Source organism: Burkholderia sp. Bp9090 (assembly GCF_003857985.1).
In the GTDB taxonomy this organism is placed as follows: Bacteria; Pseudomonadota; Gammaproteobacteria; order Burkholderiales; family Burkholderiaceae; genus Burkholderia.
In genome coordinates this window covers 1-57,464 of sequence record NZ_QTPV01000037.1, presented here as the reverse complement: position 1 = coordinate 57,464, position 57,464 = coordinate 1, and the positions used below count along the sequence as shown (strand labels likewise).

The 57,464-nt window shown below is 68.4% G+C and carries 49 protein-coding genes (1 of these 49 running past the window's edge); 29 read left to right on the top strand and 20 right to left on the bottom strand.

What is annotated here, in order from left to right; genetic code table 11:
- Both DIE16_RS27100 and DIE16_RS27095 read left to right on the top strand, forming a co-directional pair.
- Positions 1-587, top strand: partial view of an ABC transporter ATP-binding protein gene (locus tag DIE16_RS27100; protein ID WP_124571874.1) — the 3' portion only. It extends 118 nt beyond the left edge of the window; the window shows 587 of its 705 coding nt (coding positions 119-705); its start codon lies off the left edge, out of view; it ends in the stop codon at positions 585-587.
- A 161-nt stretch (positions 588-748) separates the two neighbouring features.
- Entirely contained in the window at positions 749-1,495 is a 747-nt protein-coding gene (locus DIE16_RS27095; RefSeq protein ID WP_124488947.1) for a glucose 1-dehydrogenase, read from the top strand.
- 22 nt (positions 1,496-1,517) lie between these two features.
- Here DIE16_RS27095 and DIE16_RS27090 read toward each other — a convergent pair whose 3' ends face one another.
- From DIE16_RS27090 to iolC, 5 genes are all read right to left on the bottom strand, one after another.
- Positions 1,518-2,012, bottom strand: a complete 495-nt coding sequence (locus DIE16_RS27090) for a heme-degrading domain-containing protein (protein ID WP_124488948.1) — start codon at positions 2,010-2,012, stop codon at positions 1,518-1,520.
- A gap of 84 nt (positions 2,013-2,096) precedes the next feature.
- Entirely contained in the window at positions 2,097-2,915 is an 819-nt protein-coding gene (iolB, locus tag DIE16_RS27085) for a 5-deoxy-glucuronate isomerase (protein WP_124893748.1), read from the bottom strand.
- A gap of 31 nt (positions 2,916-2,946) precedes the next feature.
- Positions 2,947-3,876, bottom strand: coding sequence for a myo-inosose-2 dehydratase (gene iolE, locus DIE16_RS27080; protein ID WP_124523020.1), 930 nt, complete (start codon positions 3,874-3,876; stop codon positions 2,947-2,949).
- 61 nt (positions 3,877-3,937) lie between these two features.
- Complete coding sequence (iolD, locus tag DIE16_RS27075) at positions 3,938-5,821, bottom strand: 3D-(3,5/4)-trihydroxycyclohexane-1,2-dione acylhydrolase (decyclizing) (protein WP_124893747.1); 1,884 nt, start codon at positions 5,819-5,821, stop codon at positions 3,938-3,940.
- Positions 5,822-5,867: 46 nt separating this feature from the next.
- Positions 5,868-7,826 (bottom strand): bifunctional 5-dehydro-2-deoxygluconokinase/5-dehydro-2-deoxyphosphogluconate aldolase, encoded by a 1,959-nt coding sequence (gene iolC / locus DIE16_RS27070; RefSeq protein ID WP_124893746.1) that lies wholly within the window; start codon positions 7,824-7,826, stop codon positions 5,868-5,870.
- A gap of 317 nt (positions 7,827-8,143) precedes the next feature.
- On the opposite strand from iolC, the gene DIE16_RS27065 reads away from it, so the two are divergent.
- From DIE16_RS27065 to DIE16_RS27030, 8 genes are all read left to right on the top strand, one after another.
- Entirely contained in the window at positions 8,144-9,070 is a 927-nt protein-coding gene (locus DIE16_RS27065) for a sugar ABC transporter substrate-binding protein (RefSeq protein WP_044846095.1), read from the top strand.
- A gap of 68 nt (positions 9,071-9,138) precedes the next feature.
- Positions 9,139-10,713: a sugar ABC transporter ATP-binding protein gene (locus DIE16_RS27060; RefSeq protein WP_124893745.1), complete on the top strand. Its 1,575-nt coding sequence runs from the start codon at positions 9,139-9,141 to the stop codon at positions 10,711-10,713.
- A 27-nt stretch (positions 10,714-10,740) separates the two neighbouring features.
- Complete coding sequence (locus DIE16_RS27055; RefSeq protein WP_124523941.1) at positions 10,741-11,766, top strand: ABC transporter permease; 1,026 nt, start codon at positions 10,741-10,743, stop codon at positions 11,764-11,766.
- Positions 11,767-11,803: 37 nt separating this feature from the next.
- The gene (locus tag DIE16_RS27050) at positions 11,804-12,718 is read left to right on the top strand and encodes a sugar phosphate isomerase/epimerase family protein (protein ID WP_124893744.1); all 915 of its coding nucleotides are present in this window, start codon (positions 11,804-11,806) and stop codon (positions 12,716-12,718) included.
- Positions 12,719-12,792: 74 nt separating this feature from the next.
- Positions 12,793-13,806: a Gfo/Idh/MocA family protein gene (locus tag DIE16_RS27045; RefSeq protein ID WP_044846092.1), complete on the top strand. Its 1,014-nt coding sequence runs from the start codon at positions 12,793-12,795 to the stop codon at positions 13,804-13,806.
- Between the two features lie 85 nt (positions 13,807-13,891).
- A complete protein-coding gene (locus DIE16_RS27040; protein ID WP_124488954.1) occupies positions 13,892-14,818 on the top strand; it encodes a TIM barrel protein in 927 nt (308 codons plus the stop codon).
- Between the two features lie 66 nt (positions 14,819-14,884).
- Positions 14,885-16,057 (top strand): Gfo/Idh/MocA family protein, encoded by a 1,173-nt coding sequence (locus DIE16_RS27035; protein WP_044846091.1) that lies wholly within the window; start codon positions 14,885-14,887, stop codon positions 16,055-16,057.
- A gap of 318 nt (positions 16,058-16,375) precedes the next feature.
- A complete protein-coding gene (locus DIE16_RS27030) occupies positions 16,376-17,260 on the top strand; it encodes a MurR/RpiR family transcriptional regulator (RefSeq protein ID WP_124488956.1) in 885 nt (294 codons plus the stop codon).
- A gap of 62 nt (positions 17,261-17,322) precedes the next feature.
- Here the strand turns inward: DIE16_RS27030 and DIE16_RS27025 are convergent, their stop codons facing one another.
- On the bottom strand, positions 17,323-18,843 hold the full coding sequence (locus DIE16_RS27025; protein ID WP_124893743.1) for a CoA-acylating methylmalonate-semialdehyde dehydrogenase: 1,521 nt from the start codon (positions 18,841-18,843) through the stop codon (positions 17,323-17,325).
- Positions 18,844-18,959: 116 nt separating this feature from the next.
- Between DIE16_RS27025 and DIE16_RS27020 the strand changes: the two genes are divergently transcribed.
- The 7 genes from DIE16_RS27020 (at position 18,960) to DIE16_RS26990 (ending at position 26,339) form a co-directional block, all read left to right on the top strand.
- Positions 18,960-19,895, top strand: a complete 936-nt coding sequence (locus tag DIE16_RS27020; RefSeq protein ID WP_124893742.1) for a LysR family transcriptional regulator — start codon at positions 18,960-18,962, stop codon at positions 19,893-19,895.
- A gap of 173 nt (positions 19,896-20,068) precedes the next feature.
- Positions 20,069-20,296 (top strand): sulfurtransferase TusA family protein, encoded by a 228-nt coding sequence (locus DIE16_RS27015; protein WP_006753156.1) that lies wholly within the window; start codon positions 20,069-20,071, stop codon positions 20,294-20,296.
- Positions 20,297-20,586: 290 nt separating this feature from the next.
- Entirely contained in the window at positions 20,587-20,997 is a 411-nt protein-coding gene (locus DIE16_RS27010; RefSeq protein WP_124893741.1) for a peptidase, read from the top strand.
- 229 nt (positions 20,998-21,226) lie between these two features.
- Entirely contained in the window at positions 21,227-21,931 is a 705-nt protein-coding gene (locus DIE16_RS27005; RefSeq protein WP_006402120.1) for a response regulator transcription factor, read from the top strand.
- Positions 21,928-23,289 (top strand): FecR domain-containing protein, encoded by a 1,362-nt coding sequence (locus DIE16_RS27000; RefSeq protein ID WP_124893740.1) that lies wholly within the window; start codon positions 21,928-21,930, stop codon positions 23,287-23,289. Before DIE16_RS27005 ends, DIE16_RS27000 begins: the two co-directional genes overlap by 4 nt.
- A gap of 10 nt (positions 23,290-23,299) precedes the next feature.
- Complete coding sequence (locus DIE16_RS26995) at positions 23,300-25,687, top strand: CHASE2 domain-containing protein (protein ID WP_124893739.1); 2,388 nt, start codon at positions 23,300-23,302, stop codon at positions 25,685-25,687.
- A gap of 37 nt (positions 25,688-25,724) precedes the next feature.
- The gene (locus DIE16_RS26990) at positions 25,725-26,339 is read left to right on the top strand and encodes a DUF4136 domain-containing protein (RefSeq protein ID WP_044846084.1); all 615 of its coding nucleotides are present in this window, start codon (positions 25,725-25,727) and stop codon (positions 26,337-26,339) included.
- A 59-nt stretch (positions 26,340-26,398) separates the two neighbouring features.
- Here DIE16_RS26990 and galU read toward each other — a convergent pair whose 3' ends face one another.
- The gene (gene galU / locus DIE16_RS26985) at positions 26,399-27,283 is read right to left on the bottom strand and encodes a UTP--glucose-1-phosphate uridylyltransferase GalU (RefSeq protein WP_044846083.1); all 885 of its coding nucleotides are present in this window, start codon (positions 27,281-27,283) and stop codon (positions 26,399-26,401) included.
- A gap of 87 nt (positions 27,284-27,370) precedes the next feature.
- Positions 27,371-30,238 (bottom strand): valine--tRNA ligase, encoded by a 2,868-nt coding sequence (locus DIE16_RS26980; RefSeq protein WP_124893761.1) that lies wholly within the window; start codon positions 30,236-30,238, stop codon positions 27,371-27,373.
- Positions 30,239-30,452: 214 nt separating this feature from the next.
- Here DIE16_RS26980 and DIE16_RS26970 point away from each other — a divergent pair, with 214 nt between their 5' ends.
- Both DIE16_RS26970 and DIE16_RS26965 read left to right on the top strand, forming a co-directional pair.
- Positions 30,453-32,816, top strand: a complete 2,364-nt coding sequence (locus DIE16_RS26970) for a UvrD-helicase domain-containing protein (protein WP_124523046.1) — start codon at positions 30,453-30,455, stop codon at positions 32,814-32,816.
- On the top strand, positions 32,813-33,610 hold the full coding sequence (locus DIE16_RS26965; RefSeq protein WP_124893738.1) for a 5'-methylthioadenosine/adenosylhomocysteine nucleosidase: 798 nt from the start codon (positions 32,813-32,815) through the stop codon (positions 33,608-33,610). Before DIE16_RS26970 ends, DIE16_RS26965 begins: the two co-directional genes overlap by 4 nt.
- A gap of 65 nt (positions 33,611-33,675) precedes the next feature.
- On the opposite strand, the gene DIE16_RS26960 is transcribed toward DIE16_RS26965, so the two are convergent.
- A complete protein-coding gene (locus DIE16_RS26960; protein ID WP_044846078.1) occupies positions 33,676-34,914 on the bottom strand; it encodes an MFS transporter in 1,239 nt (412 codons plus the stop codon).
- 409 nt (positions 34,915-35,323) lie between these two features.
- Between DIE16_RS26960 and DIE16_RS26955 the strand changes: the two genes are divergently transcribed.
- Positions 35,324-36,997, top strand: a complete 1,674-nt coding sequence (locus tag DIE16_RS26955; RefSeq protein ID WP_124893737.1) for a methyl-accepting chemotaxis protein — start codon at positions 35,324-35,326, stop codon at positions 36,995-36,997.
- A gap of 18 nt (positions 36,998-37,015) precedes the next feature.
- On the opposite strand, the gene DIE16_RS26950 is transcribed toward DIE16_RS26955, so the two are convergent.
- From DIE16_RS26950 to DIE16_RS26935, 4 genes are read right to left on the bottom strand one after another with little or no spacing between them, the layout of a single operon-like run.
- Positions 37,016-37,891 carry an HlyD family secretion protein gene (locus tag DIE16_RS26950; protein WP_044846076.1) on the bottom strand — a complete coding sequence of 292 codons (876 nt, stop codon included), beginning with the start codon at positions 37,889-37,891 and terminating at the stop codon, positions 37,016-37,018.
- A 12-nt stretch (positions 37,892-37,903) separates the two neighbouring features.
- Positions 37,904-38,107, bottom strand: coding sequence for a DUF1656 domain-containing protein (locus DIE16_RS26945; RefSeq protein WP_011351756.1), 204 nt, complete (start codon positions 38,105-38,107; stop codon positions 37,904-37,906).
- Positions 38,104-40,305: an FUSC family protein gene (locus DIE16_RS26940; protein ID WP_124893736.1), complete on the bottom strand. Its 2,202-nt coding sequence runs from the start codon at positions 40,303-40,305 to the stop codon at positions 38,104-38,106. The genes DIE16_RS26945 and DIE16_RS26940 overlap by 4 nt, the downstream gene beginning before the upstream one ends.
- 15 nt (positions 40,306-40,320) lie before the next feature.
- Complete coding sequence (locus DIE16_RS26935; RefSeq protein ID WP_124488968.1) at positions 40,321-41,934, bottom strand: efflux transporter outer membrane subunit; 1,614 nt, start codon at positions 41,932-41,934, stop codon at positions 40,321-40,323.
- 157 nt (positions 41,935-42,091) lie between these two features.
- Here DIE16_RS26935 and DIE16_RS26925 point away from each other — a divergent pair, with 157 nt between their 5' ends.
- Positions 42,092-43,033, top strand: coding sequence for a LysR family transcriptional regulator (locus DIE16_RS26925; protein WP_044846073.1), 942 nt, complete (start codon positions 42,092-42,094; stop codon positions 43,031-43,033).
- A 125-nt stretch (positions 43,034-43,158) separates the two neighbouring features.
- Positions 43,159-43,317: a hypothetical protein gene (locus DIE16_RS36750; protein WP_170296438.1), complete on the top strand. Its 159-nt coding sequence runs from the start codon at positions 43,159-43,161 to the stop codon at positions 43,315-43,317.
- A 56-nt stretch (positions 43,318-43,373) separates the two neighbouring features.
- Here DIE16_RS36750 and DIE16_RS26920 read toward each other — a convergent pair whose 3' ends face one another.
- Genes DIE16_RS26920 through wrbA form a run of 4 tightly spaced genes read right to left on the bottom strand, consistent with a single transcriptional unit; the run spans position 43,374 to position 46,685 of the window.
- A complete protein-coding gene (locus DIE16_RS26920; protein ID WP_124488969.1) occupies positions 43,374-44,201 on the bottom strand; it encodes a metallophosphoesterase in 828 nt (275 codons plus the stop codon).
- 24 nt (positions 44,202-44,225) lie between these two features.
- Positions 44,226-45,647: an FAD-binding oxidoreductase gene (locus DIE16_RS26915; protein ID WP_124893735.1), complete on the bottom strand. Its 1,422-nt coding sequence runs from the start codon at positions 45,645-45,647 to the stop codon at positions 44,226-44,228.
- Between the two features lie 19 nt (positions 45,648-45,666).
- A complete protein-coding gene (locus DIE16_RS26910; protein ID WP_044846070.1) occupies positions 45,667-46,068 on the bottom strand; it encodes a DUF2069 domain-containing protein in 402 nt (133 codons plus the stop codon).
- Positions 46,065-46,685: an NAD(P)H:quinone oxidoreductase gene (wrbA, locus tag DIE16_RS26905; RefSeq protein WP_044846069.1), complete on the bottom strand. Its 621-nt coding sequence runs from the start codon at positions 46,683-46,685 to the stop codon at positions 46,065-46,067. Before wrbA ends, DIE16_RS26910 begins: the two co-directional genes overlap by 4 nt.
- Before the next feature lie 148 nt (positions 46,686-46,833).
- Here wrbA and DIE16_RS26900 point away from each other — a divergent pair, with 148 nt between their 5' ends.
- Positions 46,834-48,162, top strand: coding sequence for a YihY family inner membrane protein (locus tag DIE16_RS26900; protein ID WP_124893734.1), 1,329 nt, complete (start codon positions 46,834-46,836; stop codon positions 48,160-48,162).
- An 18-nt stretch (positions 48,163-48,180) separates the two neighbouring features.
- Here the strand turns inward: DIE16_RS26900 and DIE16_RS26895 are convergent, their stop codons facing one another.
- Positions 48,181-48,498 carry an Mpo1-like protein gene (locus DIE16_RS26895; RefSeq protein WP_044846067.1) on the bottom strand — a complete coding sequence of 106 codons (318 nt, stop codon included), beginning with the start codon at positions 48,496-48,498 and terminating at the stop codon, positions 48,181-48,183.
- 158 nt (positions 48,499-48,656) lie between these two features.
- On the opposite strand from DIE16_RS26895, the gene DIE16_RS26890 reads away from it, so the two are divergent.
- The 3 genes from DIE16_RS26890 (at position 48,657) to aroC (ending at position 52,549) form a co-directional block, all read left to right on the top strand.
- Positions 48,657-49,112, top strand: coding sequence for a CBS domain-containing protein (locus DIE16_RS26890; protein WP_044846066.1), 456 nt, complete (start codon positions 48,657-48,659; stop codon positions 49,110-49,112).
- Between the two features lie 139 nt (positions 49,113-49,251).
- A complete protein-coding gene (locus DIE16_RS26885) occupies positions 49,252-51,186 on the top strand; it encodes an MFS transporter (RefSeq protein ID WP_124893733.1) in 1,935 nt (644 codons plus the stop codon).
- Between the two features lie 262 nt (positions 51,187-51,448).
- On the top strand, positions 51,449-52,549 hold the full coding sequence (gene aroC, locus DIE16_RS26880; RefSeq protein WP_124523060.1) for a chorismate synthase: 1,101 nt from the start codon (positions 51,449-51,451) through the stop codon (positions 52,547-52,549).
- A 78-nt stretch (positions 52,550-52,627) separates the two neighbouring features.
- On the opposite strand, the gene DIE16_RS26875 is transcribed toward aroC, so the two are convergent.
- On the bottom strand, positions 52,628-53,698 hold the full coding sequence (locus DIE16_RS26875; protein WP_124571856.1) for a LacI family DNA-binding transcriptional regulator: 1,071 nt from the start codon (positions 53,696-53,698) through the stop codon (positions 52,628-52,630).
- Between the two features lie 238 nt (positions 53,699-53,936).
- On the opposite strand from DIE16_RS26875, the gene rbsK reads away from it, so the two are divergent.
- The 3 genes from rbsK to DIE16_RS26860 all read left to right on the top strand — a co-directional run bounded on the left by rbsK (position 53,937) and on the right by DIE16_RS26860 (position 57,240).
- The gene (gene rbsK, locus DIE16_RS26870; RefSeq protein WP_044846062.1) at positions 53,937-54,866 is read left to right on the top strand and encodes a ribokinase; all 930 of its coding nucleotides are present in this window, start codon (positions 53,937-53,939) and stop codon (positions 54,864-54,866) included.
- A gap of 61 nt (positions 54,867-54,927) precedes the next feature.
- The gene (locus tag DIE16_RS26865; RefSeq protein WP_124893732.1) at positions 54,928-56,247 is read left to right on the top strand and encodes an MFS transporter; all 1,320 of its coding nucleotides are present in this window, start codon (positions 54,928-54,930) and stop codon (positions 56,245-56,247) included.
- Between the two features lie 45 nt (positions 56,248-56,292).
- Complete coding sequence (locus DIE16_RS26860) at positions 56,293-57,240, top strand: dihydrodipicolinate synthase family protein (RefSeq protein WP_124571853.1); 948 nt, start codon at positions 56,293-56,295, stop codon at positions 57,238-57,240.
- 117 nt (positions 57,241-57,357) lie between these two features.
- Here DIE16_RS26860 and DIE16_RS26855 read toward each other — a convergent pair.
- Positions 57,358-57,464 (bottom strand): 4Fe-4S dicluster domain-containing protein (locus DIE16_RS26855; protein ID WP_141667388.1); only part of this gene is annotated, 107 nt, incomplete at its 5' end.

The following is a 57,464-nucleotide window of genomic DNA, read 5'->3' as shown; positions in this document are numbered from 1 at the left end:
GCGCGGGCCGCTCGACGCTCGCGAAGGCCGTGATGGGGCTCGTGCGCACCGCGGGCTCGGTGCGCATCGCCGGCGCCGAATGCGCGGGCGCACGCACGTTCGAGATCGCGCGGCGCGGCGTCGCTTACGTCGCCGAAAGCCGCGACGTGTTTCCGCTGCTGAGCGTGCGCGACAACTTGCGGCTCGGGCTGCGCGGCCTGAGCGGCGCGGCCGAACGTGCCGCGCTCGACCGGCTGCTCGCGCGCTTTGCGCTGCTGGCCGCGCGGGCCGACGTGAAGGCCGGGCGGCTCTCGGGCGGCGAGCAGCAGGTGCTCGCGCTGGTGCGCGCGCTCGCCGGCCGCCCGCGCGTGCTGATCGTCGACGAACCGGCCGAAGGGCTCGCGCCGCTCGCGGTCGACGCAGTCGGCGCCTGCCTTGCCGCGCTGCAGGACGACGGCGTCGCGATCCTGCTGATCGAGCAGCGGCTGCAGCTCGCGCCGCGGCTCGCGCAGCGCGTCGCGGTAATGGGGCGCGGGCGGATCGTCTACGACGGCGCGCTCGACGGGCTCGGCGGCGACGTCGTCAGCGCGTGGCTGAGCGCCGGCTGACCGTCCGTCCGCCGATTGTTCGGCAAACCCCGCCAGTCAATTCGTGTCGAGCCGCTTTATCGCGGCCGCCGGAACCGCGAAGATTGCCAGCAAGGCCGGTGCGCCGCGACAGGCGCGACCGGTACCCATCCATCGAAGTCTTCCGACTGAGGAATGAAATCATGAGCAAGCTGGCAGGCAAGGTCGCGATCGTCACGGGCGCTTCCAAGGGGATCGGCGCCGCAATCGCGAAGGCGCTGGGCGCCGAAGGCGCGTCGGTCGTCGTCAACTACGCGAGCAGCAAGGCCGGCGCCGACGCGGTCGTGAGCGCGATCGTCGAAGCGGGCGGCCGCGCGGTCGCGGTCGGCGGCGACGTGTCGAAGGCAGCGGACGCGCAGCGCATCGTCGATACGGCGATCGAGACGTACGGCCGTCTCGACGTGCTGGTCAACAATTCCGGCGTGTACGAATTCGCGCCGATCGAGGCGATCACCGAAGAGCACTACCGCCGGCAGTTCGACACGAACGTGTTCGGCGTGCTGCTGACGACGCAGGCCGCCGTCAAGCATCTGGGCGAAGGCGCGAGCATCATCAACATCAGTTCCGTGGTGACGAGCATCACGCCGCCCGCGAGCGCCGTGTACAGCGGCACCAAGGGCGCCGTCGACGCGATCACCGGCGTGCTCGCGCTCGAACTCGGCCCGCGCAAGATTCGCGTGAACGCGATCAACCCGGGCATGATCGTGACCGAAGGCACGCACAGCGCGGGCATCATCGGTTCGGACCTCGACCGGCAGGTGCAAAGCCAGACGCCGCTCGGCCGCCTCGGCGAGCCGGACGACATCGCGTCGGTCGCGGTGTTCCTCGCATCGGACGATGCGCGCTGGCTGACCGGCGAGCGCCTCGTCGCGAGCGGCGGGCTGCACTGATCGCGCGAGCCGGCGCGCGCCGCTACGCGATCATCGCGAGCGCGTTCGCGCCGACATGCCAGCGCAGGCTCTCGACGACGAGCGCATGATCGCGTTCGTCGTCGAGCCCGGCGATCGCCATCGCGCCGACGATGCCGCCGTCGGCCAGCCGCAGCGGCACGCCGCCGCCGTCGAGCGCATAGTCGGCATCCGACAATCCCTGCGACTGCAACGACCAGCCGGCGCGGCGAAAGCGCGCGCCGACCTCGAGCGAACTGACGCCGAAGCGCAACACCGTGTTCTGCCGGCGGCGGATCGCGTCGCTGTCGCGGGCGCGGCTGCCGTCGAGCGCGCAATAGAACAGCGGTGCGGCTTCGCCGACGATGCCGACCGCGATCGGCAGCCCGCGGCGCGACGCGAGATTGACCGCGATGTCGCCGAGCCGGCGCGCGACGTCGGCATCGAAGTGCGCCAGCATCGGCGTTGAGGCCGTGTCGCCGAAGGGCATGGGCGCGCAGCGCGGGAAGGGGATCGGCATGGCAGCTCCGTGTCGTCGCAAGTTCGGCCCGTGCGCGCGTCCTGCGTCGCGCGCCGGCCGTCGATCGTTCAGCGCGTCAATGCATCAGCGCCCGGGCGCCGCGTCGAGCATCCACTCGTGCGCGGGGTCGTTCTTGAACGCCCACGCGCGGCTCGGCCCGGCCATCACGTTCAGGTAGTACAGGTTGTAGCCGTGCGGCGCGACCACCGGGTGATAGCCGCGCGGCACCATCACGACGTCGTGGTTCTCGACCGCGCATGCCTCGTCGAGGCTGCGGTCGTCCGTGTACACGCGCTGGAACGCGAAACCCTGCGGCGGATCGATCCGGTGGTAATAGGTTTCCTCGAGCGACGTTTCGTCGGGCGCCGCGTCGCGATCGTGCTTGTGCGGCGGATAGCTGCTCGAGTGGCTCGCGGGCGTGATCACTTCGACGACCAGCAGCCGGTCCGCGGCCGGGTTGTCGCCCATCAGGATGTCGCATACGTAGCGCGTGTTGGTGCCTTGCCCGCGCACCACACGCCGCATCCGTTCGCCGTCGAGGCGCTGCACGCGCTTGTCGCCGCTCGCGTAAGGCGCGGTGCACAGCGCGACTTCCGCGTCGCGCGTCGCCACCAGCGTGACGGTCTTGCCGCCCGGCACGTACAGTGCGTCCGGCGATACTTCCTCGAACACGCTGTCGCGCTTGCCAAGCGCGTCGTAGGTCTCGCCGTCGACTTGCGCGCGCAGCGTGCCCGTGAGCACGACGACGCACAGTTCGCGCGTGCCCGTGTCGAGCGTTTCGGTGTCGCCGGCCTTCAGGCGCAGCGCGCGAAAGCCGACGTGTTTCCAGCCGGCCGACTCGGGCGTCACGTTGCAGATTTCGCGGTCGGCGGATGCCTTGACCAGCAGGGGAGAAATCGTCATGGCGTGAGGTTCCTCGATGAGATGACGGGGCTTACGCGCTCAACCGGTCGACGATCGCGCGCAGCGATTCGTAGCCCTTCTTCGCATACTGATAGCTCGGCGCGACGGCCGGGTCCTGCTCGGCCTCGACCACGAGCCAGCCTTCGTAGCCGGCGTCCTTCAGCGTGCGCAGCGTCGCTTCGTAATCGAGCGCGCCGTCGCCCGGCACCGTGAAGGTGCCGTTGATCACGCCGTTCAGGAAGCTCCAGCCGCCGTTGCGCGCCTGCGTGACGACCTGCGGCCGCACGTCCTTGCAGTGCACGTGCACGACGCGCGCCACGTGCTTCCTCAGCAGCGCGACCGGATCGGCCGCGCCGCCGAAATACGCGTGGCCCGTGTCGAACAGCAGGAACACCTTCGCGGGATCGGTCAGCGCCATCAGCCGGTCGACGTCGTCCGGCGATTCGACGTACGCGCCCATGTGGTGATGGTAGGCGAGCTTGATCCCGTAGGTCTCGAGCAGGTGCGCGCCGAATGCGTCGAGGCGCGCCGCATAGCGCCGCCAGGTTTCATCGTCGACGAAACGCGGGCGCTTGGCGACCGGCGTGTCGATGCTGCCCTGGATCGTGCCCGCGCATTCGCCGTACACCACGACCTTCACGTCGTTGAACTGCAGCTTCGTCATGTGCGCGCGGCAGCGCTCGATTTCGGCCTCGACGGCATCGGCGTCGCTCATGCCCGGCGCGACTTCCGCCAGAAAGCCCGAATACCAGCCCGACACGCACACGAGCCCGAACTCGGCGAGCTTCGCCTTCAGCTCGGGGCCCGTCTTCGGAAACTTGTTGCCGAGCTCGAAGCCCGCGTAGCCGATTTCGGCGCCTTCCTTCAGTGCCGTCTCGAGCGGCGTCTCGCCGCCGAGCGACGGCAGGTCGTCGTTCATCCACGACAGGGGATTGATACCGATGCGAACGTTCCAGCTCATGACGTGCTTCCTTGGTTCGAATGTTGTTTTCGCGGAGCGGCGGATTGAATGGGGAAACGGATCAGCGCCGCTGCCGGGTTTTCTCGTCGAGATACGTCCGGTGCGCGCGTTCGACACCGGCGCGCGCGGATACCTGCGGCACCGCGACTTCCCACCACGCGCCGCCGTCCGCGGTCGTGCGCTCGTGCGTCGTGTCGATCACGATGACCTGGCTCGTCTTCGCTGCGCGCGCACGCTTCATTTCGCTGCGCAGCTCGCCGACGTCGCGCACGTGCACGGCTTCGGCGCCCATCGAGCGCGCATGCATCGCGAAGTCGATCGTCGAGCGTTCGCCGCCTTCCGGCACGCAGTCGTCGAGCATGTTGTTGAAGCTCGCGCCGCCGCAATTGATCTGCAGCCGCTCGATGCAGCCGTAGCCGCGGTTGTCGAGGATCACGACGATGAGCTTGCGGCCGAGCATCACGGACGTCGCGAGTTCGGCGTTGAGCATCATGTACGAGCCGTCGCCGACGATCACGATCACTTCGCGCTCGGGCCGCGCGAGCTTCGCGCCGAGGCCGCCCGCGACCTCGTAGCCCATGCACGAGTACGCGTAGTCCATGTGGTAGTTGCCCGGCACGCCGCTGCGCCACAGCTTGTGCAGTTCGGCCGGCAGCGTGCCGGCCGCGCACACGACGAGATCGTCGCGCGCGCTGTCGCGTCCCGCATCGGCCGCCGAGTCGCGCACCGCGCCGATCACTTCCGCGTCGTACGGCAGCGTGTCCTTCGGCACGTGCGTGGTCAGCTCGGTCACGCGCGCGTTCCACGCGGCGGCCTGATCCTGGTTCGCGGCCGTCCACGCCGCATCCGCGCGCCAGCCGGCGAGCGCGGCCGACAGCTGGCCGAGGCCCGTGCGCGCATCGGCGATCAATTGCCGGCCGCGTTTCTTGCCCGCGTCGAACGGCTGCACGTTCAGGCTCAGCAGCGTCGCATTGCCGAACAGCGCGTGCGAGCCGGTCGTGAAGTCCTGCAGGCGCGTGCCGACCGCGAACACCACGTCGGCCTGCGCGGCCGCGCGGTTCGCGGCGGGCGAGCCCGTCACGCCGATCGAGCCGAGGTTCAGCGGGTGGTCCCACGCGAGGCTGCCCTTGCCGGCCTGCGATTCGGCGACCGGCACGCCGTGCGTGTCGGCGAACGTGCGCAGCGCGTCCCACGCCTGGCTGTACAGCACGCCGCCGCCGGCGACGATCAGCGGTTTCTTCGCCGCTTTCAACACGTCGAGCGCATCCGCGAGTTCGAGCGTGTCGGCAGGCGGGCGGCGCATCCGGATCACCGGCGGCGCGAAGAAATCCTCCGGCCAGTCGTACGCGAAGGTCTGCACGTCCTGCGGCAGCGCGAGGCATACGGGGCCGCATTGCGCGGGGTCGGTCATCACCTGGATCGCGCGCGGCAGTGCGACGAGCAGCTGCTCGGGCGACGTGATCCGGTCGAAGTAGCGCGTCACCGGCCGGAAGCAGTCGTTCGCGCTGACGTCGCCCTGTTCGAAGTCCTCGACCTGCTGCAGCACCGGGTCGGGCAGCCGCGACACGAACACGTCGCCGGGCAGCAGCAACAGCGGCAGCCGGCCGACGTGCGCGAGCGCCGCGGAGGTCAGCATGTTGGTCGCGCCGGGGCCGATGCTCGACGTCGCGGCCATCATCCGCTGGCGGAAGTTCGCTTTCGCGAACGCGACGGCCGCATTCGCCATGCCTTGCTCGTTGTGCGCGCGGAACGTCGGCAGCCGTTCTTTTTCGGCATGCAGCGCTTCGCCGAGCCCGGCCACGTTGCCGTGGCCGAAGATCGCGAACACGCCGCCGCAATACGGCAGGATCTCGGTGCGGCCGTCCGGCTGGACGACTTCGGCGCGCAGGGCGGCCAGGTAGCGCACGAGCGCCTGGCTGACGGTCAGTCTCACGGTGGTGGTCATCGTCTGTCGATCAGGAGGAATCGGGTGGTCATCACGGACATCTGCATCAGGCGGCTGCGGCGGCGCGCGCGGCGGCACGGCGGCCGAGCCACGCGTCGACCAGCTGCGCGAAATTGCCGGCCACTTCGTCGATCAGCGCCTGGTCGTCGATCCGGCCGGCGAGCCAGTGCAGCGACGCGTCGGCCCACAGCGTGCGGCCGACCATGAAGCCCTTGACGATCGGGTTGGTCGCCGAGCGGAAGCTGTCGACCAGATATTGCAACGGCTGGTTCAGCCCGAGGATCACCGCGCCGCGGCAGTGCGGGTCGCGCTCGGCCACCAGCGTCTCGAGCCGGGCCCAGCCGTCGGCGCTCATCGGCGCGAGCTTCCACCACTCCGGCATCACGCCGAGGTTGTAGAAGCGCGCGACCGTGCGCAGCACCGCGTCGTCCTCGGTACCGGGCGGCGTGACCGCGCGCGGCGGAATGATTTCCAGCAGCAGCTCGTTGCCGCTCGCGCGCGTGGCTTCCCACAGCTCCAGCACGCGCTGCTCCTGCGCGACGCGCAGGTCGACGTCGTCGTCGGGGTGGTAGTGGACCAGGCACTTCACGACCTGTTCGGTCGGCCAGTGCGTGAGCGACGAGCCGACCGAGCGCGTGTCGTCGAAGCACAGCGGCCGCGAGCCGGGCAGCTCGACCGGGCGGCCGACCCACCAGCCGCGGCCGGTGGCCGACGCGAGCGCGTCGCGGCCATATGCGCCGCCGTCGATCAGCACGCCGACGTGGCCTTCGATCCGGCGATCGCGCTCGACCTGTTCGGCCGCGCGCACGAGCAGGCGCTTGAGCGTCTTGATCCGCGCTTCGTCCGCGCCGGCCTGCACCGCGAGTTCGTAGAACTGGCTGCGATGGTCGAACGCCATCACGCACAGGTCGTCCCATGCGCGGCGCGGCACCGTCACGCGATGCAGGTGCGCGAGCGCGCGATCTGCGTCCACCTGCGGATTGCGGCTGCCGCCGAACCAGTGCGCGAGCTCGGCCGGCGTCGGCATCGCGGCCGAGCACGCGTGGCGCGACACGACGATCGCGCCGCACGCGTTCGCGATGCGCGTCGCTTGCGCCCAGCCGTGCCCGCGCAGCAGCCCGGACAGCAGGCCCGACAGGAACGCGTCGCCCGCGCCCAGCACGTTCAGGACTTCGACGCGTTCGCCGTGGAAGGTCGGCGCATCGTCGATGCGCGCGGGGATGTCGCCCTCGATCACGCAGCAGCCGAGCGCGCCGCGCTTGACCACCAGCACCGCACCGCTCGCGCGGCGCACGGCCTGCAGCGACGCGATCAGGTCGTGCGGCACGCCGCCCGCGATCAGGAATTCCTCCTCGGTGCCGACCAGCAGGTCGAACTCGCCGAGCACCTGCTGCAGCTGCCGCGTGACCTGCGCGTCGGGCACGTAGCGGTTCTCGCCCGCGCCGCGCGCGGTCAGCCCCCACAGCACCGGCCGGTAGTCGATGTCGAGGATCCGCACGACGCCGTGGCGGCGCGCGTAGCCGAGCGCGGTCAGCGACGCCTCGCGGGTGCCCGGCGTCGAAAGATGGGTGCCGGTGATCGCGAGCGCGCGGCAGCCGGCGATGAAGTCCTCGCGGATCTCGTCGGCGCGCACGGCCATGTCCGCGCAGTTCTCGCGCACGAACAGCAGCGGGAACGTGTCGCGATCCTTCAGCCCGAGCAGCACGAGCGCGGTCAGGCGTTCCGGATCGGTCTGCAGCTGGCTCGTGTCGCAGCCTTCGCGCTCGAGCGTCTCGCGCACGAAGCGGCCCATCTGCTCGTCGCCGACGCGCGAGATCATCGCGGTCTTCAGCCCGAGCCGGGCGACGCCGAACGCGACGTTGCCCGACGAGCCGCCGAGATACATCTGGAAGCTGCGCGCATCCTCCAGGCGGCTGCCGTACTGTTGCGCGTAAAGGTCCACGGCGACGCGGCCGAGGCAGGCGAGATCGATGGGGCGGTCAGTCGGAAAGTTCAACGGGCTCATATCACGTATCACGCTCGCGGCCGGCGTTCGACCGTGCCGGCGGATTGAGGGACCGATTCTGCGACGGTGGTCCGTCACGTGCGCGGCACGACACGGGAACGCCTGCCGCAAGGAATCGGGCTACGGAACGGAGTCTAGACTTTTTGGAAATCCAGTTCCCTAGGTGAAATCACGTAGAAATAAATTTCCAAATTTTCGAAGAAGTGATCTACAGTTTCATCCGGATGCTTCAGTCCGAATCGGATCCGATCGGACTCGGCCCGGCGGCGCGCAACGCGCCGTTTTTCCGCCCCCGGAGATGAGGAGACAGAGTGATCATGAAGACCAAGCTGATGGCCGCCGCGGCCGCCGCAATCCTGGCCATGCCGCTCGCGCATGCCGAGAAGATCGGCGTGACGATGGCATCGTTCGACGACACGTTCCTGACGATCCTGCGCAACAGCATCGGCGATGCGGCGAAGAAGGACGGCGCGACCGTGCAGATCGAGGACGGCGGCAACGACGTCGGCAAGCAGTTGAGCCAGGTCCAGAACATGATCGCGCAGAAGGTCGACGCGATCATCGTGAATGCGGTCGACACCGACGCGACGCCGAAGATCACCAAGATGGTGACCGCCGCGAAGATCCCGCTCGTCTACGTGAACCGCAAGCCGGTCGATTTCGACAAGCTGCCGGCAGGCGTCGCGGTGGTCGCATCCGACGAGAAACAGTCGGGCACGCTGCAGGCGCGCCAGGTGTGCAAGCTGCTCGGCGGCAAGGGCGACATCCTGGTGCTGATGGGCGAGCTGTCCAACGAGTCGGCGCGCGCGCGCACCAAGGACATCGAGGACGTGATCGCGACCAAGGACTGTGCCGGCATGAAGATCGTCGACAAGCGCGAAGGCAAGTGGAGCCGCACGCAGGGCCAGGACATCACGATGAACTGGCTGAGCTCCGGGACGAAGTTCGACGCGATCGTGTCGAACAACGACGAAATGGCGATCGGCGCGATCAACGCGCTGAAGGCCGCGCGCAAGCTGACGCCGAAGACGGTCGTCGCGGGCATCGACGCGACGCCGGACGGGCTCGCGGCGATGAAGAGCGGCGAGCTGAAGGTGTCGGTGTACCAGAACGCGGCCGGGCAGGGCGCGCAGGCCGTCGCGGCCGCGCTCAAGCTGGCGAAGAAGCAGCCCGTCGAGCGCTTCGTGAACGTGCCGTTCGAACTCGTCACGCCGGAGAACATGAACCAGTACGCGAAGCACTGACCGGTTTGTCCGCTGAACTGCGCGGGCCCGGCGTGTCCGGGTTCGCGTGTGACTTTCGAGGAACGTCCATGTTTACAGCCAGGATGGCGCGCTCGATGGCGAGCGAAAGCGCGCCGGCCGCCTCGTCCGCCGCACCGGGTTCGTCCGGTGTGCCCGCCGCCGACTGCGTGCTCGAGGTGCGCGGCGTCGGCAAGTCGTTTCCCGGCGTCGTCGCGCTCGACGGCGTGCAGTTCCGCGTGCGGCGCGGCACCGTGCATGCGCTGATGGGCGAGAACGGCGCCGGCAAGTCGACGCTGATGAAGATCATCGCCGGCGTCTACACGCCCGACCAGGGCGAGATCCTGATCAACGGCGAGCCCGTCGTGCTGAACGGCCCGCTCGACGCGCTCGATCGCGGGATCGCGATGATCCACCAGGAACTCAACCTGATGCCGTACATGACGGTCGCGGAGAACATCTGGATCCGCCGCGAACCGAAGAACCGCTTCGGCCTGATCGATCACGCCGAGCTGCGCCGCCGCACCGCCGCGCTGTTCGAGCGGCTGTCGATCGACATCGACCCGGAAGCCGACGTGCGCACGCTGACGGTCGCGAGCCGCCAGATGGTCGAGATCGCGAAGGCCGTGTCGTTCGACTCCGACGTGCTGATCATGGACGAGCCGACTTCCGCGCTGACCGACAAGGAGGTCACGCACCTGTTCCGCATCATTCGCCAGCTGCGCGAGCAAGGCAAGGGCATCGTCTACATCACGCACAAGATGAACGAGCTGTTCGAGATCGCCGACGAGTTCTCGGTGTTCCGCGACGGCAAGTACATCGGCACGCACGCGTCGAGCGACGTCACGCGCGACGACATCATCCGGATGATGGTCGGCCGCGAGATCACGCAGATGTTCCCGAAGGAAGAGGTGCCGATCGGCGACGTCGTGCTGGCCGTGAAGAACCTCGGCGTCGACGGGGTGTTCCGCGACGTCAGCTTCGAGCTGCGCGCGGGCGAGATCCTCGGCGTCGCGGGCCTCGTCGGCTCGGGGCGCTCGAACGTCGCGGAGGCGCTGTTCGGCGTCGTGCCGGCCACCGCCGGCGAGATCCTGATCGACGGCAAGCCGGTGCGCATCGCCACGCCCGCGCAGGCGATGAAGCACGGGATGGCGTTCCTCACCGAGGACCGCAAGGACACCGGCTGCTTCCTGAATCTCGACCTGCTCGCGAACATGGAAGCGGCGGTGCTCAGCAACCGCTACGTGAAGTTCAATTTCGTGCGGCAGGCGCAGTTGAAACGCGACTGCGAGGAAATGAGCCGGATGCTGCGCGTGAAGACGCCCGGGCTGCACGAGGAAATCCAGAACCTGTCGGGCGGCAACCAGCAGAAGGTGCTGATCGGCAGATGGTTGCTCACGCAACCGCGCATCCTGATCCTCGACGAGCCGACCCGCGGGATCGACGTCGGCGCGAAGGCCGAGATCCACCGGCTCGTCAGCGCGCTCGCCGGCAAGGGCGTCGCGGTGCTGATGATCTCGTCGGAGATGCCGGAGGTGCTCGGCATGAGCGATCGCGTGATGGTGATGCACGAAGGCCGGATGACCGGCATCGTCGAACGCAAGGACGCCGACCAGGTCCGCATCATGGACCTGGCCTCGCGCTGAGCCGCAACAAGCATGGAGACAACTGAAATGGGCAACCTGAATCCGGTCGCGGACGCGCAGTCCATGACGATCAAGACGCGGCACGCGAAGTGGCCGCCCGAACTGAGCATCTTCCTGGTGCTGGTGGGCATCAGCCTGTTCTTCGAGGTGATCGGCTGGCTCGTCGTCGGGCAGAGCTTCCTGTTCAACGCGGAGCGGCTCGAGATCATCGTGCTGCAGATGGCCGTGATCGGCATCATCGCGGTCGGCGTGAACCTCGTGATCATCACGAGCGGGATCGACCTGTCGTCGGGGTCCGTCGTCGCGGCGGCGGCGGTCGTGTCGGCCAGCCTCGCGCAGGTGTCCGATTTTCCGCGCGCGGTGTTCCCGCACCTGACCGACCTGCCGATCATCTGGCCGGTGCTGGCCGGCGTGTGCGTCGGGCTGCTGGTCGGCCTGCTGAACGGCTCGCTGATCGCGCTGACGGGCATCCCGCCGTTCATCGCGACGCTCGGCACGATGGTGGCCGCGCGCGGCTTCGCGAAGTGGTTCACCAACGGGATGCCGGTATCGATGCTGACCGACCAGTTCGCGGCGATCGGCGCGGGCGCGAATCCGGTGATCATCTTCGTCGTGGTGGCCGCGATCTTCCACGTCGTGCTGCGCTACACGCGCTTCGGCAAGTACACGTATGCGATCGGCGCGAATCGCCACGCGGCCGTCGTGTCGGGCATCAACGTGACGCGCCATCTGGTGTTCGTCTACGCGATCGCGGGCCTGCTGAGCGGGATCGCCGGCACCGTGACGGCCGCGCGCGCGATCTCCGGCCAGTCGGGCATGGGCGTGATGTACGAGCTCGACGCGATCGCGGCCGTCGTGATCGGCGGCACGTCGCTGTCGGGCGGCCTCGGGCGCGTGACGGGCACCGTGATCGGCGTGCTGATCCTCGGCGTGATGACGTCGGGCTTCACGTTCATCCGGATCGACGCGTACTACCAGGAGATGGTCAAGGGCGCGATCATCGTCGCGGCCGTGATCGCCGACCAGTATCGCAACAAGAAGACGCGCCGCTGACCGGCCGAGGTCGAACACACAACCGATCGGGAAGAAAATGAAAATCGCTTTGGATCCCTACATGATTCGCCACCTGCCGCTCGACCGGCTGCCGCATGCGGTGGCCGAGCTCGGCTACGACCAGATCGAGCTGTCGCCGCGCAGCGACTTTCTCGACTGGTGGGTGATGCCGCGCGCGACGCGCGAGCGCATGGCCGCGTTCCGGCACGCATTGCGCGCAAGCGGCGTGGGCCTTGCGTCGCTGCAGCCGATGTACCGCTGGGCCAGCCCGTTCGATGACGAGCGGCAGTGGGCGGTGCGCTGCTGGAAGAAGGCGATCGAGGTCGCGATCGAGATGGAATGCCCGCTGATGGTGTCCGAATTCGGGCGCGGCGCGTCGCCGGAGCGCTCGGTCGGCGAACGACCGGGCGCGAACCCGAAGGAGCTGTGCGAAGCCGCGTGGTTCCGTTCGATGGACGAGCTGCTGCCGATCCTCGAGCGCGAACGCATCGTGCTGTCGGTCGAGCCGCATCCGGAAGACTGGATCGAGCAGCTGCAGCCGGCGATCGACATCGTCACGAACATCGGCTCGCCGTCGCTGAAGCTGTCGTACATCGCGCCGCACACGTTCTATTACGGCGACGACATGGCCGCGATGATCGCGACCGCCGCGCCGATCCTCGCGCACGTGCGCGTGGCCGACACGTTCGATCACCGCAAGAGCAGCCAGCTGCGCTACATCGTGAACCCGCCGGGCTCGAACCAGATCCGCGTGCACCAGCATCTCGACATCGGGCAGGGCGAGATCGACTGGGACGTGTTTTTCCGCGCACTCGGCAGCGCCGGCTTCGACGGCGTGATGTCGTCGTGCGTGTTCGCGTGGGAGGACCGCGCGGAAGCGTCGTCGCGCTACATGCGCGACACGATCCAGCGCTACGTCGAACGCCATTTCGAACGGGCGGCCGCGCGCTGACCCGTTTTGGAACCATTGCCGACCGGCGCGGCACGGGCCGCGCCGTCGTTGAACCAGAGACTGGAGATATCCGGATGACCTTGCAAATCGGCGTGATCGGCTGCGGCGCGATCGGCCAGGACCATATCCGCAGGCTCACGCGCACGCTGTCCGGCGCGCGCGTGGTGGCCGTCAACGACATCGATCCGCAGCAGGCGCGCGACGCGGTGACGAAGTACGGGCTCGACGCGGAAATCTACGGCGACGGCCACGAAGTGGTCGCGGCAGCCGACGTACAGGCCGTGCTCGTCACGTCGTGGGGGCCGACGCACGAGGCGTTCGTGCTCGACGCGATCGCGCACGGCAAGCCGGTGTTCTGCGAGAAGCCTTTGGCCGTCACGGCCGACGGCTGCATGCGGATCGTCGAAGCCGAGGTCGCGCACGGCCGCCGGCTCGTGCAGGTCGGCTTCATGCGTCCGTACGACGAAGGCTATCGCGCGCTCAAGCGCGTGATCGACGGCGGCGAGATCGGCGCGCCGCTGATGCTGCATTGCGCGCACCGCAACCAGTCGGTCGGCGAGCGCTATACGACCGACATGGCGATCACCGACACGCTGATCCACGAGCTCGACGTGCTGCGCTGGCTGCTCGGCGAGGACTATGCGAGCGCGCAGGTCGTCTATCCGAAGAAGACGCGCCATGCGTCCGCGCATCTCGCCGATCCGCAGATCGTGCTGCTCGAAACCGCGAGCGGCGTGCGCATCGACGTCGAGATCTTCGTGAATTGCCAATACGGCTACGACATCCAGTGCGAGGTGGTCGGCGAGAACGGCATCGCGAAGCTGCCCGATCCGCCCGCGGTCGGGCTCAAGCACGCGGCGCGGCAGTCGGTCGAGATCATGACCGACTGGAAGGAGCGCTTCATCGCGTCGTACGACGTCGAGCTGCAGGCGTTCATCGACGGCGTGCGGCAGGGTGCGCTGACCGGGCCGTCCGCGTGGGACGGCTATGCGGCGGCGGTCGCGGCTGATGCGTGCGTGCGCGCGCAGCAGAGCGGGGCGGTCGAGCCGATCGCGATGGCCGAACGCCCGGCGTTCTATCGCGGCTGAACCGGCTGAACACGCCGACACCGGGCCGCGTGTCCACGCGGCCATGCTCGCGGCCGCGCGCCGCTTTCCTGCTGGACTGACCGACATGACGATGAAGATTGGCTGCGCGCCCTGCTGCTGGGGCGTCGACGACGTGAAGAACCCGCACCTGCCGCCGTGGCGGCAGGTGCTCGCCGAGGCCGCACAGGCGGGCTATTCGGGCATCGAGCTCGGCCCGTACGGCTACATCCCGCTCGAGCTCGACGTGGTGAGTGCCGAGCTCGAGCGGCAGCGTTTGAGCATCACCGCCGGCACGATCTTCGACGACCTGGTGTCGCCGGAGAATCTCCCGAACCTGCTGCGCCAGACGCGCGAGATCTGCGCGCTGATCACGCGCTTGCCAAAGCTGCCGACGCAGCCGGGCCAGCGCCATGCGGCGCCGTATCTGGTCGTGATGGACTGGGGGCACGACGAACGCGACTACGCGGCCGGCCACGCCGATCGCGCGCCGCGCCTGTCCGCCGAACGCTGGGCGCGCATGGTCGACCACATTCGCGAAATCGCGACGATCGCGCGCGACGAATTCGGCGTGCGCGCGGTGATCCATCCGCATGCGGGCGGCTACATCGAGTTCGCGGACGAGATCGACCGGATCGTCGCCGACGTCGCGGCCGATACGGCGGGCCTCTGTCTCGACACCGGCCACCTTTACTACTCGGGGATGGATCCCGAGACATGGCTGCGCCGTCACGCGGCGCGGCTCGACTACGTGCATTTCAAGGATATCGACGCGGCCGTGTACGACGCGGTGATGGGCGAACACATCGCCTTCTTCGCGGCGTGCGCGCGTGGCGTGATGTGCCCGATCGGCACCGGCGTGCTCGACTACCGCGCGATCCGTCGCGCGCTCGACGATATCGGCTATGCGGGATACATCACGATCGAACAGGAGCGCGATCCGCGCAATGCCGGCACGAGCCTGCGCGACGTCGCGGCGAGCCGCGAGTTTCTCGCATCGGCCGGGTTCGCGTAATCGGCCGTCGGCCCGACCCTCTGCACACACTTTGAACACCTGAACACGGACAGGAACACGACAATCATGATCGACGGACAGATTCTGCTCGGACATTCGATTCCCTGGGGCATGGTCGGCGGCGGGCTCGGCAGCCAGATCGGCTACAGCCACCGGTCGGCCGCATTGCGAGACGGCAGCTTCCAGCTCGTTGCCGGCGCATTCGACATCGATGCCGAACGCGGGCGGCAATTCGGCGTGAAGCTCGGTGTCGACGCCGGGCGCTGCTATCCCGACTACCGGACGATGTTCGACGCCGAGGCGAAGCGTGCCGACGGCATCCGCGCGGTGTCGATCGCGACGCCGAACAACACGCACTTCGAAATTTGCCGCGCGGCGCTGAACGCGGGGCTGCACGTCGTATGCGAGAAGCCGCTGTGCTTCACGACCGAGGAGGCCGAGGCGCTGCAGCGGCTGTCGGTCGAGAAGAACCGCATCGTCGGCGTCGCGTACGGCTATTCCGGACACCAGATGATCGAGCAGGCGCGCGAAATGATTGCGCGCGGCGATCTCGGCGAGATCCGCATCGTGCAGATGCAGTTCGCGCACGGCTTTCACAGCGAGGGCGTCGAAGCCGCGAGCGCCGCCGCGCGCTGGCGCGTCGACCCGAAGTTCGCGGGGCCGAGCTACGTGCTCGGCGACATCGGCACGCATCCGCTGTACATCTCCGAAGTGATGGCGCCGGAACTGCGGATCAAACGGCTGATGTGCTCGCGGCAGAGCTTCGTGAAGAGTCGCGCGCCGCTCGAGGACAACGCGTTTACGATCATGGAATACGACACGGGCGCGATCGGCTACGTGTGGTCGAGCGCGGTGAACGCGGGCTCGATGCACGGGCAGAAGGTGCGCGTGATCGGCTCGAAGGCGAGCGTCGAATGGTGGGACGAACATCCGAACCAGTTGCGCTACGAGATCCAGGGGCAGCCCGCGCAGGTGCTCGATCGCGGAATGGGCTATCTGCATCCGCACGCATTGCGCGAGGACCGCATCGGCGCCGGGCATCCGGAAGGGCTGTTCGAAGCGTGGTCGAATCTGTACGCGCGCTTCGCGCTCGCGATGGATGCGGCCGATCGCGGCGACGCGCAGGCGTTGAAGAACATCCGCTTTCCGGATGTCCATGCGGGCGTCGAAGGCGTGCGGTGGGTCGAGAACTGCGTGCGGTCCGCCGATGCGGGCGGCGTATGGGTCGACTATCGGTGAGCAGGCGGTGAGCAAGCGGCGGCCGATGCGCGGCGTCGGCCGGCGGCCCAGGGCGGCTGCCGGCGACCCTCGGCGTCACCGTTCGCATCGGCGTCGGTAGACGCCCTAATCTTTACGGCTCGGCGACGGCGTTGGAAAATCGTTTCCATTCCGGCCGTGGAGCGTGTGTAGGTGATGATCGAGCGCGTGGGAGCGAGCGTGCGGCGCGGGCCGTGCCGCAAACGTGATTAAATTCGCCCTTCATGCATGTCCATAGGTGAGTCCCGGGCGCACGCGCAGGCGGCGCGCGGATCGGGGCCGTCAACTTCGCGCTATCCGATGAGTTCATCCGAGAAACCACCCGCCACCGTCGAGGCGTTCCTGCAGCATCTGACGCAGGAGTACGACGGCCTCAGCAATCGCCTGAAGGTGATTGCGCGTCACGTGGAAACGCATCGGGACCAGCTGGGCCTGGAAGGCATCCAGTCGCTCGCGGAGGCGTGCGGCGTGCAGCCGTCGGCCGTCGTCCGGTTCGCGAAGCATTTCGGCTTTTCGGGCTTCTCCGAGATGCAGCGGCTGTTCCGCGAGGGGCTGGCCCAGCAGATCGCGCCGGGCCGCGCGTACAACCTGCGGCTGCGCGACGTGATCGAATCGGGCGAGTCGAGCCTGCAGCCCGAGCAGATCGCCGACGAATTCATCAAGGGCAGCATTGCCGGCATGCAGCAGCTGCGGCAGACGCTCGACCCGCACGCGCTCGCACGGGCCGTCGACCTGCTCGCCGACACGCAGGCGATCTGGATCGCCGGCTCGCGCCGCGCGTTTCCGATCGCCGTGTATCTCGACTATGCGCTGCAGCACACCGACAAGCGCATCGGCCTGTTCAGCGCGCTCGGCAGCATGCATCTCGGCCAGATCCGCTCGGTGCGCGAAGGCGACGTGATGATCGTGATCTCGTTCATGCCGTACGCGGAAGAGACGGTGCAGGTCGCGCAGCAGGCCGTGCAGCGCGGCGCGCGCCTGATCGCGATCACCGACAGCCGGATGAGCCCGCTCGCGCGCGAGGCCGAGGTGACGCTGATGGTGCAGGACAGCGAGACGTTCGGGTTCCGTGCGCTGACCGCGACGATGGGCCTCGCGCAGAGCCTGTTCGTCGCGCTCGCGTACCGGCTCGAGCTGTCGTACCTGCCGACCGCCGACGGCGTACACGGTACGCAGGCCGGCTGACGCCGGCCTTCGATTCGCCGGCCGCCCGCGCATTCCATCGCCGGGCGGCACGTCGACCCCGCTTACTTCGCGGTCGGCATCGCGAATTCGGCGCCCTTGCCGATGCTCGACGCCCAGCGCTGCATCACCGACTTCTGGCGCGTGTAGAAGCGCACGCCTTCCTCGCCGTACGCGTGCATGTCGCCGAACAGGCTCTTCTTCCAGCCGCCGAAGCCGTGCCAGGCCATCGGCACCGGGATCGGCACGTTGATGCCGACCATGCCGACCTGGATGCGCCGCGCGAATTCGCGCGCGATGCCGCCGTCGCTCGTGAAGCATGCGACGCCGTTGCCGAATTCGTGTGCGTTGATCAGGTCGACCGCTGCGCCGAAGTCCTTCACGCGCACGCAGCCGAGCACCGGCCCGAAGATCTCTTCCTTGTAGATGCGCATGTCGGGGCTCACGTGATCGAACAGCGTGCCGCCGGTGAAGAAGCCTTCCTCGCGGCCCGGCACGCGCAGCCCGCGGCCGTCGACCACCAGTTGCGCGCCTTCGCTGACGCCTTGCCCGATATAACCTTCGATGCGCTTGAGCGCGTCGCCGGTGACGATCGGTCCCATCTCGACTTCCGGCGACATCCCGTCGCCGATCACCAGCTTGCGCGCGCGCTCGGCCACCAACGGCACGATCTTGTCGGCCACGTCGCCGACCAGCACCGCGATGCTGATCGCCATGCAGCGCTCGCCGGCCGAGCCGTACGCGGCGCCGATCAGCGCGTCGACCGCCTGCTCGATGTTCGCGTCCGGCATCACGACGAGATGGTTCTTCGCGCCGCCGAGCGCCTGCACGCGCTTGCCCGACTGCACCGCGCGCTGCTGCACGTAGGCCGCGATCGGCGTCGAGCCGACGAAGCTGACGGCCTGCACGTCCGGGTGGTCGAGGAGCGCGTCGACCGCGCCCTTGTCGCCTTGCACGACGTTGAACACGCCGGCGGGCAGGCCCGCCTGCGTGAGCAGGTCGGCGATGAACAGCGCCGCCGACGGGTCGCGTTCGCTCGGCTTCAGCACGAACGTGTTGCCCGTCGCGAGCGCGACCGGGAACATCCAGCACGGCACCATGCACGGGAAGTTGAACGGCGTGATACCCGCGACGACGCCGAGCGGCTGGCGCATCGTCCAGTTGTCGATGCCGGTGCTGACCTGCTCGGTGAAGTCGCCCTTCAGCAGTTGCGGCACGCCGCATGCGAATTCGATGATGTCGATGCCGCGCGCGACTTCGCCCTGCGCATCCGAGAACACCTTGCCGTGCTCGGCCGTGATGATGGCGGCCAGCGTGTCGCGGTGTTCGTTCATCAACTGCAGGAAGCGGTGCAGCACGCGGGCGCGGCGGATCGGCGGCGTGTCGGCCCAGGCCGGGAACGCCGCACGGGCGGACGCGACGGCGCGCTGCACTTCGTCGTCGCCGGCGAGCGCGACGCGGCGCACCGCGCGGCCGAGCGCCGGATTGAAGACGTCCTGGAAGCGGCCGCTGCGGCCGGCGACGGGCGCGCCGTCGATGTAGTGGCCGACGTCGGCGTCGGACGTATAGGCGGGAACCGTGGTCATGCGTGTCTCCTGGGCATGGGAATGGGGAGTGGACGGAACCTAGTCTAGGCAAAGCGGCGGGGCGGGAGAAGGCCGCGCAGCTTGATTCACTGTTCAGAATTCTGAATAATCGGCGGATGAATCAGCAAAATGTCCAGGCGCTCTGGCCGCATATCCACTCGCTGACGGTCCTCGCCGCGGCCGGCAGTTTCACGGCCGCCGCGCAGCGGCTCGGCATCAGCAAGGCCGCGATGAGCCAGCGCATCGCCGATCTCGAGAAGGCGGCCGGCGTGCCGCTCGTGCGGCGCACGACGCGCAGCGTGCGGCTCACCGACGCCGGGCAGACGCTGGTCGACAGCACGCGCGACGCGTTCGAATCGATCGGCCAGCACTTCGCGCGCGTGAAGGAGCTCGCCGGCGAGCCGCGCGGGCTGCTGCGGGTGACGGCGCCGGTCGCGCTCGGGCGCCAGCAGGTCGTGCCGCACCTGCCCGATTTCCTGCGGCAGCACCCGGGCGTGCACATCGAACTCGACCTGTCCGACCGGCTGCATTCGCTGACGCAGGAGGGCTTCGACCTCGCGATCCGCCATACGACGACCGCGCCGCAAACCCACGTCGCGTGGAAGCTGTGCGACACGCGTTCGCTGCTGGTCGCGAGCCGCGACTACCTCGACGCGCGCGGTGCGCCGCGCCACCCGAGCGAACTCGTCGACCACAGCTGCCTGTGCTACCTGCGCGACAACGAACCGGCCGCCTGGAGCTTCGAGCCGGACGGCCGGCGGCGCCAGCGCGTGAGCGTGCCGGTGCGCGGCAGCTTCGCGGCCAACAACAGCGAGGCGATGCGCGAGGCCGCGCTCGGCGGGCTCGGCATCGCGCTGCTGCCGGATTTCAGCGCGCAGCGCGATCTCGACGCCGGCCGGCTCGTCGCGCTGCTGGACGGCTGGCGGCCGTCGGGCGCGTTCGGCGACCACATCTTCGCGCTGCGGCCGTACAGCCCGGTCGTGCCGAGCGCGGTGCGCGCGCTCGTGCGGCACCTGCGCGAGCGGCTCGCGGGCGGGTTCGCGGGCGCCTGACGGGCGCTCGGCGGGCGCTTGGCATGACGAGCGCGTGCCGAGCGCGTGCCGAGCGCGGGCGCGCCGCGTTGCGCGGCCGGGCCCGGGCCGCGCGGGCAGGGGCGGCCGCGCTGCGGTAAAATCGCCGCTTCCTCCCGCGCCCGTGTGGCGCGTCATTCGAAGGTCGACAGCCGATGCAGATTCACAAGGAAGTGGACGCGCGCGGGCTCAATTGCCCGTTGCCGATCCTGCGCGCCAAGAAAGCGCTCGCCGATATGGAGAGCGGGCAGATCCTCAAGGTGCTCGCGACCGATCCGGGTTCGCAGCGCGATTTCGCCGCGTTCGCGAAGCAGACGGGCAACGAGATCGTCGAAGTGACGACCCAGGACAAGACCTTCGTGTTCCTGATGCGCCGCCGCTGACGGCCCGCATCTCGCGCCCCTTGCGGCGCCCGCTCGCGCACCGCCCGCTGCGGTCCGCCGCGCCAACGGCGCGACACGAGCGCCAGCACAGACCCTCGCCCAGGCGCCTGTTCCATGGGAAAGCGCTCGTCTGACGCCTCTGACAATTCTTAAACCTCGCCGCACGACCGGCTGCGTATACTGACCCGGCCGGTCGTCCGTCTCGGATGAATGCACCGGCCACGGTACGTCATACGAGGCGGGCACGGGGGCCATGCCTGACGCTGCCGTCGTACAAACGGGGAGAGGACATGTCCTTCAGACCAGGGACCATTCGAAGTCCGTCCGCAGCGGAATGCATCGCGCCCGCACGTGCGGCGGGGTTGAGCCGGATCGAGCTCGACCCGCAACGGGATCGCCACGCGCGTGCCGCGCTCGAGGCGTATGCCGATTCGGCGGCGGCCGAGATGCCGTGGCTGGCCGAATCGCTCGACGAACGGCTGCGCGGCGCCGCGCGGGACGACGGCACGGGCTTCACGTATTGCGGCGCGACGATCGGGCGCGTGCTCGATCTCGCGCAGGCGTGGGCGGCGAGCCAGCCCGACTATGCGGCGCCGGCGTGGGAGCGCGTGCGCAGCCAGCTGGAGCGGATGCTGGGGCAGCCCACGCTGGGCCAGCCGGAAGCGCCGCCAGTTGCGCGACGGGAAGGATTATTCGAATAAAGGACCGTAGTCCGCGCAATTTCTTGGCGAATTTCATACTACTATGATGAAATCGCCGGTTCGTCCGTGCCCTGTTTTTGAGATGGGTTGCCGGGGCGCCGTATCGCGCAGGTTGCGCGCTCGGCAAACGACGGCTCGCCGGCCGGTGTCGGACGCCGCGCGCATGTTGCGCGGCGGGATGAGTGCGGGGAGCTGAACTGGACGAATCGATTTCGATTTGCGGGGTGCTATGAGAATTGCTGTACTGGATGATGATCCGGCCCAGACGGATTTCGTCAGTCAAACGCTGACGGCCGCCGGCCACACGTGCTATGCGTTCAAGGAAGGCAAGGCCCTGAAGAAGCGTCTGCAGCGCGAGACGTTCGATCTGCTCGTGCTCGACTGGAACGTGCCCGACATGTCCGGCGAGGAAGTGCTCAAGTGGGTGCGTGCGAACCAGACCGAGCACAGCCTGCCGATCATCTTCATGACGAGCCGCGACGACGAGGCGGGGATCACGCAGATCCTCAACGCCGGCGCGGACGATTACGTGGTCAAGCCCGTGTCGGGCCCGATCCTGCGCGCGCGCATCGGCTCGCTGCTGCGCCGCGCGTATCCGGTCAACGCGGAGGCGACCGTTCGCGAGTTCGACCAGTTCCGCTTCGACGTGAACCTGAAGCAGGCGTATGTCGGCGACAAGGCCGTGAGCCTCACGCAGAAGGAATTCGAGCTCGCGCTGCTGCTGTTCCAGCACCTCGACCGGCCGCTGTCGCGCGCGCACATTCTCGATCTCGTGTGGAAGCAGGCGACCGACATCCCGTCGCGCACGATGGACACGCACATCTCGATGCTGCGCACGAAGCTCGGCCTGCGGCCGGAAAACGGCTATCGCCTCGCGCCGATCTACGGCTACGGCTACCGGCTCGAGCGGGTCGGCCAGGGAGAGCCGGAGTGACCCGGCGCATCACGCAGCGCACGGCGAGCCTGCGCACGGCGGCACTGCATGCGGCGTGCGCGGTCGCGTTTGCGTTCGCGGCGCAGCAGGCCGTCGCGCAGCCGAGCGCTGCCGCGGGCAAGATGGTCGTCTACCGCACGCATGCCGGCGACACGCTGTACGACGTCGCCGCGCGCTACCTGCAGGGCCCGGACGACTGGCAGTTGCTGCAACGGATCAACGGCGTGCCCGCGCCGAAACACCTCCAGCCCGACATCGCGCTGAAGCTGCCGGCCGCGCGGCTGCGCAAGGAAAAGCTGACCGCGCGCGTCGTCGCGGTGCAGGGCACGGCCGAGCGCGCGTCCGGCGGCGCGTACGCGCCGCTCGCGAACGATGCGACGCTGACCGAGGGCGACCGCGTGCGCACGGGCGCGAACGGCTTCCTGACGCTCGAACTGGCCGACGGCACGCATATGAGCCTGCCGCCCGACAGCCAGCTCGACCTGAAGACCTTGCGCCGTACCGTGCTGACCGGCACGCTCGATCGCGAGTTCGAGCTCACGCGCGGCTCGGTCGACAGCGAGGTCACGCATCTGAAGAAGCGCGACGACCGCTTCCAGATCCGCTCGCCGTCGGTCGTGGCCGGCGTGCGCGGCACGCGGTTCCGCGTGAACTACGACGCCGCCGGCAACGCGGCGACGCGTGTCGAGGTGCTCGACGGCACCGTCGGCGTCGCGGGCAAGCAGCAGCCGGCCGACCCGACGCTCGTGCATGCGAACTTCGGCAGCGTCACGACGTCGTCCGGCGCGGTCGGCGCACCCGTGCAGCTGCTGCCGGCGCCCGCGCTCACGCATCCGGACAAGGTGCAGGACGAGCCCGACCTCACGTTCGACGTCGCGCCGCTCGAGCATGCGCATGCCTATCACCTGCAACTCGCGCGCGACGCGGGCATGCTCGAACTGTTCAGCGAAACGCGCACGGTCTCGTCGCGTGCGGTGTTCCGCGAGGTGCCGAACGGCACGTACTTCGTCCGGATTTCCGCGATCGACGACAACGGCCTCGAAGGCATGCCGCACATTTACGCGTTCGAGCGGCGCCTGATGGGGCTCGATGCGAGCGCGTCGCCCGGCCCGGACGGCTACGAGTTCCGCTGGGCGCCGAACGACGCGGCCAAGGACGCGCGTTATCGGTTCGTGCTGTCGCGCTCGAAGGACCTGAGCGCGCCGGTCGTCGACCAGATGGGCCTGAAGGCGCGCCGGATCACGGTCTCCCACCTTCCGCCCGGCGACTACTACTGGGCGGTGACGGTCGAGGAGTTCGAGGGCGGCAAGTTCTATCAGAAGACGAGTCCGGTCAGCGCGTTCACGTTGTCGCGCTGACCCGCGGCGCATGAAAACCGACTCCGTTTCCCCGCGGCGGCGCCTCGGCCGCCGCTTCCTGATCGAGTGGATCGCGATCGGCTGCCTCGGGATCGCGGTGATTCTCGCGTGCGCGCTCGGCCGGCTGTCGTCGAGCGTCGACGGGCTGATCTACGACCGGCTGCTGATGCTGCGCAGCCTGCCGCTGTCGCCCGACGTCGTCGTCGTCGACATCGACAACCAGAGCGTGTCCGCACTCGGCCGCTGGCCGTGGTCGCGCAGCGTGCACGCGCGGCTGCTCGACACGCTGGCGCGTGCGCAGCCGGCCGCGGTCGTCTACGACGTGCTGTTTACCGAGCAGTCGCCGGAGGATCGCGCGTTCGCCGACGCCATGGCCCGTGTGCCGACCTTCCTGCCCGTCTTGCTGAGCCCCGAACAGGCGGACGGCACGCGCACCGTCGATCCGCCGGTGGCGGAGCTGTCGGCACGCACGATGGGACTTGGCCACATCAATCTCGAAGTCGATCCCGACGGCATCGTGCGTAGCGTCGCGCTGTTCGAAAGCGACGGCCGCGTGCGCTGGCCGCAGCTGATGGTGCCCGTCTATCGTGCGATCCAGGCCGGCCGGCTGCATCCGGTCGGCGGCACGCCCGGCGCGCAAGCGCACGACCTGTCGCGCGACGCGACCGGCGACGGCCGCTACCTGATTCCGTTCAGCCGCAACACGCCCGCGTATCCGACGCTGTCGTTCGACGACGTGCTCGAAGGGCGCGTGAAACCCGACGCGCTGCGCGGCAAGATCGTCGTCGTCGGCGTGACGGCGTCGGGCCTCTACGACCGCTTCGCGACGCCGGTGTCGGGCGACTTCGGTCCGCTCGCCGGCGTGTACATCCATGCGAACGTGCTCGACATGCTGACGACTGGCAGCGCGATCCTGCCTGCATCGCGTGCCGGACTCTTCGCCGCATCGCTGCTGCCGCTCGCCGTGCTGCTGGGCGGCTTCCTGATGCTGTCGCCGTGGCGCGCGCTGCTGCTGACGCTGAGCCTGGCCGCGCTGGCCGTCGTCGCGAGCCTGGCGCTGCTGTTCGAGGCGCGCGTGTGGCTGTCGCCCGCGCCGGCCATCTTCGGGCTGGTCGCCGTCTACCCGATCTGGAACTGGCGGCGCCTGGAAATGACGATGTCGTACCTGCGCCGCGAGCTGCAGCGGCTCGCCGATGAGCCGCACCTGCTGCCCGAGGCGCCGCGCACGCGCAGCGTCGGCGGCGACGTGCTCGAACGGCAGATGGCGCTGATGGCGCAGGCCGCGCAGCGCGTGCAGGACATGAAGCGCTTCGTGTGGGACAGCCTCGACAGCATGCCGGAGCCGATCTTCGTCACCGACCTGGCCGGCACCGTGCTGATCGCGAACCATGCGGCGAAGCGCTACGGTTCGCGGCTCGCGCTGCCGGTGCCGGAAGGGCGGCCGCTGCGCGCCGCGCTCGGCGAGCTGACCTTCATGAAGACCGTCGACGGCAACGCCGAACACGACGTCACGATCCGCGCACACTGGCCGGACGCGCTCGACCCGACGCTCGGGGCCGAAGACGAAGCGATGGCGCGCGGCATCGAGGTGCGCGATCGCGACGGGCTCGACCATCTGTTACGCTACGCCCCGTGTACGAACGCGCAGGGCCGCGTGACGGGCTGGATCGCCGGTCTGGTCGACGTGACCGAGCTGCACGCGGCCGAGCGGCAGCGCGAGGAGGCGCTGCACCTGCTGTCGCACGACATGCGCTCGCCGCAGTCGTCGATCCTCGCGCTCGTCGAGATCGAGCGCGATCGCGTCGAAACCGACGCGATGCGCGGGCTGCTCGCGCGGATCGAGCGCTATGCGCACCGTGCGCTGTCGCTCGCCGACGAGTTCGTGCAGCTGGCGCGCGCGGAGTCGCAGGCGTACCAGCTCGAACCGACGAGCCTGGTCGACGTGCTGATCGACGCGAGCGACGAAGTCTGGCCGCAGGCGCAGGCAAAGCGCATCCGCATCGAGACCGACGTCGGGGCCGACATGTGCTGGACGCGCGCCGACCGCTCGCTGATCACACGCGCGTTCGTCAACCTGCTGAACAACGCAGTCAAATACAGTCCGTCCGACACGGTGATCGCGTGTACGCTGTCGGTCGAGCATGCATCGAAGCGGATCTTCTGTACGATTCGCGATCAGGGGTACGGCATCGCGCCGGAAGATCTGCAGCATCTGTTCGAGCGTTTCAAGCGGTTCCATGCCGGCGAGCGGCCCGAAATCTCGGGCTCCGGGCTCGGCATGGCATTCGTGAAGACGGTCGTCACGCGCCACGGCGGCAGCGTGACGGTCGACAGCGAAGTGGGTGTCGGCACCGCGGTGACGGTGTCGCTGCCCGCGATCGACGAGCCGTCCGCCTGACAGGGCCGGGCACGACGGCAGGCATTTGGGGGAAGTCATGAGAAAGGAATGGGCAGCGGCCGCGCTGGCGGCGTCGCTGTTGACGGGTTGCGCCGGCGTCACGACCGGCGTGAGCGCGCTCGGGCAGCCGAATGCGTTCGCATCCGGTGCGCACGGCTACGATTTCGTTCGCACGGCCGCTCAGGCCGACGATGCCGAATACCGGCAGATCGAGACGCTCGTGCACGACGAGCTCGCGCAGCGCGGCTTCGACGCGCAGCCTGGCCAGGCCGCGCGCTACCGGCTGTCGATCGCGTATGCGACGCAGCCGGCGTCGGTCGCGGCGACGGCCGACCAGTGCGGCGCGGCAAGCAGCGCGTGCGTGACCGTCGACGGACCGGCGCCGTTCGCGCTGCCGTTCGCGGGCAAGGTGTACCGCCACGTGCTGACGCTGCGTTTCGTCGATGCGAAGACGGGCGTCGACGTCTATCGCGTGTCGGCGTCGCTGCGCGATCGCGATGCGCTCACGCAGCAGGCCGCGCCGACGCTCGTGAAGAGCGCGCTCGCGAAGCTGCCGTTCGAGCAGGGTGACGGCTGGCTCGTGAAGACGAAAAAAGACGACGCGGGCGCAATGCCGGGCGTCGTCTCGGTGAAGCCGGCCGTCACGCGCTGACGCGCCGGCCGTGAGGCGAGGGCGGCCCGCCGGGGAGGCGAGGCCGGCCCGTGCCGCGTTCAGGCAGCCGGTTGCCCGTTGCCGCGCGCGCGCAGGTACGCGTCGAAGTCGGTGCCGACTTCCGGGTGGCGCAGCGCGAACTCGACCGTCGCCTTCAGGTAGCCGAGCTTGCTGCCGCAGTCATAGCGCGTGCCCTGGTACTTGTAGGCCAGCACCTGTTCGTCGGCGAGCAGCGCCTGGATCGCGTCGGTGAGCTGCAGCTCGCCGCCCGCGCCCGGCTTCAGCGCACGCAGGTGTTCGAAGATCCGCGGCTTCAGGATGTAGCGGCCGACCACGCCGAGGTTCGACGGCGCGACTTCCGGCTCCGGTTTCTCGACGATCGCCGACATCTTGACGATCGACTCTTCCCACTCCTTGCCGTCGACGATGCCGTACGACTTCGTCTCCGACGGCGGGATCTCTTCCACGCCGATCACCGAGCTGTGATAGTGGTCGAACACGTCGACCATCTGCTTCATCACGGGCGGGTTGCCGTCGAGCAGGTCGTCGGCGAGGATCACCGCGAACGGATTGTCGGCGACGAGCTTCTCCGCGCACAGCACCGCATGGCCGAGGCCGAGCGCTTCCGGCTGGCGCACGTAGAAGCAGTCGACATGGCTCGGCTTGATGCTGCGCACGAGCTCGAGCAGCTTCTCCTTGCCGCGCGCCTCGAGTTCGGCCTCGACCTCGTACGACTTGTCGAAGTGATCCTCGATCGCGCGCTTGCTGCGCCCGGTCACGAAGATCATCTCGGTGATGCCCGCGGCGATCGCTTCCTCGACTGCGTACTGGATCAGCGGCTTGTCGACGACGGGCAGCATTTCCTTCGGGCTCGCCTTCGTTGCCGGGAGGAACCGCGTGCCGAGACCGGCAACGGGGAATACCGCCTTGGTGACTTTCAACATGATCGAACCTTTATTCCTGTAATCGACTTGTCAGACAGCCTATGTTCACGTTCCGATTATAGTGAACGCAAACGACCTTACCGTTTGTTACGCAGGCAACCGATCGAGCTGAGCGCGCAGTTTTTCCAGCGTGCTCTGGAATTCGGCGACGCGCTTCTGCTCCTGCTCGACCACGGCCGGCGGGGCTTTCGCGACGAACGCCTCGTTGCCGAGCTTCGCATTGCACTTCGCGATCTCGCCCGTCAGGCGCGCGATTTCCTTCGACAGGCGCTCGCGTTCGGCCGCGACGTCGATTTCCACCTTCAGCACCAGCTTGTTCGGGCCCACGATCGCGATCGGCGCGCCGTGCGCTTCCTTGTCGAGGGTCGCTTCGTCGGCCAGGATCTGCACTTCCGACAGGCGCGCGAGCGCTTGCACGTACGGCGCGAACGAGCGCAGGCGCTCGGCATCGCCGGCCGCGAGCAGCGGCACCTTGGTCGCCGGCGACAGGTTCATCTCGCCGCGCAGGTTGCGGCATGCGTCGACGATCGCCTTCAGGTCGGCCGCCCATTGTTCGGACGCCTCGTCGATCTTCTGCAGGTTCGCGACCGGATACGCCTGCGTCATCAGCGACGCTTCGCCCTCGGCCTGGCCTTGCGGATAACGGCCGGCGAGCGGCGCGACCTTCTGCCAGAGCGCTTCGGTGATGAACGGGATGATCGGGTGCGCGAGGCGCAGCACCGTTTCCAGCACGCGCAGCAGCGTGCGGCGCGTCGCGCGCTGCTGTTCCGGCGTGCCGTTCTGGATCTGCACCTTCGCGAGTTCGAGGTACCAGTCGCAGTACTCGTCCCACACGAACTTGTAGATGCTGGTCGCGATGTTGTCGAAGCGGTAATCGGCGAAGCCCTTCGCGATGTCGGCCTCGGTGCGCTGCAGGAGCGACACGATCCAGCGGTCGGCCGCCGAGAAGTCGAGGTAGCCGCCGGGGCCGCAGTCGCCCGCGCCGCACACTTCCGGCTTGTCGGCGCCGCAGTCGTGGCCTTCGCAGTTCATCAGCACGAAGCGCGTCGCGTTCCACAGCTTGTTGCAGAAGTTGCGATAGCCTTCGCAGCGCGCGAGGTCGAAGTTCACGTTGCGGCCGAGCGTCGCCATCGACGCCATCGTGAAGCGCAGCGCGTCGGTGCCGAACGCGGCGATGCCGTCCGGGAATTCCTTGCGCGTCTTCTTCTCGATGGTCGCGGCCTGCTTCGGGTTCATCAGGCCGGTCGTGCGCTTCGCGACCAGCGTTTCGAGGTCGATGCCGTCGACGATGTCGATCGGGTCGAGCGTGTTGCCCTTGCTCTTCGACATCTTCTGGCCTTCCGCGTCGCGCACGAGACCGTGCACGTAGACGGTGTGGAACGGCACCTTGCCGGTGAAGTGCGTCGTCATCATCACCATCCGGGCGACCCAGAAGAAGATGATGTCGAAGCCGGTGACGAGCACCGACGACGGCAGGAAGTGCTGCAGTTCAGGCGTTTCGTTCGGCCAGCCGAGCGACGAGAACGGCACGAGCGCCGACGAGAACCACGTGTCGAGCACGTCCTCGTCGCGCTTCAGCGCACCGGTGTAGCCCTTCGCGGTGGCCTGCGCGCGCGCCTCTTCCTCGTTGCGCGCGACGAACACCTCGCCGTTCTCGCCGTACCAGGCGGGAATCTGGTGGCCCCACCACAGCTGGCGCGAGATGCACCAGTCCTGGATGTTCTCGAGCCACTGGTAGTAGGTGGTCGTCCAGTTTTCCGGCACGAACTTGATCTGGCCGCTGCGCACGACGTCGAGCGACGTTTCGGTGATCGACTTGCCCGGGTTGAACGTGCCTTCCGGCGCCGGCTTCGTCATCGCGACGAACCACTGGTCGGTCAGCATCGGCTCGATAACGACGCCCGTGCGGTCGCCGCGCGGCACCATCAGCTTGTGCGGCTTCACGGAGTCGAGGAAGCCCTCCGCATCGAGGTCGGCGACGATCGCACGGCGCGCGTCGAAGCGGTCGAGGCCGCGATACTGCGCGGGGCCGTTGTCGTTGATCTTCGCGTCGAGCGTGAGGATCTCGATCGGCGCGAGGTTGTGGCGCAGGCCGACCTGGTAGTCGTTGAAGTCGTGCGCGGGCGTGACCTTCACGACGCCCGTGCCGAACTCGCGATCGACGTAGTCGTCGGCGATCACCGGGATCTCGCGGCCCGTCAGCGGCAGCGTGACGAGCTTGCCGATCAGGTGCGCGTAGCGCTCGTCTTCCGGGTGGACCATCAGCGCGACGTCGCCGAGCATCGTTTCCGGACGCGTGGTCGCGACGGTCAGCGAGCCCGAACCGTCGACGAGCGGGTAGCGGATGTGCCACAGGTGGCCGTTTTCCTCCTCGCTCGCGACTTCGAGATCCGACACCGCGGTGAGCAGCACCGGATCCCAGTTCACGAGGCGCTTGCCGCGGTAGATCAGGCCCTGTTCGTAGAGCGTGACGAACACGTCGCGCACGGCGGCCGACATCTTGTCGTCCATCGTGAAATATTCGCGCGACCAGTCGGTCGACGCGCCGAGGCGGCGCACCTGGCCCGTGATCGTCGAGCCGGACTGCTGCTTCCACTCCCACACGCGCTCGACGAACTTCTCGCGGCCGAGGTCATGGCGCGATACGCCCTGCGCGTCGAGCTGGCGCTCGACGACGATCTGGGTCGCGATCCCCGCGTGGTCGGTGCCGGGCACCCACAGCGTGTTCTCGCCGAGCATCCGGTGGTAGCGGGCGAGGCCGTCCATGATCGTCTGGTTGAACGCGTGGCCCATGTGCAGCGTGCCGGTGACGTTCGGCGGCGGCAGCTGGATCGCGAAATCGGGGCGCGCCGGGTCGAATGCCGGGGCGGCATAGCCGCGTTTTTCCCACTCCGGCCCCCATTGGGACTCGATGGTGTGGGGCTCGAAACTCTTCGCAAGCGTGCTGTCGCTCATGGTTGGAAATCTGCCGAAAAATGCGTGAATTGGATGCCGAATCTGACAATTATAAATGGATGCACATCGGCCAGCCATCGCTTGCCCGCGCGGGCGGGTCGCAAGGGGCGTGCAGCGCGGGCGACGGCCCGCGGCACATCGGATCGGAAACGGCATCGCGCGGCCGACTTATAATGGCGGGTCCGCATTTTTCTCGCACGTCCGCTGCCGCTCCATGCCCGATCTGCTCGCCAATCTGAACCCTGAACAATACGCCGCCGTCACGCTGCCGAACGAACCGGCGCTGATCCTCGCGGGGGCGGGCAGCGGCAAGACCCGCGTGCTGATCACGCGTATCGCGTGGCTGATCCAGCAGGGCTACGCATCGCCGGCCACCGTGCTCGCCGTCACCTTCACGAACAAGGCCGCGCGCGAGATGATGGCGCGGCTGTCGGCGATGATGCCGATCGACACGCGCGGGATGTGGATCGGCACGTTCCACGGGCTGTGCAACCGGATGCTGCGCACGCACTGGCGCGACGCCGGCCTGCCGCAGACCTTCCAGATCCTCGACACGGCCGACCAGCTGTCGGCGATCAAGCGGCTGATGAAGGCGGCGAACGTCGACGACGAGAAATACCCGCCGAAGAACGTCCAGTACTTCATCAACAACGCGAAAGAGCAGGGGCTGCGGCCCGACAAGGTCGACGCGTCCGACAACTTCAACCGCAAGTTCGTCGAGCTGTACCAGGCGTACGACCAGCAGTGCCAGCGCGAGGGCGTCGTCGATTTCCCCGAGCTGCTGCTGCGCTGCTACGAGCTGCTCGCGTACAACGCGCCGCTGCGCGCGCACTACCAGGCGCGTTTCAGGCACATCCTCGTCGACGAGTTCCAGGACACCAACAAGCTGCAGTACGCGTGGCTCAAGATGCTCGCGGGCGGCGAGAACGCGATCTTCGCGGTCGGCGACGACGACCAGTCGATCTACGCGTTCCGCGGCGCGAACGTCGGCAACATGCGCGACTTCGAAGACGAATTCCGCGTGCGCAACCTGATCAAGCTCGAGCAGAACTACCGGTCGCACGGCAACATCCTCGATGCGGCGAACCAGCTGATCTCGAACAACGCGCATCGCCTCGGCAAGAACCTGCGCACCGACGCCGGCCATGGCGAGCCCGTGCGCGTGTACGAGGCGAGCACCGATGCGCAGGAAGCCGGCTGGATCGTCGAGGAGATCCGCTCGCTGATCAACACCGGGATGTCGCGCAGCGAGGTGGCCGTCCTGTATCGCAGCAACGCGCAGTCGCGCGCGATCGAGCACACGCTGATGACGTCGGGCATTCCGTATCGCGTGTACGGCGGCCTGCGCTTCTTCGAGCGCCAGGAAGTGAAGCACGCGCTCGCGTACCTGCGGCTGATCGACAATCCGAACGACGACACCGCGTTCGTGCGCGTCGTGAATTTCCCGACGCGCGGGATCGGCGCGCGCTCGATCGAGCAGCTCGCGGACGCCGCGCGCCTGTACGACTGCTCGATGGCCGCCGCGATTCCGTACGTGACCGGCAAGGCCGGCACGAGCCTCGGCGCGTTCGCAACGCTGATCGCGAAGATGCGCGCCGAGACGCAGCAGATGAGCCTGCCTGAGACGGTCGAATACGTCGTGCGCGCGAGCGGCCTCGCCGATTTCTACCAGGGCGAGCGCGAAGGCCAGGACCGCCTCGAGAACCTGCAGGAACTCGTGAACGCGGCCACCGCGTTCGTCAGCGAGGAAGGCTACGGGCTCGACGCACCGGCCCGCTCGATTCCGCTGCGCGCGGGTGCGATCGCGGCGCCGGAGCTCGGCGTGGACGCAGGCGATCCGTCGGTCGACGTGCTCGACCCGGCGCCGCTCGGCGATCCCGCGCAGAATCCCGACACGATGACGCCGCTCGCGGGTTTCCTGTCGCACGCATCGCTGGAGGCCGGCGACAACCAGGCACAGGCCGGCCAGGACGCGGTGCAGCTGATGACGGTGCACGCGGCGAAGGGCCTCGAATTCTCGGCCGTGTTCATCACCGGCCTCGAGGAAGGGCTGTTCCCGCACGAGAACAGCGTGCTCGAATCGGACGGCCTCGAGGAAGAGCGCCGGCTGATGTACGTCGCGATCACGCGCGCGAAGGAGCGGCTCTACCTGTCGTTCGCGCAGAGCCGGATGCTGCACGGCCAGACGCGCTACAACGTGCGCTCGCGCTTCTTCGACGAACTGCCGGAGCACGTGCTGAAGTGGCTCACGCCGAAGGTCGAGGCTGGCTCGCGCTGGGGCGGCCGCTCGGACAATGCCGGCTGGGGGCGCGACTGGTTCGCGCGGCCGGGCGGCGGCAGCCGCGAGCAGGTGGTCGACGCGGCGGTCACCGCGCCGCTGCCGGCCTTCGCGAACAAGCAGCGCGCGGCCGACACCGGGTTCCGCGTCGGCCAGCAGGTCTTCCATACCAAGTTCGGCGAGGGCACGGTCACCGCGCTCGAAGGCAACGGCGCCGATGCGAAGGCGCAGGTGAAGTTCAAGCGGCACGGCGAGAAGTGGCTCGCGCTGGCGGTCGCGAAACTGCAGGCGGTGGAATGATGAGCATCGACATGGTTGAAACGGTATCGACGCGTCCGCTCGGCATTCTGGCCGCGCTGCCCGAGGAGCTCGGCGACCTGATCGCCGCGATGCGCGCCGACGGCGTGATGAAGACGATCACGCTCGGCCGCCGCGATTACCACGTCGGCACCGTGCACGGCGCGGCCTGCGTCGTCACGCTCGCGCGGGTCGGCAAGGTCGCGGCCTCCGCCACCGTCAGTGCGCTGATCCACGTGTTCGGCGTGTCCGGCGTCGTGTTCACCGGTGTCGCCGGCGGCGTGTCGTGCACGGTGCGTATCGGCGACGTCGTCGTCGCCGATACGCTGCTGCAGCACGATCTCGATGCGTCGCCACTGTTTCCGCGCTACGAGGTGCCGCTGCTCGGCATCACGCGGTTCGCGACCGACGCGGCGCTGACGGCCCGCCTGAAGGCCGCGTGCACGCTGTTCGTCGCCGAGGAGGGCGCGCAGTTCGCCGCGCGTTTCGGGCTCGCCGGCGGGACGCTGCATGGCGGGCTGATCATCAGCGGCGACCGCTTCGTGTCGAGCGAGCGGGAAGTCGTCGCGCTGCGCGACGCGCTGCCGGACGCGCTCGCGGTCGAGATGGAAGGCGCGGCGATCGCGCAGGTATGCGCCGAACACGACGTGCCGTTCGCCATCGTGCGCACGATCTCCGATACGGCCGACGATCACGCGACGCAGTCGTTCTCGCACTTCCTGTCGGCGATCGCGAGCAGCTATTCGTCCGGCATCCTGAAGCGGTTCCTGACGTTGCATGCGACGACGGCGGCCTGAGCCGCCGTCATATTTTCGCTTCAAGCTGATCGACCGGCCGCGGCACCCAAGCCACGGCCGTTTCGTCACGCCTTCTTGCGCCGGCTGCTTTCGAGGTTCGGCAGGAACACCGTCAGCACGCCGATCAGCGGCAGGAACGAGCACACCTTGTAGACGAACGTGATGCTCGTCGCGTCGGCGAGCTGGCCGAGCACGGCGGCGCCCACGCCGCCCAGGCCGAACGCGAAGCCGAAGAACAGGCCCGCGACCATCCCGACCTTGCCGGGCATCAGCTCCGTCGCATAGACGAGGATCGCGGCGAACGCCGACGCCAGCACGACGCCGATGATCACGCTCAGCACGCTCGTCCAGAACAGGTTCGCGTACGGCAGCAGCAGCGTGAACGGCGCAACGCCGAGGATCGACACCCAGATCACGTACTTGCGGCCGATCCGGTCGCCGACCGGCCCGCCGATCAGCGTGCCGGCCGCGACCGCCGCGAGGAACACGAACAGGTGGATCTGCGCGGCCTGCACCGACAGGTGGAACTTGTCGATCAGGTAGAACGTGAAATAGCTGTTGATGCTCGCGAGATAGAAGTACTTCGAGAACACCAGCAGCACCAGCACGCCGATCGCGGCGAGCACGCGGCCCGGCGACAGCGTCGGATGGCCGGCCGGCGCCGCCTTCTTCTTCATCGACGGATGCTTCTTGTACCAGTGGCCGATCTGCGTGAGCACGACCATCGCGACGAGCGCGGCCGCCGAGAACCACGCGATGCTGTGCTGGCCGTGCGGGATGATCACCAGCGCGGCGAGCAGCGGCCCGAGTGCCGAACCGGCGTTGCCGCCGACCTGGAACAGCGACTGCGCGAGCCCGTGCTGGCCGCCCGACGCCATCCGCGCGACGCGCGACGATTCCGGATGGAACACCGACGAGCCGCAGCCGACCAGCGCCGCCGCCGCCAGCAGCGTCGCGAAGTTCGGCGCGGCCGACATCAGCAGCAGCCCCGCGAGCGTGAAGCCCATCCCGACCGGCAGCGAATACGGCTTCGGCCGCTTGTCCGTATACAGGCCGACGAGCGGCTGCAGCAGCGACGCGGTGATCTGGTAGGTCAGCGTGATCAGGCCGATCTGCGCGAACGACAGCGCGAACTGGCTCTTGAGCATCGGATAGATCGCGAGGATCAACGACTGGATCATGTCGTTGAGCATGTGCGAGAAGCTGATCGCGCCGAGCACCGGATAGACGGTACGCGGGGCGCGTGGAGCAGACGGCTGGGCTGCGGCGGCGGTGCCGGCGCCCGTATCGAGGCTGGTTTCCATGTGAGCTGAGCGAGTTGAGGTGACGGGACGCGCTCTGATGGGATCGGCGCGTTCGAATCGTTGTTGCGTCAAAGAAGTCTAATGTGGCGTATCGAGAATGTCCGGCCAAGTTTTGTCGCGATTCGGACATTGCTACGACGATTCGACCCATTGCCCCCTTTTTTGACCGGGTATAACGCTGCGGCGTGTCCGCCTTTCGTCGCGCCGCGCGGGACCGGATCGGTGTTTGTCCGGACTCAAGGCGTGCCGATCGAGGCCGTAGAAGACGCAACGACAACACAGGCGCGCCGCGCCCGGCACCGGCCACGAGCCGGACGGGTGCAGGACGCGCGGCATGACGGGCCATTGCGGGAATGCCGGCCGCCGGAACCGACCTTTCCGGCGGCACGATCAATACGGGGAAATATCGATGAAAGCAGCTTCATTGCATCCGCGGCCGGTTGCGGCCACAGCCGCGGCCGACGCAGCCGCCAGGCCCGCCTTGCGGCACGCGCGCGCAGCCCGGCGCGAACGCCGGACGTGGACCGTCAAGGCGACGTTGCGCGCCGCGTTCGCGATCCTGCTGGCCGGCACGCTCGCGATCGGCGTGTTCTCGCTGTGGCAGATCAGCCGGCTGAACGCGTCGATTGCGTCGGTCTACGAGCAGGGGCACGTCGCGAGCCGGGCGGCGGAGGAAGTGCGCGCCGAGGTGCTGCGCGCGAGCCGCGCGCAGAAGATGCTGCTGACCGCCACCACCGCGAAGGAACGCGACGACCTGGGCGCCGAAGTCGGCGCGGGGCTCGCGTCGATCGGCCAGGCGCTCGCGACGCTGCAGCATTACGCGGATCCGGCCGATGCGGACGATTCCGCGCGACTGCGCGCATTCTCGCTGGCGGTCGGCACGTGGAGCGGCCATCTGCGCGATTTCGTCGCGCTCGTGCAGGCGCAGCCGCTCGACCTGTCGCAGATGAACTGGCAGGTCGGCACGCAGGACGTGTCGCTGCTGGTCGAGACCGGCAAGCTCGAGAAGCTCGTCGCGATGCTCGTGAAGACGCGCGGCGCGAAGTCGAAGGCGACGCTCGATGCATCCGCAACGATCTTCTCGTCGTCGTTCGCGATGATCGCGGCGATGACGGCCGCGCTGATCGTGCTGGCGATCGCGATCGCCGAGCGGGTCGTGCGCCGCCTCGCCTCGCAGCTCGGCGGCGAGCCCGCGGAGGCGAAGGCGATCGCCGCCGACATCGCGCGCGGCGACCTGACGCGGCCGATTCCGCTCGGCCGGCACGACCGCGACAGCATGGTGCGCGCGCTGTCCGACATGCAGTCCGGGCTTGCGGCGACCGTCGGCGAGATCGCCGTCAGCGCCGAGGCGATCGCGGCCGCGTCCGGCGAGATCTCGACCGGCAACCTCGACCTGTCGCGGCGCACCGAGCAGCAGGCCGTCGCGCTCGAGCGCACCGCGGCCAGCATGGAAGAGCTCACGTCGACCGTGCGGCAGAACGCCGAGAACGCGCGTCAGGCGAGCGCGCTCGCGGCCAATGCGTCGGCCGTCGCGGAGGCGGGCGGCGAAGTCGTCGGTCGCGTGGTCGCGACGATGAGCGAGATCGACGACAGCGCGAAGAACATTCGCGACATCATCGGTACGATCGAGGGGATCGCGTTCCAGACCAACATTCTCGCGTTGAACGCGGCGGTCGAGGCGGCGCGCGCGGGTGAGCAGGGGCGCGGTTTTTCGGTGGTCGCGGGCGAGGTGCGGCTGCTCGCGCAGCGCGCGGCGACCGCGGCGAAGGAGATCCGTACGCTGATCGGCGCGTCGGTCGAGCGCGTCGCGAACGGCGCGGCGCTCGCGCACGATGCGGGCCGCACGATGGACGACGTGGTGCGGGCGGTCAAGCGCGTGACCGACATCATCGGCGAGATCTCGGCGGCGTCGGACGAGCAGAGCGCCGGGATCGACGAGATCGGCCGCGCGGTCACGCAGATGGATGCCGGCACGCAGCAGAACGCCGCGCTCGTCGAGCAGGCGGCCGCCGCGGCGAATGCGCTCGACGAACAGGCGCAGGCGCTCAAGTCGCTGGTCGGACGCTTTCGCATCGCGGCGTAGGCGTCCGGCCGTCGGCGCTTACGACTTCTTCCGCTGGTCCGGATCGATGATGACCGTGCAGGTCGTGCCCGCCGACAGCACCACGTCGGCCGGCACCTCGTCGATGCGGATGCGCACCGGCACGCGCTGCGCGAGGCGCACCCAGTTGAAGGTCGGGTTCACGTCCGCGACGAGGTCGCGGCTTTGCGGGTTGTCGCGATCGTAGATGCCGCGCGAAATGCTCTCGACGTGGCCCTTCATCACGCCGCCGCTCATCAGCCGCATCTCGGCCGGCGCGCCGACCTTCACGCGCGGCAGCTTGGTTTCCTCGAAGTAGCCGTAGACCCAGAACGAATGGCTGTCGACGATCGCGAGCTTCGCCTGGCCGGCCACCGCGTAGTTGCCCTTGAACGTCTGCAGGTTCGTGATGTAGCCGTCGACCGGTGCGACCACGCGCGTGCGTTCGAGGTTGAGCTTCGCGGCGTCGAGCGCGGCGATCGCCTGCTGGTACTGCGCATCGGCGCTCGACGCGCTGTGCGCCGCGTTCTCGCGGTTTTCCTTCGACACGACGAGCGCGTCGAGGTCGGCACGACGGGCCGCGTCGTCGCGGCGCATCTGCAGTTCCGCGCGGCGGGCGGCGACGGCCGCCTGCGCCTGCTCGACCGCGATCTGGTAGTGCGACGGGTCGATCTGCATGATCAGGTCACCCTTTTTCACGAGCTGGTTGTCATGCACGGGCAGCTCGACGATCGCGCCCGACACGTCCGGTGCGACGTTGACGATTTCGGCACGGACGCGCCCGTCGCGCGTCCAGGGATCGTCCATGTAGTGCACCCACAGCGAGCGCCCGATCAGGATCGCGACGAGAAGGATGATGGCGGTCGCGACGAAGCCGAAGAGTTTTCTGAGAATCATGATGGTTCGGAATCAACGGTAAACGGCAAGACTCAGTCCGCCGCAAATGCAGACGAGAAGGCACGCGCGAAACAGCGACGGGTGCCAGACGAGACGGTAGAGGCCCGTGTAGGCGAGCAGGCGGTCGACGGCCCAGGTCGCGAGCGCGCCCAGGACGAACATCAGGACCACCGTGGGCATGTAGGCATCGAGAATGGCGATTTCACGCGGCATCATGACGAGGCTCCTTGTTGGGGACGCACGGGGCGGTTGCGGTTGAGCGGCTCGAGCGGCGATTCCGGATCGAGCAGCGCCGTGCGTACGAAATGCAGATGGCTCAGGATGCGCTGCAGCCGGTGGCGCTCCTCGCGCGACGGCGTGAACGCATCGAGCGTTTGCCGGGTCGCGTCGATCGCGGCGTTGACCGCGGCGAGCGCCGCGTCGAAGCGCGCCGCGTCCGGCTTGCGGAACAGCGCGGACAGCGCGGCGCGCAGCGTCTCGATCGCGCGGCGCCACGGTGTCGTCGGCGCATAGCGCGGGTCGGACGGCAGCGTCGCCAGCTCCGCGCGCAGGTCGAGCGCGGCATTGCCCGTTTCCAGCACCGCGAACATCCAGCGCAGCGCGTCGCGCTGCACGTCGGGCTGGTCGGCCGACAGCGTGTGCGCCTGGTACATCAGGTCGCGCGCGCCGCTCTCGAAGCGCGTGCGCAAGCCGGCCAGCCGTGCGTGGCACGCCGCGACCACCTGGTGGCGCAGGTCGGCGAACAGCCGCTTCTTGAGCCACGGCGCGGTCGGCGGGAACAGCACCGCAAACGCGATCGCCGAGACGAGCATCGACAGCACCAGCGCGAGCGCGTCGTTCATGAAGCTCGTCGGGTCGTAGTGCGTGATGTTGTCGGGGCCGGCGAGGAAGCTGAAGAAGATCAGGTAGCCCATCCCGTAGCCGGCGAGCTTCGGCTTCAGCGTCATGAAGATGCCGATCGCGAGCAGCGGCGCGAGGGCCACGCACAGCAGCGGGAAGCCGTCGATGTGCGGGTAGATGCCGAACGTCAGCAGGAAGCCCGTGCAGACGGCCAGCGCGGTGCCCATGCCCATCTGTGCGGACATCGCGGTCGGGCGCGGCGTCGACGACGCGAGCGCGCAGGTGGCCGCCGCCGTCAGCGTCAGCGTCACGCCGCTCGGCCACGCGGTCGCGATCCAGAACGCGCCGAGCACGAGAATCACGGTCGCGGTGCGAATCGCGGCGATCACCATCGCCGTCAGGTTGGTGCGCGGCTCGTAGCGCTCGATCCAGCGCTCGCGCTCGTGCGTCGCGGTCGACAGCGACGCGTAGGTCGCCGCGTATTCGTGCAGGTCCGTGATGAAGCGGTACAGCAGCTCGGTGGCCGTGTCGAAGTCGAGCAGCGGGAAATCCGGCTGCGTCTCGAGCGCGGCGCGCGTCGCGCGGATGCGGCGCGGCAGCGCGTCGCGCCACGCGAGCAACTGTTCGGCGGCGAGCGCGGCGTCGGCCGACGAGCGCACCGGCTCGCCGTTGCGCGTCAGAAGCGGCGCGATTTCGCGGAAGTACGGCTCGATCGCATCGATCGCGGCCTGCGCGCCGGCCGCGCGCAGTCGGTTCATCAACTGGTGCAGCGCGTGGAAGCGGCTCGATACGCTCATGAACTCGCTGTTCAGGCGCGCGAGACGGCCGCTGCGCATCCGCGTGTCCGGATCCTCGAACACGGCCATGCTGCGCGCCGCTTCGAAGCCGACCACGTCCGCGACGAAGCGCGTATGGATGGTTTCGATGTGCGCGCGGTCGAGCTGGCCCGACAGTGCCGCCGCGACGTAGTCGACGAAGCTGCTGAAGCGCTTGCGCACCGTCGTGCGCATCTGCTCGCCGGTGTACTGCGGAAACACCAGCGCGCTGACGACGCCTGCCGACACGATCCCGACCATGATCTCGGCGACCCGCGTCATCGCGCTCATGAACGCGCCGTCGGGGTGTTGCGATGCCGGCAGCCCGATCAGCGCGGTCGTGTAACCGGCGAGCAGGAAGCCGTAGCTGCGGAAATTGCGGTTGCGCGCGGCGCCGGCCGTGCACAGCGCGACCCACAGCGCGACGGCCAAGAGGAACAGCTGCGGCTGCTGCGGGAACAGCCCGACGAACGTGAGCGTCGCGATCAGCCCGAAGATCGTGCCGGCGACCCGGTAGAAGCTCTTCGCGAGCACCGCGCCGCTTTGCGGCTGCATCACGATGAACACCGTGGTCATCGCCGTCTTCGGGGCCGGCAGGTCGAGCCGCATCGACACGCCGGTCGCGATGAACGCGGCGAGCAGCGCCTTGAACAGGTAGAGCCACGCGGCGCCGTCGCTGCGGGCCCAGTCGCCGAAGGCGGCGTACCAGGCCGCGAGCGCGCCGCCGGCGTGCGTGGAAGCGGGGGAGGAGGCTGACATGACGGTCGCTCCGCGTTACCGTGCGGCCGGCGTGGCGGCTGCACCCGCCGAACCGGCCGTCGCGACCTGCGCGGGGCGGGCGACGGCCGCGGCGGGCTTCGCACCCGATGCGGCGGCCGGCGCGGCGGCACCCGCGGCGGACGCGTCGCGCGGCGGATGGCCGCCCCGAACGTCCGCATCCGTCTGCGTCTCCGTCTCGACGCCGCCGCCGAGCGCGGCCATCAACTGTGCGTGCGCGGCGAGGCGTTCCGCGTCGATGCGGGCCGCCGTTTCCTGTGCGCGCAGCAGCTGCTGTTGCGCGACCAGCACGTTCACGTAATCGGTCAGCCCGCGGCGGAAGCCTTCGCGCGACAGCTGGTAACTGCGGTCGTTGGCGGCCACCGAGCGCGCGGCGTCCTTCTTCTGCGTGTCAAGCGAGCGGATCCGCACGACCTGGTCGGCGATGTCCTTGAGCGCGCCGACGACCGTCTGGTTGTAGCGTTCGACCGCCTGGTCGTAGCCGGCGTCGGCCGCGCCGAGTTGCGCGCGCAGCCGGCCGCCTTCGAAGATCGGCAGCGACAGCGCTGGGCCGGCCGTCCAGCCGCCGTTCATCGCGCGCAGGAAGTCGGTGAACGGCGCGGTCACGCCGAAGCCGCCGACCGTCGCGAGCAGATCGATATTCGGGTAGAACGCGGCTTTCGCGACATCGATGCCGCGAGCCTGCGCGTCGACCGTCCAGCGGGCCGCGACGACGTCCGGGCGGCGCCCGAGCAGGTCGGCCGGCAGCGCGGACGGCAGGCCGGCCGGCGCGTCGAGCGACAGGCTCGGCCGCTTGATCGCGTCGCCGGCGCCCGGGCCCTTGCCCGCGAGCGCAGCGAGCTGGTGGCGCGCGAGCTGGATCGCTTCTTCGTAGCTGTCGATCTGGCGCTCGTAGTCGGGCAGCGTCGATTCGGCCTGGCTGACTTCGAGCTGCGTGCCGAGGCCGGCCTGCAGGCGCTTGCGCGCGAGATCGGCCAGCGAGCGCTGGCGTTCGAACGTTTCGTGCGCAAGGTCGAGCAGCGCGTAGTTCATCGACATGCCGACATACGCGCGCACGACGTTGACTTCGAGCTCGAGCTTCGCCGCCCGTGCGTCGGCCGCGGTCGCATGCGCGGTGTCGAGCGCGCGCTCGGTCGCGTTCTTGTCCTTGCCCCACAGGTCGAGGTGGTACGACAGGCCGAGCGTGCCGGTGTTGTTCCAGGTGTCGGTGTCGGCGAGCGGCCCCGGGCCGTAGTAGACGTTGTCCGGCCAGTGCTGGCGCATCAGCGACAGATTGCCGTTGATCTGCGGCAGTTCCGCCGAGCGCGCCACGCGCGCCATCGCCTGCGCTTCGCGCACGCGCGCCTCGGCGGCCGCCAGGCTCGGGTTGCCGGCCTGCGCGGCGGCAATCCACGCATCGAGCTGCGGATCGCGGTACGCGCGCCACCAGTCGGACGCGGGCCAGCCTGCATCGTGGTCCGCCGCGCGGATCGCGGCGCCGGCGTCGAGCGTGTTCGCTTCGATGCGGGCGGACTGCGGCTTGTTGTCGCCCATGCTCGCGCATCCGGCCATTATTAATGAGACTGCAAGAACCGCCAGTGCCAGCGTCCCTTTTGTTGCCGGAGACCGCACGATTTTCTCCCTTTCGGATATAGATGAGTCGGATGCGATTATATTTTTCAGTGATTCCTGAATAAATGGACAACGGTGCAAGTCATTTTTACGGATCCTGAGATAATATTTGTTGGCCCCTGTGCAACAATCCCTCCGGATTCATACGGGTAATGGGATGGATACGTTACAAAACATGCGGGTCTTCGTCCGCGTGGTCGACGCGGGCAGCTTTACCGCGGCCGCCCAGCAGATGAATTCGACCACCGCCTATGCGTCGCGCGCCGTGTCGGATCTCGAGGCGCACCTGCGCACGCGCCTCCTGAACCGGACGACACGCCGGATCGCGCTGACCGAAGCGGGCGAGCGCTACCTGCAGCGCTGCGAGCAGATCCTCGCGTACGTCGACCAGGCCGAAGCCGAAGCGGGCGACGCGCACGCGCGGCCGTCGGGCAAGCTGAAGGTGCATTGCTTCACGAGCCTCGGGCAGCACTATCTGGTGCCGGCCATTGCGCGCTATCGGCAGCGCTATCCGGACGTGCACGTCGAGCTGACGCTCGCGCAGCGGATGCCCGACCTGCTCGACGAGGGGTACGACGTCGCGATCGTGGTCGGCCGCGACCTGCCGGATTCGGGGCTCGTGTCGCAGCGGCTCGGCGAGAGCTACAGCGTCGTGTGCGCGTCGCCGGGCTATATCGACGCGCACGGCGTGCCGCAGACCCCGGCCGATCTCGAGCAGCACGTCTGTCTCGGGATGGTCGCGCCGGGCTTTCACTTCGACGAATGGTCGCTGTCGGGGCCGCGCGGCGACGAGGTGGTTCCGGTCACGGCGCCGCCGTTCCGCGTGAACGTCGCCGAGGCGCTCGCGGTGGCCGTGCGGGAAGGGATGGGAATCGGCGGGTTGCCGCTCTATTCGGCGATCGGCGGGCTGCGCAGCGGTCACATCGTGCGCGTGATGCCCGAATACCGGTCGCACGTGATGAACATCTACGCGTTGTATCCGTCGCGCCAGTACCTCGACGCGAAAATCCGCACCTGGGTCGATTTCCTGCGCGACGAGCTGCCGGCCACGCTGGAAGCCGACGAGGCCGCGCTCGCGCAGTTCACGGCTGCGACATGAGCGCGCGGTCGAGCGCAATCTGACCAGATTTGTCCTTCACGCAACATTTTTTTACCAACGGACCGCGGACAGTTTGATACTGTTTCAATCATCGAGATTTGGAACTGCCCACACCCGGAGTCGCAATGGATACGCAACTGATGATCGGCCTTGGAGTTTTGCTTGGTGCGGCTGCTGCCGCCGCGGCGACGCGCGATCTGCTGCGCGCGATGAAGGCGCGGATGAAGCCGGTGCCGGTGCGGGTGCGCCCGTCGTCGAACGGCTCGCGCCGCGCCGATCGCTGATCGGGCGGCCTTTCAGTTCGGGGAGGGCCGCATCTCGCGGCCCGATGGCTTGGCGCTCAGCCGAGCTCGACCACCTTGTCCCACGCAAACGCGGGATTCTCCAGTTCGCCGGTGCGCCGGCGGATATAGCCGCGCGGGTTGCATACCACGCGCGTGCCGCTGTCGGTCACGTAATCGAATGAAGTATGCGTGTGGCCGTGGATCCACAGGTCCACGGGCGGCCGCACGAGTTCCGCCATGTCCGTGACGAATCCCGCCGACGCCAGGTCTTCCGCATAACGCTCCGCCAGCGAGCGCAGGTGCGGCGCATGATGCGTGACGACGATCGTGCGGCCCGCGAACGGTGTCGCGAGCCGTGCTTCCAGCCACGCGCGGCCTTGCCGGTGCAGCGCGATCGCATCGGCCGGCGTGAAATCCCGCTCCGGGGCTGCCGCCGCATGCACGGACGCATCGTGCGGCCACGTCACCTGGATCAATCCCTTGAAATCGAGCATCACGCGCATGGCCGCGTCGATCGCGCGCGCGACGCTCGCCTGGTCGGCGCCGAACAGCGAGAAATCGGCCCACAGCGTCGTGCCGAGCACGCGAAAGCGCTGCGCCGGATCGACGTACACGCCGTTGTTCAGGTAATGCACGTGGTCGATCGTGTGCGCGGCGTCGCGCATCGCGGTTTCGAGCGCGCCGAATTCCCCGTCGTAGTACTCGTGATTACCCGGCACGTAGATCACCGGCACGTCGGGATCGAACGTCTCCGCGGCCCAGCGCAGGCCTTCCGCGTGATTGTGGATATCGCCGGCCAGCACGACGAGATCCGCGTCGGCATGCGCGATCGTGTCGGGCTGGTTGCATTCGAGATGCAGGTCGGACAGGACGCGGACTCTCATGGGCATCGCTCCGGGACGGGGGCTTCAGTGCAGGACCTTGCCGGGATTCATCAGCCCGCGCGGGTCGAGCGCGGTCTTCAGCGTGCGCATGAGCGCCGTTTCGACCGGCGACTTGTAGCGCTGCGCGTCGTCGATCTTCAGCTGGCCGATCCCGTGCTCCGCGCTGATCGTGCCGTGGTGACGTTGCACGTTGTCGTAGACGATGCGGTTGATCGGCTTCTGGAATGCCGCGAGGAATGCCTTCGGGTCGCCGCCTTCGGGCGTCTGCACGTTGTAGTGCAGGTTGCCGTCGCCGAGATGGCCGAACGTGACCATCCGCGCGCCCGGCGCGGCCTGCTGGATCGCTGCGTCGGTTTCGTCGATGAAGCGCGCGATCGACGAGATCGGCACCGCGATGTCGTGCTTGATGTTGAGACCCTCGTCGGCCTGCGCGAGCGGGATGTGTTCGCGCAGGTCCCAGAACGCGCGCGATTGCGCGAGATTTTCCGCGACGACGGCGTCGACCACGAGCCCGGCCTCGAACGCCTCTTCCATCAGTTTTTCGAACAGCGCGCGCGCATGCGTTTCGCTTTCGTTGTCCGACAGTTCGAGCAGCACCGTCTGCGCATGCGTGCGGTCGAACGGATAGCGCAGTTGCGGATAGTGCTTGCCGACCAGCTGCATGCAGAAGTCGGACATCAGCTCGAAGCCGGTCAGCAGCGGGCCGGCCGCGCGTTGCGCGAGCGCGAGGAAGTCGAGCGCCGCGTGCGGCGACTCGAGCGCGGCCAGCGCCGTGACCTGCGCGGCCGGCAGCGGATGCAGCTTCAGCACGGCGGCCGTGATGATCCCGAGCGTGCCTTCGGCGCCGATGAACAGGTCGCGCAAGTCGTAGCCGGTGTTGTCCTTGCGCAGCCCGCGCAGGCCGTCCCAGATCTCGCCCTGCGGCGTCACGACCTCGAGCCCGAGGCACAGCTCGCGTGCGTTGCCGTAGCGCAGCACCGCGGTGCCGCCCGCGTTGGTCGACAGGTTGCCGCCGATCGTGCAGCTGCCTTCGGCGGCGAGGCTCAGCGCGAACAGCCGGCCGCCTTCGCGGGCGCGCGCCTGCACGTCGGCGAGGATCACGCCGGCGTCGACCGTGATCGTGTTGTTGTGCGGATCGAGGGCCCGCACGCGGTTCAGGCGCGCGAGGCTCAGCACGGCCTGGCTGCCGCTCGCGTCGGGCGTCGCGCCGCCGGCGAGCCCCGTGTTGCCGCCCTGCGGCACGAGCGCGACGCCGTGCGCGTTGGCGAGCCGGACGAGCGCGGCGACTTCCGCCGTATCGGCCGGTTTCAGCACCGCGCACGCGCTGCCCTTGTAGCGGCGGCGCCAGTCGGTCAGGAACGGTTCGGTGTCGTGCGGCTCGGTCAGCACGTAGGTGGCGCCGATCGCGTCTCGGCAGGCGGATACGAAGGCTTCGGAAGGATTCATACGTTCGGTCGCGTAAGGGTCAGGACGCGGCGCGCTGCTGCTTCGCCGCGCGCTTGAACGGCGCGACGTAGGCCAGCGCGGCCACGAAGAAGCCGACGGCGAGCGCGGTCTCGCACCAGCCGAGCGTCGCGGACAATCCGCGGTCGGACATGCCGCGCACGATGCCTTCGGCGAAATAGACGAGGATCAGCATGCTCGCCCACTGCATCGTATAAATGTTACGCCGCCAGACGCCGGGCAGCGCGAGCGCGAGGGGCACGGCCTTGAGCATCAGCGCCGAGCCCCCCGGGCGCAGCGGCGCGAGCCACAGTTCCCACGCGAGCGACAGCGCGATCAGCGCGACGAGGCACGCGGCCGCGGCCAGCGCGTAGCGCGGCCGGGCGGCGACGGGGGGACGGGCGGGGCGGGCAGGCGCGTTCATGCGGCCTCGGCGGCCCGGGCGTCGGCGAGGGCCGCTGCCGCACGCGCGAGCCGCACGCCAAGCGCGGCCGCGAGCGCTTTTTCGTCCGCCGACAGTCCTGCGGGCCCGCTGCGATCGTGCTGCGACACGTGCGACGCTCCGTACGGCGTGCCGCCGGTGCGCGTCGTGCTGAGCGCGGATTCCGTGTACGGGATGCCGACGATCATCATCCCGTGATGCAGCAGCGGCAGCATCATCGACAGCAGCGTCGACTCCTGGCCGCCGTGCAGGCTGCCGGTGGACGTGAATACGCAGGCGGGCTTGCCGGTCAGCGCGCCCGACAGCCATTGCGGCGTCGTGCCGTCGAGGAAATACTTGAGCGAGGCGGCCATGTTGCCGAAGCGGGTCGGCGAGCCGAGCGCGAGGCCCGCGCATTCCTCGAGATCGCGCAGTTCCGCATACGGCGGGCCGTCGTCGGGGATATCGGAGGCGGTGGCTTCGCAGACCGTCGAGACGGGCGGCACGGTACGGATGCGGGCCTGCATGCCGGGCACGCTGTCGATGCCGTTCGCGATTGCGAGTGCGAGATCACGCGTGGCGCCGTGGCGGCTGTAATAGAGGACGAGGATGTCTTTCATGGGCGACGGGGCCGCATGCGGCCGCGCGGATGCCCGGTGCAGTCGGCCCCTGCTGGATCGAGCGGCTATTATAGGGGCTGAAGTCGTCGCGCAGCGCGGCGGCGGCGCGCCGTCGGGCGCGCGGCGTCAGCAGAGAAGGAGAAGCCGTTTGCCGAAGTTGAGCGTCGATCTCGACACCCTCAAGCGCCTCGCGCAGTTCGCGGCCCGGCGCAGCGCCGAGGATCGCATCCCGCAAGTGGCGGGCAGCCTCACGTTCACGACGATGCTGGCACTCGTGCCGCTCGTGACGGTCGCGTTTGCGCTGTTTACCGCGTTCCCGATGTTCGCGTCGTTCCAGATCTCGCTGCAGGGGTTCCTCGCGGATCACCTGATGCCCGCGCAGTTCAACGTCCAGATCTTCAAGTACCTGAACCAGTTCGCGTCGAAGGCCAAGGGGCTGACGACGGCCGGCCTGATCGTGCTCGTCGTCACGTCCGTGATGACGATGATGACGATCGAGTCCGCGTTCAACCTGATCTGGCGGGTGCGCAAGCCGCGGCCGTTCGCGCAGCGCGTGCTCGCGTACTGGGCGCTGATCACGCTCGGGCCCTTGCTGTTCGGCGTGAGCCTGTCGATCTCGTCGTACCTGTTTACGCAATCGCTGGCATTCACCGGCGCCGCGCCGTCGACGTCGATCGTCGAATGGCTGCTCGCGTTCGTGTCGCTGCCGCTGACCGTGCTCGCGTTCACGCTGCTGTACGTGTATCTGCCGAACTGCACGGTCGCATGGCGCGACGCGGTGATCGGCGGGCTGTTCGCGGCCATCGCGTTCGAGCTCGCGAAGCGCGGCTTCGGCTATTACGTGCGGCGCATTCCGACCTATACGGCCGTCTACGGCGCGTTCGCGGCGCTGCCGGTGTTCCTGTTGTGGGTGTATCTGAGCTGGTTCATCGCGCTGCTCGGCGCGATGGTGGCGTCCGCGCTGCCGGCGATCCGCGTCGGCCAGTTCCATCGCATCCACTATGCGGGCAGCGACCTGCTCGACGCGCTCGAATTGCTCGCGCGGCTGGCCGAGGCGCGCGCGGTCGGCAAGGCGGGCTATACGGCGATGCGGCTTGCGGCCATGTTGCGCTGCGACATGGAAACCGCGCAGCGGCTGCTGTCGACGATGGAGGAGCGGGAGTGGATCGCGCGGCTGGACAGCGGCGAACGCGCGCCGTGCTACATCCTGCTGGCGAATCCGGAGCAGCTGACGCTGGCGCAGCTGTTCGACGTCCTGGTGATCGACCGCACCGAACTGACCTACCAGTTGCAGCGACGCAGCAGCCACGTCGAAGGCGCGGCATTGCTCGAGGTGCTGTCGAACGACCGGTTCGACGTATCGCTTGCGTCGCTGATCGCCGCGCACCGGCTTGCGGGTGCGCCGGCCGCGGCCGCGCCCGGGCCCGTGCCCGGCGGGGCGCCCGACCCGCACGCACGGCCGCCGAAAACGGCGTGACGCGGTGCCGGGCGGGCGTTACAGCGGAATCTTGCCGGTGCAGATGTCCTTGAACATCACCCAGTCGCCCATCAGGCTGTAGATCGGGTGCCGGAACGTGGCGGGGCGGTTCTTCTCGAAGAAGAAGTGTCCGACCCACGCGAATCCGTAGCCGCACACGACCGCCGCCGGCAGCCACGGCCAGTGGCCCGTCGCGATCGCCATCGCGACGCAGCCGATCACGCCGAGCGAGCCTATGAAGTGCAGCCGGCGCGACGTCAGGTTCTGGTGTTCGTTCAGGTAGTACGGGTAGAAATCGGCGAAGCTGGCGAATTGCTCCGTATGCGTATGTGCCATGGCCGTCTCCTCGGGCCGCCGTCCATGGAGTCATTGTGCGGCGGCCGGCCGGTGTCCGCAAGCGGCGACGGCCGCGCCGCGTGGGGCTGAGCTTTCCTTTTGACAGGCTTTCCGATAGGATCGAAAGCGGTTTTGCATTCAAGCATGAGGGGACTACGATGCGCGTCAGCGATATTCTGAAAGTGAAGGGCAACACGCTGTTTACGGTGACGCCCGATAAGCCGCTGCGCGAAGCGGTCGATACGATGGCCGAACACGATATCGGTTCGCTCGTCGTGATGGAGTACGGTGATCTCGTCGGGATGCTGACGTTCCGCGAGATCATCCTGCGCCTGCACGTGAACGGCGGCGCGATCGGCGACGTGCAGGTGCGCAAGGTGATGGACGAGCCGCTCACGTGCACGCCGGAAACCGACGTCAACGAAGTGCGCCGGATGATGCTCGAGCGCCACGCGCGCTACATGCCGGTGCTCGACAAGAAGGTGCTGATGGGCGTCATTTCGTTCTACGACGTCGCGAAGACGGTCGTCGAGGCGCAGAGCTTCGAGAACCGGATGCTGAAGGCGTACATCCGCGACTGGCCGGAATCGGAAGCCGAAGCGCAGAAGCCGTGAATCGCGTCGCGCCCGGTGCCATGACGCGCGGGCGCTGCCATTCGGCGTACGGCGGCGCAGGTTCAGCCTGCGCCGCCGTTTTTTCGACAACAACCCAAGGTCCGCGCAGCTTCGCCCAGACGATGCGCGCGTATTCCGCATGAGCGATCACACGCAAGTCTCTTCCGCGTCGCGCGGCGATCGGCGCACCCACGCGTCGCAGTTCGACCTGTTGCGCCAGCGCCGTTTCGCGCCGTTCTTCACGACCCAGTTCCTGGGCGCGCTGAACGACAACGTGTTCAAGATCGGCTTCACGTCGCTCGTCACCTATCACACCGCGCGCTTTTCCGGCGTCGACGCGAAGACGGCCGCGTTCCTGATCTCCGCGATCTTCATCCTGCCGTTCGTGCTGTTCTCGGCCACCTCCGGCCAGATCGCCGACAAATACGACAAGGCGACGCTCACGCGCTTCGTGAAGTCCTTCGAGATCGTGCTGATGCTGGTCGGCGCGGCCGGTTTCGTCACGCACAGCGCGACGCTGCTGTATCTGTGCACGTTCATGATGGGGATGCACTCGACGCTGTTCGGCCCCGTCAAGTATTCGTACCTGCCGCAGCATCTCGGCGACCACGAACTGGTCGGCGGCAACGGCCTCGTCGAGATGGGCACGTTCATCGCGATCCTGATCGGGACGATCATCGGCGGTGCGGCCGCGGGCATCGAAGGCAGCGGCGAGCGCGTGCTCGCGGTGAGCGTCGTCGTCATCGCGCTCGCGGGGCGGCTCGTCGCGCAGCGCGTGCCGTCGACGCCCGCGCCGCAGCCCGATCTCGTGATCAACTGGAATCCGTTCAGCGAAACGTGGCGCAACCTCGGGCTCGCGCGGCAGAACCGCACCGTGTTCCTGAGCCTGCTCGGCATCTCGTGGCTGTGGTTCGTCGGCGCGACGTTCCTCACGTCGTTCTTCAACTTCGCGAAGGACGTGCTGTCCGCGAGCCCCGACGTCGTCACGGTCCTGCTTGCGACGTTCTCGGTCGGGATCGGCCTCGGCTCGCTGCTCTGCGAGCGGCTGTCGCAGCGGCGCGTCGAGATCGGCCTCGTGCCGCTCGGCTCGATCGGCATCAGCGTGTTCGCGATCGAGCTGTATTTCGCGAGCCGCTCGCTGCCATCGCCCGGGCATCTGCTGTCGGTCGGGGAATTCCTGGGCGGCGCGCGCCACTGGCGCATCCTGGCCGACCTGTTCCTGCTCGCGATGTTCGGCGGCTTCTACAGCGTACCGCTGTATGCGCTGATCCAGAGTCGCAGCGCGCCGACCCACCGTGCGCGGATCATCGCCGCGAACAACATCCTGAACGCGCTGTTCATGATCCTGTCGGCCCTGATGGCGATGGGGCTGACCAAGGCCGGCGTCGACATCCCCGGCCTGTTCCTCGTCACCGCGCTGCTGAACGTCGTGGTCGCGACGTACATCTACCTGCTCGTCCCCGAGTTCCTGCTGCGTTTCGTCGCATGGGTGCTGGTGCACACGTTCTACCGGATTCGTCTCGTCCATGCGGAGCGGATCCCGGAAGAGGGCGCGGCCGTGCTCGTATGCAACCACGTGAGCTACGTCGATGCGCTCGTGCTTGCGGCTGCGAGCCCGCGGCCGATCCGGTTCGTGATGGATCACCGGATCTTCAAGGCGCGCTTCGCGAGCTGGGTGTTCCGGCATGCGAAGGCGATTCCGATCGCGCCGCGCCACGAGGATCCCGACATGCTCGCGCGCGCGTACGACGCATGCGAGGCCGCGCTGAAGGACGGCGAACTCGTGTGCATCTTCCCCGAGGGCAAGCTGACCAAGACGGGCGACATCAACACCTTCCACCACGGCATCACCGAGATCCTGGGCCGCACGCCGGCGCCCGTGATCCCGATGGCGCTGCGCGGGCTGTGGGGCAGCTATTTCTCCCGTCATGCCGATGCGCGCATGCCGCGGCCCATCAAGCGCGGCGTGATGAGCCGGCTGACGCTCGCGGTCGGCGAGCCGATCGCGGCCTCGGTCGCGACGCCCGAGGCGTTGCAGGCGGCGGTGACCGAGCTGCGCGGCGCGCGGAAGTAGGCAGGGCGGGCCCCGGCGGCTTCATATCGGGCAGCAGACGGCTGCAAACCGGCCGGTTCGATCGGAACGGCGCGGGTCGACGATTCTGGCGCCGGGCCGTCTGCGTGGCCGGCCAATATGGTCTGAACGGTTCACGCGGCCCGCGGGTCCGGGACGACTGGCATAATAGCGGTTTACCTCTTTTCTCGACCGGCAAACGATCGGCCTGCCAGCGGCCCCGGCAGCGCATCGGTTTGTCCATTTCTCTTTGGGCGGTTCCATCATGTCCGGCAATACCCTCGGCACGCTTTTCACTGTCACGACCTTCGGCGAATCGCACGGTCCCGCGATCGGCTGCGTGATCGACGGCTGCCCGCCGGGAATGGGGCTGACCGAAGCCGACATCCAGGTCGAGCTCGATCGCCGCAAGCCCGGCACGTCGCGGCACGTGACGCAGCGCCAGGAAGCCGACGAGGTCGAGATCCTGTCCGGCGTGTTCGAAGGCGTGACGACCGGCACGCCGATCGCGCTGCTGATCCGCAACACCGACCAGCGCAGCAAGGATTACGGCAACATCGTCGAGACGTTCCGCCCCGGCCACGCCGACTACACCTACTGGCAGAAATACGGCATCCGCGACTACCGTGGCGGTGGCCGCTCGTCCGCGCGCCTGACCGCGCCGCTCGTCGGCGCGGGCGCGGTCGCGAAGAAGTGGCTGCGCGAGCGCTTCGGCGTCGAAGTGCGCGGCTACATGAGCGGTCTCGGCGAGATCGACGTGCCGTTCGTCGACTGGTCGCACGTCCGCGAGAACCCGTTCTTCTCGCCGAACGCGGCGATCGTTCCGGAGCTGGAAGCCTACATGGACGCGCTGCGCAAGGACGGCGATTCGATCGGTGCGCGCATCGACGTCGTCGCGTCGGGCGTGCCGGTCGGCTGGGGTGAACCGGTATTCGACCGGCTCGACGCGGACATCGCGAAGGCGATGATGAGCATCAACGCGGTGAAGGGCGTCGAGATCGGCGCGGGCTTCGACAGCGTCGCGCAGCGCGGCTCGGTGCACGGCGACGAACTGACGCCGGCCGGTTTCGTCGGCAACCATGCAGGCGGCGTGCTCGGCGGGATTTCGACGGGGCAGGACATCACCGTGTCGATCGCGATCAAGCCGACCTCGAGCATCCGCACGCCGCGTCGTTCGATCACGAAGTCCGGTGAAGAAGCGACCGTCGAAACCTTCGGCCGCCACGACCCGTGCGTCGGCATTCGCGCGACGCCGATCGCCGAGTCGATGCTCGCGCTAGTGCTGATCGACCACGCGCTGCGCCATCGCGCGCAGTGCGGCGACGTCGAGACGCCGACGCCGAAGATCGCGGGCAGCGCGACCTGATGCAACGGAGCCGGCACTCGCCGGTTCGACCGATTTGGCCGATTCGATGCGAAACGGGGCGCCTGCGGCGCCCCGTTTTCATTGGGCCGCCGCATCCGGCGGCGCGGCCGATTCGCGTACCCGCAGCTCCGGCAGTACCGCGCAACCGGGCCCGGCTGCGCCGTTTTCGAGTGCGTCGAGCAACGCGCGGGCGGCCTTGCGGCCGATCGCATCGGTGTCGACCCACATCGTCGTCAGCGCCGGCCGGATTTCGCGAGCCAGCGCGACATCGTCGAACCCGGTGATCGACAGCTGCGAAGGCACGTCGATGCCCAGTGCCTGGGCCTCGAGCAGGGCGCCGAGCGCGAGTGCGTCGTTGCCGCAGATCACGGCCGTCGGGCGCGTCGCGCCGCTATCGGCGATCGCGCGCAGGCTCGCCCGCCCGAACGCGATCGTGGCCGCGCCCTCGTGCTGGTGGATCGGCCTGACCGCGAGCCCGCGCGCGGCGAGCGTCTCGTGAATGCCGCGCAGGCGGGCCTGCACGCGGTCGTTGTCGGCCGAAGGCTGCATGATGATCGCGAAATCGCGATGCCCGAGCTCGAGCAGGTGCGTGGTCAGTCGCGCGAATGCCGCGCGGTTGTCGAAGCCGATGCAGCAGTGCGGGCTGTCGTCGCGGTAAGCATAGGTGACGACATACGGCACCCGATGCAGGTCGAGCAGTTCGAATACTTCCGGCGGATAGGCTTCGCCGACCAGCGACACCGCTTCGACGCCGCGCGACAGCATCGCGCGCACCTGCGCGAGCGCCTGCGCCGGATCGTAATTCGAGCAGCCCAGGAACAGGGTGATGCCGTGCTCGGCCATGACCGCCTGCATGCCCGCTACCTGCGATGCGAACACCTGGTCGTCGAGCGTCGGAATGATCGCCCCGGTGATGTGGGTGCGCGTGGAGGCGAGTGCGCGGCCGGCTGCGTTGGGAATCCAGTTCAGCGCACGTGCCGCGTCGCGCACGCGCTGCTGCACGTCGGCCGAGACCTTGCCGGGATCGTTGTAGACGCGCGAAACGGTCGCGGTCGACACGCCGGCGAGTTTCGCGACGTCGCCGAGCACCGACCGGCCGCTGCCGCGGCGCGCGCGAGCCGCGCCGCCGCCGGATGAAGGCGTACTCATCGGTCATCCCCGGGCGCGGCTGCCCTGCAGGCTCCGCGTGTGGTCAAAAACGCCATCGTTTACCCTCGATTCATCGTGGTCCCGCTTGCAATCCCGGTCTCGCCTGTGAGAATGTAAGCGCTATCTTGATGCTACTCCGTATTATGTCAGACACAGATTTCAACCGCATCGTGAAGTTTTCGTCGACGAAGGCCGATCAGGCCATTTTGTCCGTCGAAAATGTAAGCGGTTACATTCGATGATGACCCACACCAGACCACCCCGAATCGCTGTCGTCGGCAGCGTCAACGTCGACCTCGTCACGCATGCGCCGCGGCTGCCCGTGCCGGGCGAAACGCTGCTCGGCACCACGTTCCAGACCGTTCACGGGGGCAAGGGGGCGAACCAGGCGGTGGCCGCCGCGCGCCTCGGTGCGTCGGTCGCGATGATCGGCTGCGTCGGCAACGACGCGTTCGGCGCACGTCTGCACGACGCGCTGGCGGCGGAGCGCATCGACGTGACGCATCTGCACCGGATCGACGGCGAGGCAACCGGGGTCGCGACGATCACGGTCGATGCGCACGGCGCGAACAGCATCGTCGTCGTGCCCGGTGCAAACGCGCGCCTCGATGCCGAATTGATCGACCGGGCGCGCGACGCGATCGCCGGCGCGGCGCTGATGGTGTGCCAGCTCGAGGTGCCGATCGAGACCGTCGCGCGCGCCATCGGCAGTGCGATCGCGCATCGCACGCCGGTGCTGCTCAATCCGGCGCCGGCCCGGCCGCTGTTCGACGCATTGCTGGCCCGCATCGACTATCTCGTCGTCAACGAAACGGAAGCGGAGTCGCTGACCGGCATTGCCGTCGGCGACGACGCGTCGGCGGTGCGGGCCGCCGAAGCGCTGCGCGCGAAGGGTGTCGGCAACGTGCTGGTCACGCTGGGCGCGCGCGGCGTCTGCTGGCGCGGAAGTGCAGGGAGCGGCCGCCATCGGGCGATGGCGGTGGTCGCCGTCGATACGACGGCGGCCGGCGATACCTTCGTCGGCGGCTTCGCGGCCGCCCGGGCGAGCGGCGCGTCGATGGACGACGCGATCGCGTTCGGACAGCGTGCGGCCGCGATCAGCGTCACGCGCCACGGCGCGCAGACGTCGATTCCGACACGCGAGGAAGTGGAGCGTGGGGCCGCATAGATTCCGCGAAGACGGAACAGACCGAGGCCCGGAAACCATTCAGGACATGGAGACAAACGCAATGAACGAGAATCATGCTGTTCCGACGGCGCCGCCACGTATCCGGCGCGGACAACGTATTGCGCTCGCGCTGCTGATGGCGAGCGGGATCGTCAACTATCTCGACCGCGGCACGCTGGCCGTCGCGAGTTCGGCAATCCGGGGCGATCTCGGGCTGTCGCTCTCGCAGATGGGCTTGCTGCTGTCGGCGTTCTCGTGGAGCTACGCGCTGTGCCAGTTCCCGGTCGGCGGACTCGTCGATCGCATCGGGCCGCGCCGGCTGCTCGGCATCGGGCTGATCCTCTGGTCGCTCGCGCAGGCATCGGGCGGCATCGTGTCCACCTTCGGCTGGTTCATCGTCGCGCGCATCGTGCTGGGCATCGGCGAGGCGCCGCAGTTCCCGTCGGCGGCGCGGGTGGTGAGCAACTGGTTTCCGTTGCGCGCGCGCGGTACGCCGACCGGGATCTTCAACGCGGCGTCGCCGCTCGGCACCGCACTCGCGCCATTGCTGCTCGCGGTGCTCGTCGCATCGTTCAACTGGCGCTGGGCATTCGTCGTGACGGGCGCGCTCGGCCTCGTCGTCGCCGTCGTCTGGTTTGCGTTGTACCGCGATCCGGCGCGCGCGCAATTGACCGCGGCGGAACGCGCGTATCTCGATACCGATGCGCAGACTGCCGTCGCGATGCCGAAACTGACCTTCGCCGACTGGCGCAGCCTGTTTTCGCACGGCACGACCTGGGGCATGCTGCTCGGATTCTTCGGTTCCGTGTATCTGAACTGGGTCTACCTGACCTGGCTGCCGGGGTACCTGACGATGGAGCGTCACATGAGCCTCGTGCGCACCGGGTTTGCGGCATCCGTGCCGTTCCTGTGCGGGTTCGTCGGTTCGCTCGTTGCCGGCTGGCTCTCGGATCTGGTGACGCGCCGCAGCCGCTCGCCGGTCGTGAGCCGGCGCAACGCGGTGGTCGTCGCGATGCTCGGGATGGTCGCGTTCACGATTCCGGCCGCGCTCGTGCAGAGCAACACGGTCGCGCTCGCATGCATCTCGGTCGTGATCTTTCTTGCCAATGCGGCGTCGGCATGCTCGTGGGCGCTCGCGACGGCGGCCGCCCCGCCGAGCCGTGTCGCATCGCTCGGCGCGATCCAGAATTTCGGCGGTTTCATCGGCGGTGCGCTCGCGCCGATCCTGACGGGGGTCATCGCGCAGAGGTGGTCGTTCGTGCCCGCGCTGCTGACGGCGGCGGCAATCGCATTCGCCGGCGCGATGGCTTACCTGCTGCTGGTGCGCAAACCGATTCCCGAGCAGTCCGCGAGCGCCGCGCCCGGACCGCTGCCGGCCTGAGTCCGTCGGCTACACCCCCGTATTCACTGAAGGAAGGAGAAACAGATGCAACCACATCGGCAATCGAGCGCAACCATCGAGGGGATTGTACCGGTGATGCTGACGCCGTTCGACGACGCCGGCGCGATCGACTACGCGGGCCTCGAGCGACTCGTCGAATGGTATCTGGCGCACGGCTCGGATGCGCTGTTCGCGGTCGCGCAATCGAGCGAGATGCAATTCCTGAGTCTTGCCGAGCGTGCGGAACTCGCGCGTTTCGTGGTCGAGCGGGTGGCCGGGCGCGTGCCCGTCGTCGCGTCCGGGCACATCAGCGACGATCTGGATGCGCAGGTCGCCGAGCTGCGTGTCGCGGCAGAATCGGGTGCGCAGGGCGTCGTGCTCGTGACCAACCGCCTCGATCCGCAGCGCAAGGGCAGCGCCGCGCTTCTCGACCATCTTCACAAGCTGCTCGCCCGGTTGCCGTCGGATCTGCCGCTCGGTTTGTACGAATGTCCGGCGCCTTATCGGCGACTGCTGTCCGATGACGAACTGCGTGCGTGCATCGACACCGGCCGCTTCGTGATGTTGAAGGACGTGAGCTGCGATCTGGAGACGGTGAAGCGACGCGTCGCACTCGCCGCGGGGTCGCCGCTGAAGATCCTCAATGCGAATGCCGCGATCGCATGGGATGCGATGAAGGCGGGTTCGGCCGGTTTCAATGGCGTGTTCACCAACTTCCATCCCGACCTGTACCGATGGTTGCGCACGCAGGGCGGCTCGGATCCGGCGCTGGCCGACGAGTTGTCGACGTTCCTGGTGCTCTCGGCGGTGTCGGAAGCGCTGGGCTACCCGGCGCTTGCGAAGATCTATCATCAACGGATCGGCACGTTCGGATCGATTCGTTGCCGTGCGATCGACTACGACGTGCGCGAGCGCTTCTGGGCGCTCGACGCGGTGCTCGACAAGATCGTGTCCGGTACCGAGCATTTCCGTCGGCGGATCGCGGCGCGTTAGCGCAGCCGATACGGGCGCGGTGCATGAGTCGCGCGCCCGATGGAGAGCCGGGCGGCGTCGAATGTCGAACGTCGAACCGACGAAAAAAACGCCGCGCGAGGCGGCGTTCTTCGGCAGTTACATGTTCGGATAATTCGGCCCGCCGCCGCCTTCCGGCGTGACCCACACGATGTTCTGCGTCGGGTCCTTGATGTCGCAGGTCTTGCAGTGCACGCAGTTCTGCG

Coding starts and splice junctions, on each gene's coding strand:
- DIE16_RS27095 (WP_124488947.1), top strand. CDS start 749: ATGAGCAAGCTGGCAGGCAAGGTCGCGATCGTCACGGGCGCTTCCAAG.
- DIE16_RS27090 (WP_124488948.1), bottom strand. CDS start 2,012: ATGCCGATCCCCTTCCCGCGCTGCGCGCCCATGCCCTTCGGCGACACG.
- iolB (WP_124893748.1), bottom strand. CDS start 2,915: ATGACGATTTCTCCCCTGCTGGTCAAGGCATCCGCCGACCGCGAAATC.
- iolE (WP_124523020.1), bottom strand. CDS start 3,876: ATGAGCTGGAACGTTCGCATCGGTATCAATCCCCTGTCGTGGATGAAC.
- iolD (WP_124893747.1), bottom strand. CDS start 5,821: ATGACCACCACCGTGAGACTGACCGTCAGCCAGGCGCTCGTGCGCTAC.
- iolC (WP_124893746.1), bottom strand. CDS start 7,826: ATGAGCCCGTTGAACTTTCCGACTGACCGCCCCATCGATCTCGCCTGC.
- DIE16_RS27065 (WP_044846095.1), top strand. CDS start 8,144: ATGAAGACCAAGCTGATGGCCGCCGCGGCCGCCGCAATCCTGGCCATG.
- DIE16_RS27060 (WP_124893745.1), top strand. CDS start 9,139: ATGTTTACAGCCAGGATGGCGCGCTCGATGGCGAGCGAAAGCGCGCCG.
- DIE16_RS27055 (WP_124523941.1), top strand. CDS start 10,741: ATGGGCAACCTGAATCCGGTCGCGGACGCGCAGTCCATGACGATCAAG.
- DIE16_RS27050 (WP_124893744.1), top strand. CDS start 11,804: ATGAAAATCGCTTTGGATCCCTACATGATTCGCCACCTGCCGCTCGAC.
- DIE16_RS27045 (WP_044846092.1), top strand. CDS start 12,793: ATGACCTTGCAAATCGGCGTGATCGGCTGCGGCGCGATCGGCCAGGAC.
- DIE16_RS27040 (WP_124488954.1), top strand. CDS start 13,892: ATGACGATGAAGATTGGCTGCGCGCCCTGCTGCTGGGGCGTCGACGAC.
- DIE16_RS27035 (WP_044846091.1), top strand. CDS start 14,885: ATGATCGACGGACAGATTCTGCTCGGACATTCGATTCCCTGGGGCATG.
- DIE16_RS27030 (WP_124488956.1), top strand. CDS start 16,376: ATGAGTTCATCCGAGAAACCACCCGCCACCGTCGAGGCGTTCCTGCAG.
- DIE16_RS27025 (WP_124893743.1), bottom strand. CDS start 18,843: ATGACCACGGTTCCCGCCTATACGTCCGACGCCGACGTCGGCCACTAC.
- DIE16_RS27020 (WP_124893742.1), top strand. CDS start 18,960: ATGAATCAGCAAAATGTCCAGGCGCTCTGGCCGCATATCCACTCGCTG.
- DIE16_RS27015 (WP_006753156.1), top strand. CDS start 20,069: ATGCAGATTCACAAGGAAGTGGACGCGCGCGGGCTCAATTGCCCGTTG.
- DIE16_RS27010 (WP_124893741.1), top strand. CDS start 20,587: ATGTCCTTCAGACCAGGGACCATTCGAAGTCCGTCCGCAGCGGAATGC.
- DIE16_RS27005 (WP_006402120.1), top strand. CDS start 21,227: ATGAGAATTGCTGTACTGGATGATGATCCGGCCCAGACGGATTTCGTC.
- DIE16_RS26995 (WP_124893739.1), top strand. CDS start 23,300: ATGAAAACCGACTCCGTTTCCCCGCGGCGGCGCCTCGGCCGCCGCTTC.
- DIE16_RS26990 (WP_044846084.1), top strand. CDS start 25,725: ATGAGAAAGGAATGGGCAGCGGCCGCGCTGGCGGCGTCGCTGTTGACG.
- galU (WP_044846083.1), bottom strand. CDS start 27,283: ATGTTGAAAGTCACCAAGGCGGTATTCCCCGTTGCCGGTCTCGGCACG.
- DIE16_RS26980 (WP_124893761.1), bottom strand. CDS start 30,238: ATGAGCGACAGCACGCTTGCGAAGAGTTTCGAGCCCCACACCATCGAG.
- DIE16_RS26970 (WP_124523046.1), top strand. CDS start 30,453: ATGCCCGATCTGCTCGCCAATCTGAACCCTGAACAATACGCCGCCGTC.
- DIE16_RS26965 (WP_124893738.1), top strand. CDS start 32,813: ATGATGAGCATCGACATGGTTGAAACGGTATCGACGCGTCCGCTCGGC.
- DIE16_RS26960 (WP_044846078.1), bottom strand. CDS start 34,914: ATGGAAACCAGCCTCGATACGGGCGCCGGCACCGCCGCCGCAGCCCAG.
- DIE16_RS26955 (WP_124893737.1), top strand. CDS start 35,324: ATGAAAGCAGCTTCATTGCATCCGCGGCCGGTTGCGGCCACAGCCGCG.
- DIE16_RS26950 (WP_044846076.1), bottom strand. CDS start 37,891: ATGATTCTCAGAAAACTCTTCGGCTTCGTCGCGACCGCCATCATCCTT.
- DIE16_RS26945 (WP_011351756.1), bottom strand. CDS start 38,107: ATGATGCCGCGTGAAATCGCCATTCTCGATGCCTACATGCCCACGGTG.
- DIE16_RS26940 (WP_124893736.1), bottom strand. CDS start 40,305: ATGTCAGCCTCCTCCCCCGCTTCCACGCACGCCGGCGGCGCGCTCGCG.
- DIE16_RS26925 (WP_044846073.1), top strand. CDS start 42,092: ATGGATACGTTACAAAACATGCGGGTCTTCGTCCGCGTGGTCGACGCG.
- DIE16_RS36750 (WP_170296438.1), top strand. CDS start 43,159: ATGGATACGCAACTGATGATCGGCCTTGGAGTTTTGCTTGGTGCGGCT.
- DIE16_RS26920 (WP_124488969.1), bottom strand. CDS start 44,201: ATGAGAGTCCGCGTCCTGTCCGACCTGCATCTCGAATGCAACCAGCCC.
- DIE16_RS26915 (WP_124893735.1), bottom strand. CDS start 45,647: ATGAATCCTTCCGAAGCCTTCGTATCCGCCTGCCGAGACGCGATCGGC.
- DIE16_RS26910 (WP_044846070.1), bottom strand. CDS start 46,068: ATGAACGCGCCTGCCCGCCCCGCCCGTCCCCCCGTCGCCGCCCGGCCG.
- wrbA (WP_044846069.1), bottom strand. CDS start 46,685: ATGAAAGACATCCTCGTCCTCTATTACAGCCGCCACGGCGCCACGCGT.
- DIE16_RS26895 (WP_044846067.1), bottom strand. CDS start 48,498: ATGGCACATACGCATACGGAGCAATTCGCCAGCTTCGCCGATTTCTAC.
- DIE16_RS26890 (WP_044846066.1), top strand. CDS start 48,657: ATGCGCGTCAGCGATATTCTGAAAGTGAAGGGCAACACGCTGTTTACG.
- DIE16_RS26885 (WP_124893733.1), top strand. CDS start 49,252: ATGAGCGATCACACGCAAGTCTCTTCCGCGTCGCGCGGCGATCGGCGC.
- aroC (WP_124523060.1), top strand. CDS start 51,449: ATGTCCGGCAATACCCTCGGCACGCTTTTCACTGTCACGACCTTCGGC.
- DIE16_RS26875 (WP_124571856.1), bottom strand. CDS start 53,698: ATGAGTACGCCTTCATCCGGCGGCGGCGCGGCTCGCGCGCGCCGCGGC.
- rbsK (WP_044846062.1), top strand. CDS start 53,937: ATGATGACCCACACCAGACCACCCCGAATCGCTGTCGTCGGCAGCGTC.
- DIE16_RS26865 (WP_124893732.1), top strand. CDS start 54,928: ATGAACGAGAATCATGCTGTTCCGACGGCGCCGCCACGTATCCGGCGC.
- DIE16_RS26860 (WP_124571853.1), top strand. CDS start 56,293: ATGCAACCACATCGGCAATCGAGCGCAACCATCGAGGGGATTGTACCG.